The sequence below is a fragment of the Anaerococcus tetradius genome (assembly GCF_947087635.1).
GTDB classification, from domain to species: Bacteria; Bacillota; Clostridia; order Tissierellales; family Peptoniphilaceae; genus Anaerococcus; species Anaerococcus tetradius.
Genome location: NZ_CAMUDP010000004.1, coordinates 1 through 57,671, shown reverse-complemented (window position 1 = coordinate 57,671; position 57,671 = coordinate 1). Strand labels below are relative to the sequence as shown.

The 57,671-nt window shown below is 35.9% G+C and carries 50 protein-coding genes, 1 tRNA gene and 1 rRNA gene (1 of these 52 running past the window's edge); 9 read left to right on the top strand and 43 right to left on the bottom strand.

Annotated elements, in window-relative coordinates; translation table 11 throughout:
* From P6936_RS02155 to P6936_RS02145, 3 genes are all read right to left on the bottom strand, one after another.
* Positions 1-1,070, bottom strand: the 5' end (the start) of a protein-coding gene (locus P6936_RS02155) for an FMN-binding protein (RefSeq protein WP_276880708.1). The gene continues 6,424 nt to the left of window position 1, outside the view; only the first 1,070 of its 7,494 coding nucleotides appear in the window; it begins with the start codon at positions 1,068-1,070; its stop codon lies beyond the left edge, outside the window.
* Between the two features lie 1,334 nt (positions 1,071-2,404).
* Complete coding sequence (gene radA, locus P6936_RS02150) at positions 2,405-3,772, bottom strand: DNA repair protein RadA (RefSeq protein ID WP_276862829.1); 1,368 nt, start codon at positions 3,770-3,772, stop codon at positions 2,405-2,407.
* Positions 3,772-5,070: a glutamate--cysteine ligase gene (locus P6936_RS02145; RefSeq protein ID WP_276880707.1), complete on the bottom strand. Its 1,299-nt coding sequence runs from the start codon at positions 5,068-5,070 to the stop codon at positions 3,772-3,774. Before P6936_RS02145 ends, radA begins: the two co-directional genes overlap by 1 nt.
* A gap of 81 nt (positions 5,071-5,151) precedes the next feature.
* On the opposite strand from P6936_RS02145, the gene P6936_RS02140 reads away from it, so the two are divergent.
* Positions 5,152-5,610: a methylated-DNA--[protein]-cysteine S-methyltransferase gene (locus tag P6936_RS02140; protein ID WP_276880706.1), complete on the top strand. Its 459-nt coding sequence runs from the start codon at positions 5,152-5,154 to the stop codon at positions 5,608-5,610.
* Positions 5,611-5,635: 25 nt separating this feature from the next.
* Here P6936_RS02140 and P6936_RS02135 read toward each other — a convergent pair whose 3' ends face one another.
* The 13 genes from P6936_RS02135 to P6936_RS02075 form a co-directional block, all read right to left on the bottom strand.
* On the bottom strand, positions 5,636-6,721 hold the full coding sequence (locus tag P6936_RS02135; RefSeq protein ID WP_276880705.1) for an ABC transporter ATP-binding protein: 1,086 nt from the start codon (positions 6,719-6,721) through the stop codon (positions 5,636-5,638).
* Positions 6,722-6,730: 9 nt separating this feature from the next.
* Positions 6,731-7,624, bottom strand: coding sequence for a sugar ABC transporter permease (locus P6936_RS02130; RefSeq protein ID WP_276862150.1), 894 nt, complete (start codon positions 7,622-7,624; stop codon positions 6,731-6,733).
* A gap of 1 nt (position 7,625) precedes the next feature.
* The gene (locus P6936_RS02125) at positions 7,626-9,656 is read right to left on the bottom strand and encodes an ABC transporter permease subunit (RefSeq protein ID WP_276880704.1); all 2,031 of its coding nucleotides are present in this window, start codon (positions 9,654-9,656) and stop codon (positions 7,626-7,628) included.
* A 1-nt stretch (position 9,657) separates the two neighbouring features.
* Positions 9,658-9,975, bottom strand: a complete 318-nt coding sequence (locus tag P6936_RS02120) for a hypothetical protein (protein WP_276864026.1) — start codon at positions 9,973-9,975, stop codon at positions 9,658-9,660.
* Between the two features lie 250 nt (positions 9,976-10,225).
* Complete coding sequence (locus tag P6936_RS02115; protein WP_276864024.1) at positions 10,226-11,551, bottom strand: sugar ABC transporter substrate-binding protein; 1,326 nt, start codon at positions 11,549-11,551, stop codon at positions 10,226-10,228.
* 608 nt (positions 11,552-12,159) lie between these two features.
* A complete protein-coding gene (locus P6936_RS02110) occupies positions 12,160-14,604 on the bottom strand; it encodes an ATP-dependent Clp protease ATP-binding subunit (RefSeq protein ID WP_276880703.1) in 2,445 nt (814 codons plus the stop codon).
* On the bottom strand, positions 14,604-15,572 hold the full coding sequence (locus P6936_RS02105) for an arginine kinase (RefSeq protein WP_004837525.1): 969 nt from the start codon (positions 15,570-15,572) through the stop codon (positions 14,604-14,606). The genes P6936_RS02110 and P6936_RS02105 overlap by 1 nt, the downstream gene beginning before the upstream one ends.
* Entirely contained in the window at positions 15,569-16,150 is a 582-nt protein-coding gene (locus P6936_RS02100) for a UvrB/UvrC motif-containing protein (RefSeq protein WP_004837526.1), read from the bottom strand. The genes P6936_RS02105 and P6936_RS02100 overlap by 4 nt, the downstream gene beginning before the upstream one ends.
* Position 16,151: 1 nt before the next feature.
* Positions 16,152-16,619, bottom strand: a complete 468-nt coding sequence (locus P6936_RS02095; protein ID WP_004837527.1) for a CtsR family transcriptional regulator — start codon at positions 16,617-16,619, stop codon at positions 16,152-16,154.
* A 230-nt stretch (positions 16,620-16,849) separates the two neighbouring features.
* Positions 16,850-17,584 carry a zinc metallopeptidase gene (locus P6936_RS02090; protein WP_004837528.1) on the bottom strand — a complete coding sequence of 245 codons (735 nt, stop codon included), beginning with the start codon at positions 17,582-17,584 and terminating at the stop codon, positions 16,850-16,852.
* A 286-nt stretch (positions 17,585-17,870) separates the two neighbouring features.
* Positions 17,871-18,524 (bottom strand): potassium channel family protein, encoded by a 654-nt coding sequence (locus P6936_RS02085; RefSeq protein ID WP_004837529.1) that lies wholly within the window; start codon positions 18,522-18,524, stop codon positions 17,871-17,873.
* 8 nt (positions 18,525-18,532) lie between these two features.
* Positions 18,533-19,882 carry a TrkH family potassium uptake protein gene (locus tag P6936_RS02080; RefSeq protein WP_004837530.1) on the bottom strand — a complete coding sequence of 450 codons (1,350 nt, stop codon included), beginning with the start codon at positions 19,880-19,882 and terminating at the stop codon, positions 18,533-18,535.
* 181 nt (positions 19,883-20,063) lie between these two features.
* Complete coding sequence (locus P6936_RS02075; RefSeq protein ID WP_276864021.1) at positions 20,064-21,473, bottom strand: sucrose-specific PTS transporter subunit IIBC; 1,410 nt, start codon at positions 21,471-21,473, stop codon at positions 20,064-20,066.
* A 130-nt stretch (positions 21,474-21,603) separates the two neighbouring features.
* Between P6936_RS02075 and P6936_RS02070 the strand changes: the two genes are divergently transcribed.
* From P6936_RS02070 to P6936_RS02055, 4 genes are all read left to right on the top strand, one after another.
* Complete coding sequence (locus P6936_RS02070; RefSeq protein WP_060929235.1) at positions 21,604-22,572, top strand: substrate-binding domain-containing protein; 969 nt, start codon at positions 21,604-21,606, stop codon at positions 22,570-22,572.
* A 47-nt stretch (positions 22,573-22,619) separates the two neighbouring features.
* Complete coding sequence (locus P6936_RS02065) at positions 22,620-23,126, top strand: LURP-one-related/scramblase family protein (protein WP_276880702.1); 507 nt, start codon at positions 22,620-22,622, stop codon at positions 23,124-23,126.
* Between the two features lie 9 nt (positions 23,127-23,135).
* Positions 23,136-24,158 (top strand): M42 family metallopeptidase, encoded by a 1,023-nt coding sequence (locus P6936_RS02060; protein ID WP_004837534.1) that lies wholly within the window; start codon positions 23,136-23,138, stop codon positions 24,156-24,158.
* A gap of 177 nt (positions 24,159-24,335) precedes the next feature.
* Positions 24,336-27,008 (top strand): cation-translocating P-type ATPase, encoded by a 2,673-nt coding sequence (locus tag P6936_RS02055; RefSeq protein WP_276880701.1) that lies wholly within the window; start codon positions 24,336-24,338, stop codon positions 27,006-27,008.
* A 90-nt stretch (positions 27,009-27,098) separates the two neighbouring features.
* Here the strand turns inward: P6936_RS02055 and P6936_RS02050 are convergent, their stop codons facing one another.
* The gene (locus P6936_RS02050) at positions 27,099-27,659 is read right to left on the bottom strand and encodes a chromate transporter (protein ID WP_004837536.1); all 561 of its coding nucleotides are present in this window, start codon (positions 27,657-27,659) and stop codon (positions 27,099-27,101) included.
* Complete coding sequence (locus P6936_RS02045) at positions 27,652-28,191, bottom strand: chromate transporter (protein ID WP_276880700.1); 540 nt, start codon at positions 28,189-28,191, stop codon at positions 27,652-27,654. The genes P6936_RS02050 and P6936_RS02045 overlap by 8 nt, the downstream gene beginning before the upstream one ends.
* 134 nt (positions 28,192-28,325) lie before the next feature.
* Between P6936_RS02045 and P6936_RS02040 the strand changes: the two genes are divergently transcribed.
* Positions 28,326-28,991, top strand: coding sequence for an HAD family hydrolase (locus P6936_RS02040; protein WP_276880699.1), 666 nt, complete (start codon positions 28,326-28,328; stop codon positions 28,989-28,991).
* Between the two features lie 45 nt (positions 28,992-29,036).
* Here P6936_RS02040 and P6936_RS02035 read toward each other — a convergent pair whose 3' ends face one another.
* Positions 29,037-30,383 carry an MATE family efflux transporter gene (locus tag P6936_RS02035; RefSeq protein ID WP_004837539.1) on the bottom strand — a complete coding sequence of 449 codons (1,347 nt, stop codon included), beginning with the start codon at positions 30,381-30,383 and terminating at the stop codon, positions 29,037-29,039.
* Positions 30,384-30,705: 322 nt separating this feature from the next.
* Here P6936_RS02035 and P6936_RS02030 point away from each other — a divergent pair, with 322 nt between their 5' ends.
* The gene (locus tag P6936_RS02030) at positions 30,706-32,112 is read left to right on the top strand and encodes an alanine/glycine:cation symporter family protein (RefSeq protein WP_276880698.1); all 1,407 of its coding nucleotides are present in this window, start codon (positions 30,706-30,708) and stop codon (positions 32,110-32,112) included.
* Positions 32,113-32,182: 70 nt separating this feature from the next.
* Here the strand turns inward: P6936_RS02030 and sdaAA are convergent, their stop codons facing one another.
* The 11 genes from sdaAA to P6936_RS01975 all read right to left on the bottom strand — a co-directional run bounded on the left by sdaAA (position 32,183) and on the right by P6936_RS01975 (position 43,620).
* Positions 32,183-33,058, bottom strand: a complete 876-nt coding sequence (sdaAA, locus tag P6936_RS02025) for an L-serine ammonia-lyase, iron-sulfur-dependent, subunit alpha (protein ID WP_004837541.1) — start codon at positions 33,056-33,058, stop codon at positions 32,183-32,185.
* Position 33,059: 1 nt separating this feature from the next.
* Complete coding sequence (gene sdaAB, locus P6936_RS02020) at positions 33,060-33,722, bottom strand: L-serine ammonia-lyase, iron-sulfur-dependent subunit beta (protein WP_276880697.1); 663 nt, start codon at positions 33,720-33,722, stop codon at positions 33,060-33,062.
* A gap of 427 nt (positions 33,723-34,149) precedes the next feature.
* Positions 34,150-35,298 carry a haloacid dehalogenase-like hydrolase gene (locus P6936_RS02015; protein WP_276880696.1) on the bottom strand — a complete coding sequence of 383 codons (1,149 nt, stop codon included), beginning with the start codon at positions 35,296-35,298 and terminating at the stop codon, positions 34,150-34,152.
* Between the two features lie 11 nt (positions 35,299-35,309).
* Positions 35,310-36,674 (bottom strand): class II fumarate hydratase, encoded by a 1,365-nt coding sequence (locus tag P6936_RS02010; protein ID WP_276880695.1) that lies wholly within the window; start codon positions 36,672-36,674, stop codon positions 35,310-35,312.
* 2 nt (positions 36,675-36,676) lie between these two features.
* Positions 36,677-38,095, bottom strand: coding sequence for an aspartate ammonia-lyase (locus tag P6936_RS02005; RefSeq protein ID WP_004837546.1), 1,419 nt, complete (start codon positions 38,093-38,095; stop codon positions 36,677-36,679).
* A 112-nt stretch (positions 38,096-38,207) separates the two neighbouring features.
* Positions 38,208-39,971, bottom strand: a complete 1,764-nt coding sequence (locus tag P6936_RS02000; protein WP_276880693.1) for a C39 family peptidase — start codon at positions 39,969-39,971, stop codon at positions 38,208-38,210.
* Between the two features lie 168 nt (positions 39,972-40,139).
* Entirely contained in the window at positions 40,140-40,820 is a 681-nt protein-coding gene (locus tag P6936_RS01995; protein WP_004837548.1) for a TlpA disulfide reductase family protein, read from the bottom strand.
* The gene (locus tag P6936_RS01990; RefSeq protein WP_276880692.1) at positions 40,810-41,667 is read right to left on the bottom strand and encodes a 4Fe-4S binding protein; all 858 of its coding nucleotides are present in this window, start codon (positions 41,665-41,667) and stop codon (positions 40,810-40,812) included. The genes P6936_RS01995 and P6936_RS01990 overlap by 11 nt, the downstream gene beginning before the upstream one ends.
* Positions 41,660-41,803, bottom strand: coding sequence for a CD1871A family CXXC motif-containing protein (locus tag P6936_RS01985; RefSeq protein ID WP_004837550.1), 144 nt, complete (start codon positions 41,801-41,803; stop codon positions 41,660-41,662). Before P6936_RS01985 ends, P6936_RS01990 begins: the two co-directional genes overlap by 8 nt.
* A 46-nt stretch (positions 41,804-41,849) precedes the next feature.
* Positions 41,850-42,959, bottom strand: a complete 1,110-nt coding sequence (locus tag P6936_RS01980) for a sensor histidine kinase (protein WP_040349648.1) — start codon at positions 42,957-42,959, stop codon at positions 41,850-41,852.
* The gene (locus tag P6936_RS01975; protein ID WP_004837552.1) at positions 42,949-43,620 is read right to left on the bottom strand and encodes a response regulator transcription factor; all 672 of its coding nucleotides are present in this window, start codon (positions 43,618-43,620) and stop codon (positions 42,949-42,951) included. Before P6936_RS01975 ends, P6936_RS01980 begins: the two co-directional genes overlap by 11 nt.
* Before the next feature lie 170 nt (positions 43,621-43,790).
* Between P6936_RS01975 and P6936_RS01970 the strand changes: the two genes are divergently transcribed.
* Positions 43,791-44,096 carry a hypothetical protein gene (locus tag P6936_RS01970; protein WP_276862119.1) on the top strand — a complete coding sequence of 102 codons (306 nt, stop codon included), beginning with the start codon at positions 43,791-43,793 and terminating at the stop codon, positions 44,094-44,096.
* Positions 44,097-44,395: 299 nt separating this feature from the next.
* Here the strand turns inward: P6936_RS01970 and P6936_RS01965 are convergent, their stop codons facing one another.
* Positions 44,396-45,640, bottom strand: coding sequence for an FprA family A-type flavoprotein (locus P6936_RS01965; protein ID WP_004837554.1), 1,245 nt, complete (start codon positions 45,638-45,640; stop codon positions 44,396-44,398).
* A 12-nt stretch (positions 45,641-45,652) separates the two neighbouring features.
* On the bottom strand, positions 45,653-47,581 hold the full coding sequence (locus tag P6936_RS01960; RefSeq protein ID WP_004837555.1) for an acyl-CoA dehydrogenase family protein: 1,929 nt from the start codon (positions 47,579-47,581) through the stop codon (positions 45,653-45,655).
* Positions 47,582-47,876: 295 nt separating this feature from the next.
* On the opposite strand from P6936_RS01960, the gene P6936_RS01955 reads away from it, so the two are divergent.
* On the top strand, positions 47,877-48,530 hold the full coding sequence (locus P6936_RS01955) for a hypothetical protein (RefSeq protein ID WP_004837556.1): 654 nt from the start codon (positions 47,877-47,879) through the stop codon (positions 48,528-48,530).
* A 57-nt stretch (positions 48,531-48,587) separates the two neighbouring features.
* Here the strand turns inward: P6936_RS01955 and P6936_RS01950 are convergent, their stop codons facing one another.
* The 11 genes from P6936_RS01950 to rrf all read right to left on the bottom strand — a co-directional run bounded on the left by P6936_RS01950 (position 48,588) and on the right by rrf (position 57,585).
* Complete coding sequence (locus tag P6936_RS01950) at positions 48,588-49,571, bottom strand: tagatose 1,6-diphosphate aldolase (RefSeq protein WP_004837557.1); 984 nt, start codon at positions 49,569-49,571, stop codon at positions 48,588-48,590.
* Complete coding sequence (locus P6936_RS01945) at positions 49,568-50,497, bottom strand: hexose kinase (RefSeq protein ID WP_276880691.1); 930 nt, start codon at positions 50,495-50,497, stop codon at positions 49,568-49,570. The genes P6936_RS01950 and P6936_RS01945 overlap by 4 nt, the downstream gene beginning before the upstream one ends.
* A complete protein-coding gene (gene nagA / locus P6936_RS01940) occupies positions 50,494-51,621 on the bottom strand; it encodes an N-acetylglucosamine-6-phosphate deacetylase (RefSeq protein ID WP_060929251.1) in 1,128 nt (375 codons plus the stop codon). Before nagA ends, P6936_RS01945 begins: the two co-directional genes overlap by 4 nt.
* Before the next feature lie 13 nt (positions 51,622-51,634).
* Complete coding sequence (locus tag P6936_RS01935; protein ID WP_040349642.1) at positions 51,635-52,336, bottom strand: GntR family transcriptional regulator; 702 nt, start codon at positions 52,334-52,336, stop codon at positions 51,635-51,637.
* A 6-nt stretch (positions 52,337-52,342) separates the two neighbouring features.
* Positions 52,343-53,476, bottom strand: a complete 1,134-nt coding sequence (locus tag P6936_RS01930; protein WP_276880690.1) for an SIS domain-containing protein — start codon at positions 53,474-53,476, stop codon at positions 52,343-52,345.
* Positions 53,477-53,558: 82 nt separating this feature from the next.
* The gene (locus tag P6936_RS01925) at positions 53,559-54,341 is read right to left on the bottom strand and encodes a DeoR/GlpR family DNA-binding transcription regulator (RefSeq protein WP_004837562.1); all 783 of its coding nucleotides are present in this window, start codon (positions 54,339-54,341) and stop codon (positions 53,559-53,561) included.
* 219 nt (positions 54,342-54,560) lie between these two features.
* A complete protein-coding gene (gene lacB / locus P6936_RS01920; protein WP_276880689.1) occupies positions 54,561-55,091 on the bottom strand; it encodes a galactose-6-phosphate isomerase subunit LacB in 531 nt (176 codons plus the stop codon).
* 9 nt (positions 55,092-55,100) lie between these two features.
* On the bottom strand, positions 55,101-55,553 hold the full coding sequence (locus P6936_RS01915) for an RpiB/LacA/LacB family sugar-phosphate isomerase (protein ID WP_276880688.1): 453 nt from the start codon (positions 55,551-55,553) through the stop codon (positions 55,101-55,103).
* Positions 55,554-56,128: 575 nt separating this feature from the next.
* A tRNA-Gln gene (locus P6936_RS01910) sits at positions 56,129-56,204 on the bottom strand.
* Positions 56,205-56,275: 71 nt separating this feature from the next.
* Positions 56,276-57,004 carry a hypothetical protein gene (locus P6936_RS01905; RefSeq protein ID WP_082743095.1) on the bottom strand — a complete coding sequence of 243 codons (729 nt, stop codon included), beginning with the start codon at positions 57,002-57,004 and terminating at the stop codon, positions 56,276-56,278.
* 464 nt (positions 57,005-57,468) lie between these two features.
* Positions 57,469-57,585 (bottom strand): 5S ribosomal RNA (rrf, locus tag P6936_RS01900).
* Between the last annotated feature and the right edge of the window lie 86 nt (positions 57,586-57,671).

The window sequence follows — 57,671 nt, the reverse complement described above, 5'->3', positions numbered from 1 at the left end:
CTAGCAGATCCAGTGTATGTTCCATCTTTTAGCTTGCCTTCTTTTGGCCTTGTAGCTTGGGTTGATGGCTTATCTTGGATCTTATTTCCAGTTTTTTTGTCATTTTCTGTTTTCTTATTTTTTGCTAGTGGCTTGTTTGCAGCTTTTGAATTTGCTTTTCTTTTATTATTTTTACCTTGAGATGGGCCTTCAACTGCCTTATTTAGAGCATCATTTACAGCATTTATTATGCCCACGCTTGAGTAGGTTGCTCCTGATACTGAATCAACATTAGCACTTGTTTGACCAATCATCCTGTTGATTACTGCAAGGGCACTGTTAAAGTAAGCATCATCATCATTGTAGCTAAGGATGTCTACGCCAGCAATTTTGCCATCTCTTACGCTTACAGATACGCTTATATTTCCCCTATATCCTGAGGCAGATCCTTGGTATGTTCCATCTTTTAGGCGACCACCTTCTGGTATATTAACTGATGATGAAGCCAAAGACCTTGCTGGTCCAGAAGAATGACCAATAGCTGATCCACTAGATCTAGATTTTCTGCTTCTAGCGCTAGATTTTTTCTTATTCTTATTCTTTTGGGATTTTCCTTTTTTTGAAGTTCCCTTCTTCTCAGCTTTTTGCAAAGCGTTTTGAACAGCTTCTTTTAAGGCATCTGATGATATGGTTGCTCCTGAGATAGAATCTACGTCAGTACTGTTGGCATCAATTATATCATCTAAGACTTTTACAGCTTCATTAAAGTATTCAGGTGTTTCATCTTGTGAAACAACTTCAATATCCGCTATTTTTCCATCTTTTATAGTAACTTTAACTGTTACATCACTGCTATAACCTCTTGCGCTTCCTTCATAGACGCCGTCGGTGTAGGTACTATCATCATTAAGATCATCTTTTTTGTGTTTTTCTGTATTTTTGTCTTTGTCTTCCGTCTGCTCGGTCTTGTTTTTTGGACTATCAGCTTTTTTAGACTGAGAGCCTATGGAAATTGTTCCGAATACAATTCCAGCAGAAATAGCGAGTATAAGTGACGATACAGATATCCACTCTAATCTTTTATTCCCCATTAACTACTCCTAACTTATTTTATTAATTACAGTTATTATTTTTATAATTGTATAAGTTTGTTTGCAATCTTTTCGCTATAGCCTAGTTTGAAAACTAAGTTTCGAATAATAGCAAAGTCCAATCCTATCTAGTAGACAATAAGTTAGCATCAATATTTTCTTATTTTTCGATAAATAAGCTTTTTCATTTCTTTTTCTTATTTACTAGCCTAAGTTCGCCTTTAGCTATATTTAGAGGCTTTAGCCTTGATATCGTTTTTATACGTTCAGTTGAGTATGTAACATTCAAAAATCTAACCTATAGACTCTTAATAATAAATCCACTTTCATAGTGAACAATAAGGATTTTTGTGAAAATTAACAAGACTTCTATGAAATATGGCTTTGCTTATATGATTCTAATAAGAAGATAAAATACTATAGTTAAGTAGCTTAACTTATCCTTCCTCTGGTCACAGATATTTCCTATGAGTCTAGCTAGAAATTAATCCTAGCTATAGCAATGTAATCCACTTTGCATTTTAAATGTTTGCCGGTTGATAGCTTATAGGGCTTGCAAGCTAGAGAAAATCATCTAGAAAGCAAGCCTATAAACTATATAAAGCCCAGCTTATAGACAAAATCTTTGAGAGCACTAATAGAAACAAAGAAAGAAATAACATATACCTTAGTCGTCAAATTGTGGGAGTTTTGTTTAGACTCAGGTTTTGTTTCATAGAAAGGATTATCAAGGAGTTTTGTCTATACTCTCAACTTTATATGCAATATTTTATGCAATTATGCAACTATATAAATATAATACTGCAATCAATTCTTATTATAAAGATAACAATTCTCATTGTCAATACTTTTTTAAATTTTTTTTAGGGATTTTTTATAATGATTTATTAGTTTCTTATTCTGGGGGTTTATCGCTATAAATGTTGATATTTACAATTTTTTTGGAGTGCTTCTTTTCTTAGAAGCTTGTAAAAGTGTGATTTGCTTATAAAAAGTTTATTTTTCCTTGAGTCTTGACCACAAAAATTTTAATTTTTTTAAAATTTTCCTAAATTTTAAAAAAGATTAAAAATTTTATATTTATGAATAAATATAAAATCATATACTATACCCTCTGGGTATATTATATATGATATGATATTAAATCTGTGTTAAGATTTTATTTTTTTATCTAAAAAGCCCCAGGCAAAAGAAAAAGCTTTGAAGGCGTTTTGGAGCGATTTCAAAGCTTTTAGTCTGTTTTTTATTATTTGATTTTCCAGAAAGCCATAATTTTTTTATAGGCGTTCATAAATTTCTTGGCATTTTAGCCGATTAAAGTTTTTTTCTAGTTTTTATTTTCCCAAGACCTCTTTTACAACTTCTCTGATATTTGCTAGTTGGATTATTTTTAGGTCTTTAAATTCTTTTTCATCTACAGAATTTTTTGCCACATAGGCATTTTTGTAGCCAAGTCTTTCGATTTCTTTTAGTCTTTGCTTGATTTGGGGAACTTTTTTAAGCTCACCAGTTAAGCCCACTTCGGCTATAAATACGCTCTTATCAGATACTGGGACTTTCATTAGGGATGATGCAATGGAGATCATTATTGCCAAGTTTACTGAAGGCTCGCCTAGTTTTAGTCCTCCAGTTGTTTTTATTATGACATTTTGATCATAGAGATTAAGACCTGCTCTTTCTTGGAGGATCGAGATTAGGGTGTTTAGGTCATCCCTTCTTAGGGAGTCGCCTATCCTTTGAGGATAGGGCATAAAAGATCTTGATACCAAGGATTCGATTTCTACTTCTAAGAGTCTTGAGCCTTCCTTGGTTACAGAGATTGCCGAACCTTCTATGGCGGTATTTCTTTCTGTTATGAAGTATTCGCTCGGATTTGTTATTTCATTAAGTCCGTCTTCATCCATAGAAAATAGACCTATCTCACCAGTTCTTCCGAATCTATTTTTTGTCGAAGTAAGAACCCTCAAGTCTTCTTCGCTTTCACCATCTAGGATTAGGACGGTGTCAACTAGGTGCTCCAAGGTCCTTAGCCCTGCCATCTCGCCTTTTTTTGTCATATGGCCTATCATTATAACCGCTCTTTTTCTTTGACTATCTTTGGCAAGTTCTACTGCCTTGTTGGCTACTTCAATAGTTTGAGTAGGGCTACCTGCCTTACTGTCAAACTCGGCTAGGCTAAAGGTTTGAATAGAGTCTAGAAAAATTATATCGCAATCTATCTTCTTTATCTCTTTTATAGCAAGGTCCATAGACCCTGTCGAAAGAATCCAAATATTTTCTGGAAGTGAAGGCATAATCCTATCAGCCCTCGACTTGATTTGGCTTTCACTTTCTTCTCCAGAAATGTAGAGAACTTTTAGACCCTTATCGGCGTAAGATTTAGATAATTGTAGAAGGAGGGTTGACTTTCCTGCTCCTGGTCTTGCTGTAAGGATAGAAACAGAGTCCCTAACAAGACCTCCTCCAATAGCTCTGTCAAATTCACTATAGGTCGACTTGATTCTTTCCGATTCGTCAAGGGCTATGGTCTTTAGCTTTATGGCGTTTTTATTTTCCACTACTAGGCTTTGCTTAGGACAAGTTTTCTCGGAAATAGTTTCATGCATGGTTCCCCACTTGCCACATTCTGGGCATTGACCAGCCCACACAGGCTGGCTATGACCACAATTACTACATTCGTAAGCCTTTTTTAGCTTTGCCATCACTTACTCCTTTGTGAATTATTAGCAGAGAAAACTCTTATGGCCTCTCTAGGATCTTTTTTGTAGAGCTTTTCGTAAATATCTCTAGGGCTTTTTCCTTCTTCAAGAATTTCTCTTAGGGGGTCTAGGAAATCTCCCTCATCATCCAAGGCTTTTTTTGCCAAATCTATAAAGTCTAAGGCCCACTTATAGATTTCCTTATCCTTATACTTGGCATGAAGGCCATATCTTTCGCATCTACTCTTTAGATTAGTTACTTGTGGATAGTCCATATCCTCAAAAATCTCATAAAGTTTGTTTAGGTTATCCTCATCATAAAACAAGCCTTTGATTAGGGCAAGGCAGGCAAAGTTGTAAGGGTAAGGAAGCTCATCTGGCATCCTAATTTCTAGATATTTTTTAGCCCTAACATCAGGAAATACTATGGATAGGGCGTGAAAAATCATCTCATCACTAAAGTCTTCATCCATGATCTCAGAGAATTTGACCCTTCCCTTATAGCTTTCTTCTCCATCTTCCTTGATAAAGATTATGTCTGTATCAAGGATTTTTCTAGCATATTTTTCATAGGAAAGATCATGATCAAAGGCAAAAGGATAGACTCCCGTCCTTTGTCTATCACAATTATCCCAAATCATCTGGCGGAGATTTCTTTTATCATAAACTTCGCCCTCAAAAATATAGGCATTATCGAAAATCGAATACAAAAAGGGGCTTAGGGCACTCGCTAGGAAGTATTTTCTCTTAAAATCTTCTTCATTAGCGTAATCTATGGTTACTTGAAGGCTCGCTGTTCCCTTCATCATATTGTGGGCGTAGGCCCCTCCATTTATCCTAAAATATTCGTACATGAAATCATACCTTTTCTTTGGAATGATTTTTATAGCAGAGATTTTGCTTTTGGGATGATATCCAACGCTTGCTAAGACTTGACCCTTATTTTCAAATATTGGGATAAGTTCTGCCATAGCCCTTGTATAGTCCCTATAAAGGTCATTAATGCTCTTTTTCGACCTTATGGCTAGCTCGAATTGACTGGCAGGTTCGATGGAAATATCAAAATTCTCCTTGCTAAGGCCAAGAATGTTTCCTTCTTCTTCTTTTATATCATAGCCAAGCCTTCCTATCTCTGCCATTGACTCACAAATCCCATCTTTACCATAATAGGAAATAGTCGTTAGGCTGTCTTTATCAACTACAAAGTGCTCCGACTCAAAGCCTATAGAAAAGTCTTTAGTCTCTTTTTCTCCACTCTTAATAAAATTTACAATTTTTTCTATCTTTTCTCTAAAATCCATATCAACCTTTCTCTTTAATCTTGCAATTACTATTACTATACGCTTTGTGGCATATTTATCTTTAAATAATATAGTTAAGACATGATCTACGCATATTACCAGACAAAAATAGGCTTTATAAAATTTAGCTATGAAGATTTGATTAAGAAAATAGAATTGGTCGATAAAGTTTCCACAAATGACGAAAAATCTGAAATCACAGATAGGGTTTTTTTTGAAATTGAAGAGTATCTGGAAAATAAAAGAAAGATTTTTACTTCCTATGAGCTCCTCGATACGAGTTTAAGTCCCTTCCAGAAGAAAGTTCTCTCTGAACTTAGAAAAATTCCCTACGGAAAAACTTCTACCTACAAGAAATTAAGCGAAAAAATAGCAAGGCCCAGAGCCTACAGACCAGTAGCCAGGGCCTTAGCCACTAATCCTTTTTTTATAATCTATCCCTGCCATAGGGTCAAAAAATCAGATGGAAGTCTCGGAGGCTTCGCCTATGGAGAAAAAGTTAAAGAATATTTACTAAATCTTGAAAAAGGAGGAAAGTAAAAGCTCTCGATTGAGAGCTTTTGTTTTAGTTAATTCTTTCAGTTGTTTGTCCATCAAAGAAGTGTAGGGCTTCAGGATCTAGGGTGAAGTCGTGGTCTTCTCCAACAGCATAGTCAAGGTAACCTGGTTGACTTACTGTAAGTTCTGTGCCATCTTTTAGTTTTGTATAGAGAAGTTGTTCCTTACCCAAGGACTCTATTACTTCTATGTTAGCATTTACTGAGTTGTAGTCTCTTTCTTCTGCTATAAATCTTTCAGATCTTATGCCGAGGTGAACTTCTTTACCCTCGTAGGCTTTAATCTTGTCCCAATCTTTATCAGTTGGGCGAACCTTTATTTCTCCAGATTCATTTACAAAAATACCATCTTTGATTTTTCCTTTGATAATATTCATGGTAGGAGAGCCGATAAAGCCTGCTACGAAAAGGTTGTTTGGTTTTTGGTAAAATTCATTTGGAGCACCGACTTGTTGGATAATACCCTTATCAAGAAGAACTATTTTTGTCGCCATTGTCATAGCCTCTGTTTGATCGTGGGTAACGTAGATACTTGTAGTATCTAATTGATTGTGGATTCTTACAATTTCAACTCTCATGTGCTCACGAAGTTTGGCATCTAGGTTGGATAATGGCTCATCCATAAGGAATACTTCTGGGTTTCTCGCAATCGCACGACCTAGGGCAACCCTTTGTCTTTGTCCACCTGAAATATCTGATGGTCTAGAGTAGAGGTAATCTTCTAATTGAAGAATCTTTGCTACGTCTTGAATCCTTTGATCTATAACTTCTTTTCTTTCCTTTTTCATATTTAGTGAAAAGGCCATGTTATCATAAACTGTCATGTGTGGATAAAGGGCGTATGATTGAAATACCATAGCTATGTCCCTATCCTTTGGTTCAACTGTGTTCATGATTTTGTCATTGAAACGTAGGGTTCCTTCTGTAATTGAGTTAAGTCCAGCTATCATCCTAAGTAGGGTTGACTTACCACATCCAGATGGACCTAGTATTACACAAAAATCATTGTCATCTATTTCTAGATTTATATTTCTGATCGTAAATTTATCACGACCCTCATATTTTTTTCCTAAGTTATCTAATATTACTTTCATTTTTAACTCCTATCCCTTAACTGCACCTGATGATAGTCCGCTTACTAGTTCATCTTGTAATACTAAAAATAGTAGCATTACAGGAATAGCTGACAAGAATCCTCCTGCCGCAAAGGCTGGTTGGTTCATATTTCTAACATCTGATATCAATGTGAAAAGTCCTGTAGCAAGTGTGTAATCACTTGGATTTGTTAGTAAGATTTTTGGCATCATGTAATCTAAGAATGGTCCTATAAAACATTGAAGGGCAATTATTGCAAGCATAGGACGAACAAGTGGCATGATTATTAATCTATAAACTTGTATATTTGAACATCCATCTATTTTTGCAGCCTCATCAAGCTCTGGTGATATAGTATCTAGATAGCCCTTTAGGATAAAGGTGTTAGAAGCTATTGCTCCACCAGAATAAATTAAAACTAACATAGCTGCTCTAGAAAATACTGGGATTATTCCAGAAACTATAGAGTGGATAGCGTAGTAAGCTGTAATTCCTGCGAAGGCTGGAATTATTTGTACTAGCATTATAGTTATAAGACTAGCCTTTTTACCCTTAAATCTAAATCTTGAATAAGCATAGCCTGTAAAAGATACAAAGATTAGGGTTAGTAGGGTAGTGGCTGTCGCAATTTTTAAGGTATTAAGTACCCATCTTAAAAATTGAGTTTTCTCAAACAAGTATTTGAAATTATCAAGTGAGAAGACAAAGTCTCCACTCATTGATATATATTGACCTTGATTGCCATTAAATGATGATACAACCATTATAACAAGTGGAACTAAGATAAAGGCTGCCCATATCAATAAGATGATGTAGCTAAGGCCTAGTAGGGTCTTTCCGCCAGCAGATAAGGGTTGAAGATCTGATAAATATAAATCGCTATTTTTCTTTTTCTTAAACATATTAATACTCCTTAAAAGCTGAAGAATTCTTATATCCAAAATAAGAAATTATGATTAGTATTATGGATATGAATACTGTAATCGCAGCACCTATAGCCTGGTATTGATTCTCCATAGTTAACTTATATATATAAGATATCAAGATATCTGAGCTTCCTGCGAGGTTTCCATAGACTTCTGGGTTGAATGGACCACCTTGGTTATATAAGTAGATAATTGAGAAGTTGTTAAAGTTAAAGGTGTATTGGTTAATTAGCATTGGAGCTATTTGGAAAAGAACTAGTGGGATTGTAATCTTGAAGGTTCTTTGAGCTCCAGTTGCACCGTCAATACTTGCTGCCTCATAAAGGTCTTTTGGTATAGCTTGAAGCACACCAGTAGTTAGGAGGAAGATATAAGAATGTCCCAACCAACCTTGTAATAATATCAAAGTCGCCCTAGTCTGATAGGTGTTGTTTTTTATATCTAGACTTAGGTGGAATAAGGAATTGATTGCCTCAGCTATAACTCCACCACGGCTGGTCATTATTGAGAAGAACATGATGGTGATAAAGGCAGGGATTGCCCAAGGCAAAAGATATACAGTCCTAAAGAACTTCTTTCCCCTAATTCTTTCGTTATTTACCAAAAGAGCAAAAATAAAACCTAATACTATAGCAAGAGTTGAAGCTAGTATAGTCCAAATTATAGTCCAAGCAAAGATGTGCCAGAAGGCTTGACCTGCTATTCCTTGACCCTTGGCTATGGTTATATAGTTATTTAGGCCTATCCAAGTAAACTTATTTTGGTGTTGAGGATCAATATTAGTAAAAGATATCATTATAGCAGTAAGTATAGGAACTATAACTATAAATATTATTACTATTAGGGCAGGAGCTGTAATTAAGAATGGGAATCCATCTGTTCTTAGCATCTTCTTTGTTTCAAAGAAATTGTTAGGTCTGATACCTGCCATCTCCTTTTTCTCGACACTCCTTACGTCCTTAAAGGATAGGACATAGATTAAAACAGAAAAAGTTATAAATACTATAGCAAGTATTCCTTCAATCATAAAGAGTATTGATCTATCTAGTCTTTTTCCGCCAGCAGCAAGAGAAATAAGTCCTGCTATACCCTCACCTTGGTAATTACCAAAACCTAGAGCATAAGGTATGGCTATTAGGTAGATAAATAAAGTGCCAAGCAAAAATAACAAGCCTTTTTGCCATTGACCATTTAGAAATTGGCCTAGACCTGGAATTGGCAAAGAAATAATAGACCTATAGGCAGAAGTTTTTTCTATCTCTACTGGAGTCCTTCTTCTAGCCTCAGCCTTGTCAGCTTCAAGGATTTTCATTTCCTTTTTGTAGTCTTTTTCTATCTTGTATTTTATAGAAGCTATCTCTTCCTTTAAGGAAACCTCAGGATTTCTATAATTTAGTCTCTTGTTTTGATCTTTGAACTTTTGTTTTAATTGTTCCTTTTCACTTTGGAAGGCTTTTTTGGAAATTCTTCCACCCTCAAAAGACTCTTTGAGATTGTTATTATCTGCTTCAAATTTATCCTTGAGTACATCCCTATCAGCTTCAATTAACTTCTTGTTTTTTTCAATTTCATCAGTAGTCAATTTCTCAAGCCTATTATTTGCTCTTTCCAATTGACTCTTTAATTGCAAATCATTTTCTATAATCTTTGGGATTTGCTCATAATCTAGTTTGCACAACTTATAATCAAGCTCACTATCATAAGATAAGTCCTTGTTTTGTTCATAAAAAGCTAACATATCATTAGCTATTGACCTGGTATAATATAAGTCTCTCAAATATTTCTGATCAATCTTATAATTTGGGTCATTTTTGGCCTTCTCGCTAGCCTTATTCAAAAGGTCTTTTTTCTTTTCTTCATAGGCTTTTAGTTTTTGATTATAAGGATGGTTTTGGGGGTCAATCTTTGGACCACCACTTTCTTCCGCCTTTATAGAATCTAAAATGTATTGATTTTTCCTTTCTCGGCGTTCACCAATATCATCTATAAGGTATTTATCATATGTCATTTTACACCCTTTCTTCCCTTGCAATAATAAATAATAAAATGAAGTTTAAAATTATAGCTACATAGTAAAATATAGATCCGATTTTAAATTGTAGGATGAGGTTGATAATTTCAATTACAGTCATTCCGGAAAAGAAGACCTTGTAGAAAAAATTAACACCGAATTTTTTTACTGTAAAAAATGTATAAAGGGAAATTACAAGAGGACTTAAAACCCTGATGAATAAATTAAACATAACCGAGTTAATATATTCATCAAAGCTAAGACCTGGATTTTTTAAGAGAAAGCTTCTATAGACATCCACATCTTTTGCCATCATCAAGGCTTCCATAGACAAGGCCAAGATAAGAATTGCAGAAGTTATTAGAACTCTAATAAGAAATTTTTCTCTCTTTTTTTCTAATTCCTTGCTAATCATAATAGATAAAGGGGATGTTTAATATGAAATTCTTTTCATAAAGTTTTACATCTAAGGCCAGAAGCCAGTCGAGCTTAAAGCCTAAATAGTTAAGCTAAACTTTATGAAAATATGAAAACCATAATTCTAACAGCCCCTTATTTCCTATTTACTATTTGTTAAAGTTTGCCATCATTGATTTAAATGATGCTTGTAATTGTTTATAAGCTTCTTCTTCATTGGCAGGTTTAACTGAGTTCCAAGAAAGAATTGCATTCTTATAAGTATCCCAAACATTGCCCCATTCCTTGAATAATGGTCTAGCTGGAGCTTTCTCATAAGATTTGATTGTAGCTTCTATAATCTTCTTGTCTGAGTCAGGTAGATCAGATTTTTGGTAGTCATCATTCTTTACATTTTCAAGAATTTTACCTGTAGATTTGTATAAATCTGTTGCGAATTTAGGATTTACAATTTCTTTAATCATAGCTTCTGCTATAGCTTTTTTGTTAGCATCTTCTTCGATTCTAGCATTGATTGCAAGTCCCCAACCACTTTGCCAGTGATTTAGTGGTTTACCTGCTAGGGTGATTTGATCAATTGGGCAAATCTCTAGGTTATCTTTTCCAGCTTGCTCAGAAATTGATGCTGCATCCCAAGCTCCGCCAAGTCTTGCAACTCCGCCTTTGCCTTCTTTGAATGTATCATCTATATATCCCCAACCAGCATCTGGGTCAAATAACTTAGTTCCAGCTGCATCATGTTTTTTCCAGTATTCATAAAGAGCTTTAACAGTTGCTTGTTTTTCTGGTTCAAGATCTTTCCAATCCTTAGTAAAGTCAGAGAAGAGTTTTCCTTCTTCATCTTTTCCTAAAAGTTCTATATTTGATGAGTTTGTTGCAGCAACTCCGTACCAAGCGTCAAATATTGGTAGAAGAACTGTTGATTCATCTTTAACATCATTAAGCTCTATAGGTTTTGTTAAATCAACACCCTTAGCTTCTGCATTTTTCTTATTTACATAAGTAATTAATGTTTCGATATTGTATGGGAAAGCAAAATATTCACCATCTATTTTGAAGTTTCCACCTATTCCCTTATCGAAATCATCCCAACCACCAATCTCGTCAGCTAGTTTTTTAGAGTCGATTGATCCTAAAATGTCATTTTCTACAAGACCAACAAGTCTATCTGCAGGAATTGCAAATAAATCAGCAACATCTTCGTTGCTTGCATCTGTTTGATCGATTACATCTAAGTGGTCAAAAGATTTAACTGTCTTAAATTCGATTTCTGCTTTTGGATATTTTTCCTTAACTCTCTCAGCAGCCTTCTTATAATAATCCATCCATTCTTCTTCTGCTTGAACAGTAATCTTGCCAGAAACATCTCCTGGATCCGCTGCTTTTTTCTCAGCCTTATCGCCACCCTTGCCACCGCATGAAGCAAGAATAACTGATAGAGATAAAGCCATCAACATCTTTAGTTTGTTTTTCATTTAATCCTCCTTCGCTTCCATAATAATGAAAACGTTATTTAGTTCTGTATTATATATTATACATTAAATTGAAATTAAATGGAAGCATTTTCTATTTGCGAAATTTTATCTTTGTTAATTTTTATACATATTTATACCCTCGCAAGGCTTGTAATATACTAATCCACCATATTGACTTTTTTTATCTACTATGCTAGTTCAGTCACTTAAATCTAGGTATAAATATTAATTTTTTTATGGATAAGCTCGTATTTACTTCATTTTAACATCTTTCTAATTATTAATTTGATATTGTGAAAATATTTCCAGCTTCTATGTCTAAGTCTGTTCCCAAAGCTAAATATAATAAAAAAATATGAATATATACATTTTTAAAAAGATAAAAAGGAAAATGTGTTCCAGTTTTTTTCTTTATTATTTTCTGCGTGAATTTTCACACAAACCTAGAAATTCTATGCCCTATATTTTTTAATAAAAGATTCCTTTGAAGAGGCATATAAGATTAAGAGTGTATTATTTTTAAGGGGCATTTTTCATTAAAAAAGACTAGGGGCTAGAAAGCTTAGCTTCTTATTGGCTATTTATAGCTTTAACCCTTAGTCTTTGTCTTAACTATTAACTTTTTCTACTTCTTTCTTCTCTTCTCTTTTTTTCTTATCCCTGCTTAAATTTCTAAAGACTAGGCCTTCTCCCCTAACTGATATTCTTATGCTTTCATCTCTGTTAAGTTTGCCATCTAGGATATCTTCTGCTAGCCTATCGTCTATCATTTTTGTGATGTGACGTTCTAGTGGTCTTGCCCCATATTCTGGGTCAAAGCCTTCTTTGGCTAGAAGTTTTACTAGCTTTTGATCATAGTTTATATCTAGGTCGATTTCATTTAGTCTTTCTTTTGTTTTTTCAAGCATTAGGCCTGTGATTTCTTCGATTTCTTTTTCTCCTAAAGGCTTAAACATTATTACTTGATCGAGCCTATTTAGAAATTCTGGAGCAAAGGAGTCCTTGATGGCCTTTTGTATTATATCCTTTGTTCTTTCTTCGTTTATCTTTTTTTCATCTTCTAGTTCAAAACCTATAGTCTTGGTCGTGCTAAGACTTCTTACTCCGACATTGCTGGTCATTATTATAATCGTATTCTTAAAATCAACAGTTCTTCCTTGACCATCTGTAAGTCTTCCGTCATCTAGGATTTGTAAAAGTAGGTTGAATACGTCTGGATGAGCCTTTTCTATCTCATCAAAGAGGACAACCGAGTAAGGATTTGTCCTTACAGCTTCAGTTAGCTGACCGCCTTCTTCATAGCCTACATAGCCTGGAGGGGAACCCACTAATCTTGAAACTGCAAATTTCTCCATATATTCACTCATGTCAATTCTTATTAGCTTATCGACTGAGCCAAATAAGTCTTGGGCTAGGGTTTTTGCAAGATAGGTCTTTCCTACACCAGTTGGTCCTACAAAAATAAAGGAGCCTATTGGTTTTTTTGGATCTTTAAGACCTACACGGGCCCTTTTTATTGACCTTGCTACTGAATCTATGGCATCTTTTTGACCTATTACTGCCATTTTTAGCTCTTTGTCAAGCCTTGAATATTTTTCTTTCTCATCTTCTGTGAGTTTTTCAACTGGGACTTTGGACCATTTTGCTACAACACTTGCTATATCATCATAGGCTATAAAGAGTTTATCCTTATTTTCCTTTTCTTTTTCTTTTTCGATTTCTAGGTCAAACTTAGCTTGGTTTATCTTATCTCTAAGCTCTGCTGCTGTTTCGAAGTCTTGATCTCTTACAGCTTTTTCTTTTTTTATAAGCAAATCTTCTAGGAAATCTTTGTTAGAACTTGCTTCTCCCTCTTCTTGGTAGGCTCTTATTCTAAGCTTAGCGCAGGATTCATCTATTAAATCTATCGCCTTATCAGGTAGAAACCTATCTGTTATATACCTATCCGATAATTCTACTGCAGCTTTTATTGCATCTTCTCTTATTTCTACCCCATGGTGGGCTTCATACTTATCCTTTAGGCCTTCTATGATTTTTCTTGAATCGTCAAGGCTAGGCTCATCGACTTGAATTGGTTGCATACGACGGCTAAGGGCAGAATCTTTTTCGACATGCTTCCTATATTCATCTATGGTTGTAGCCCCCATAATTTGTATCTCTCCCCTGGCAAGAATTGGCTTTAGGATGTTTGCCGCATCCATTGATCCTTCGGATGCTCCAGCCCCAAGAACCATGTGAAATTCATCTATAAATAAGATTACATCGTCTCTTTTTTCTAATTCTTCAAATAGTTTCTTTAATCTATCTTCGAAATCTCCCCTGTACTTACTTCCAGCTATCATGCTGGCAAGGTCAAGGCTTAGTATTATCTTATCTTTTATAATTTTTGGTACGTCTTCATCGACAATTCTTTGGGCAAGACCTTCTGCTATAGCGGTTTTTCCTACACCAGGTGCTCCTATAAGAATAGGATTGTTCTTTCTTCTTCTCATAAGAATTTGTATAAGTCTTTCTATCTCGTCATCCCTACCTATAACAGGGTCGATTTTGCCAGCCTTAGCAAGGTCATTTAGGTTGTTTGTAAATTTACTTACATTTTCAGAAAATTCAGATGATGAGGCATTTGCCTTATAGACTTCCCTCAACATGTTTTCTAGATTGTTGGCTATAATATTCTTATCAATACCTGATAAGAGAAACATAAGGTTGGTAAAGGAATCGTCATCATTAATTATCGAAAGAAGAACATCTTCCTCGCTTGCCATAGAACTTTTCCTTTTCATGGCAATCTGCCTTGCTCTTTCAAAAATATCCCTTACATTTTTGGAAAACTCTGTGGCAGGTCTTTGGCAAGTTCCCCTGCCTATGTTGTTTATTACAATTGATCTAAAAAGATCATAATTCGCCCCACTTTTTTCTAAGGCCTTGTTGGCTATGGAGCCTGTTTTCATCAAGGCAAGTAGGAGGTGTTCGCTTCCTATATAATCATGATTTAGGGAATACGACTCTCTTCTTGCCTGGGAGGTAAGTCTATTTAGTCTATTATTTTCCATTATCGCTCCTCAATATATTCCTTTAGAAATAGGTTTCTTCTATCATCCCTATTTCCCTCATACTTATTCTTTGTTAGGTTAAATATAAGATAGTCTAGTTCATCATTTGTAAAATCAGTATCGAAGGCTAAAAGTCTGTATTTTTTAAGACCATAGAGGTCTTTTGCTAAAAGCTCCAAGCTCTTATCAAGACCAAGCTTTAGATTACTTAACATAACTTCTATATAATCTTCAATCTCAGCTTCTTTTATACCATTTAAAACTAGATAATCTCTTCTAAATCTTCTCTCATTTCTCACTAAAATATCTAGGGCCTTCTCAAACTTGGCTAAAATCTTGTCTATATCCTTCCAATAATTGCCGATGTTCTTTAGAAGATACAAGTCATCAGCATATCTCTTGTAATTTTTAGGAACAAACTTTTGCAAGTAGATAGCTTCGTGGATGAGGCTTTGCTTTAAGCCAAAATACGCCTTCTCGTCATCAACCATAGCAAAAAAGAAACATTTTACGAAAATCTCAAGGCCATTTCCCGTATTTCTCCCATCCTGGGTCAAATAACCATACTCAGGAGAAAAGGCAAAATCTAAACTTTCATCAAGGCCTTCTTCAAGCAAGGAAGCCTTCTTGTAGGCCGATTTCAAGTCGAGATTAAAATCCCTAACATTTATTGACAAGTGGTCTCTATCATTTATAACTATAATATAATCATCTTCAAAGACAAGACCAATCTTTAGGGCCTTGGTGGTACAATCTTCACTAAGAACGAAAGAATTTATGAGTTCATTAAGGGTATTCTCATCTAATTCTTCTAGAAGGATTAGCCTATCTCCAAAAATCCCCCTGAATATATCTATAATCTCCCCACTCGCCTCATAGGACATGGAAGCTGGAAAATCATAGCCTCTGATATTTCTCCTAAGGGAGAGATTAGAAGATAGGATTATATCTTTTGTATATTCTATCAATTTTTCACCTGCATGTTCAATTCGTCTATCTGCTCTTTTATCTCAGCTGCCTTCTCATAATCTTCAATCTCTACTAAAACTTGGAGTTGTTCTTGAAGATTTTTAATTTTTACAGCTATATCCTTAAAGTCCCTCTCTCTTCTAGGAAACTTTCCTTCATATAAGCTGTAATTGTTAAAGGTTTTAAGAATCTTATCTGTAAGCCTATCATCAAACTTATAACAGTCTGGACAAGCAAAGATACCCTTTCTAATAGAAGATGTTAGGTTGCCACAAGTAGGGCAAGAATCATCAGCAAGATTATTTAACAATCCATAGGAATAATTATTCTCCTTGAACCTATAATCATAATACGAATCTATAACTTCATCGAGGCTTGGCAAAAATTGATCAATTAAGTTCTCGATTTTTTTCTTATCAAGCTTTTGAATACCAGTTTTGATTTCGCCCTTATCATCAACAGCAAGGTCTGTGAATTTCATCACACATTCGTTACATAGGTGGAAGTCTTTCTCCTCGCCATTAATTATAGTCTTTACTGTAACAGTCGCTTCATTATCACATCTATCGCATTTCATATCAATTACTCCTCGCCAATAAGCTAAGTAAGATATTTTTTATAATATCTGACCTTATGGCATTTCTCTGTTTAATATCACAAATCCCCGCTAGGGCCTTGTCGCTAATGGCATATCTTGCCATGATACAATCATTGTCTGTAAAATACTTCCTTCTTAACAAATCTCTAAAAAGACTTTCCGCATCGTTTTGGCTCATATGCTTCTTAAGATTTTTGATTAGATAAGAAACGTAAGAATCCTCATCGACTACAGTTATTATCTTAATAAAGCCATTACCTCCACGCTTGCTTTCTATTAGATATCCATTATATGGAGTAAATCTAGTCGAAAGAACGTAGTTGATCTGACTTGGGGCACAATCGAAGCGAAGAGCCAAGTCGTTCCTTCCAATCTCAAGCATGCCATCAACAGAATCCTCTAGCATAGCTTTAAGGAACATCTCTATTTCTGAAGTTAGACCTGCCATAATTCACCACTCTTTCTATATAAATACTAGTCAATTGCATTGACTATCTCTGACCTTCTTCTTTAAAAACAAAGAATCATAATGATTCCTAGTAAAATTGTACTATTTACAAAGGTCTTTTCAAGTTAAGCTCCTATTAGCCTATAAAGACTAGGACTTTTTCTATAAAGACAAAACTCTTATTAGATTGAATCAATCCATAAGAGTTTTATATCCGCCCATAATTTCTTCTAATCTCTTCTATTGTTTCTATTTCCATAGAGAAGAAATAGTCTTAAAAATTGGAGGGCTGTTGCAAGAGTTGCTGCAAGATAGGTGTAGGCAGCAGCTTTTAGCATAGCCTTAGCTCCTTCAAGTTCTTCTCCCGCAAGCATTCCACTTTCATCAATTACCCTTATAGCCCTTCTTGATGCATCAAACTCGACAGGTAGAGTTACCAGTTGAAAGATTAGAACTAAGGAAAATAATATTAGTCCTATATCCAGAAGCTTTTGTTGGGATAAGAATATGCCCAAAAGTATTACTGGAAAGGCAAGTTTAGAACCAAAGTTTACCGCAGGAACTATCCATGACTTAACCCTTAAAGGTATATAGCCTTCCTTGTATTGGATTACATGGCCACATTCGTGGGCTGCTACTGCAATAGAGGCTATAGATGTATCAGTGAAGGACTCCTTTGATAGGGCTACTTCTTTTGTAGCAGGATTAAAGTAGTCGGATAGGCTTCCTCCGATTTTCTTAATAGATATATCATTGTAATTGTTAACATCTAGGATATACTTGGCAGCTTGATAGCCAGTTATCCCCCTATTAGATTTAATCTTACTATATTTACTAAAGGCTTTTTGGATATTAGCTTGGGCAAGCATGCTTATGATTAGGCCTATTATAACCAAGAAGTAGGTCTTATCATAAAACATATATCCAAAAGAATATGGATAATACATAGTTATTCCCTCTTTCATTATTTTTTCTTATTATACCCGATTTTTCATCAATTAAATTTACGCACAGAAAAAGGGCTTCGCAAAGCCCCTCCTCCTTATAGAAAAGAATAAGTTAGTCCTAGTTTTCTAAGGGAAAACTATAAGGAATTAATAATGAAAAACCTAGCTATTTAATAGCTAACTTTATTATAACATCATTTATAATTTTATGCAAACTTTTTCTTGTTTTTCCTATGATTTATATTTATTAACTTATTTAAGTTAATTATACCCTGGCTATCTAGAGTCCATTACGTTTTCCTAATCAAGTGTTCTCTTCGATGGCTTTAGCGTTTTCATTATCGCCTATGAGGACTAGGACATCGTCCTTCTTAATCAAGGTAGTTGGATCAATTTCCATGATCATCTCTCCCTGTCTTTCGAATCCTACTACATTCATCTTGTAGGTATTTCTAAAATCAAGTTCTATAAGAGATTTGCCTATCCAATCCTTGTGGGCCTTGATTTCGATTAGGGAAAAATCATTCGAAAATTGAATAAGCTCGAGAAGGTTTGAGCCTGCAAGTGACCTAGCCAACCTTTCTCCTGTATCAAGTTCAGGATAGACTATTTGATCGGCTCCAATTTTTTTGAGGATTCTAGCATGGGATTGGCTGGTAGCCTTAGCTATTACCTTGCCAACTCCACTATCCTTACAAATTAAAGTAGCCTCGATTGATGCTTCTATGTCTGTTCCTGTTGCGATTATTGCAACATCGTAGTTATTTATTCCCAAAGACTTCATGGCTAACTCTTCGGTAATGTCCGCTTGGGCAGCACTTGATACAAAATTCGCTATTTTTTCTACCTTTGTGTAATTAGAATCTACTGCTGTTACATAAATGCCTTTTTCAAAAAGCTTGGTTGCAACAGAATAACCGAATCTTCCTAGACCTAATACAATAACATTTTTTTCCATAATCCCTCCTAACCTATACTAATAAAACATTCTGGATATCTGATTAACTTCTCATCTGGCTTGAGACCGAAAGCAAAGGCCATAGTCATTGGACCAATCCTTCCTAGATACATACAAAAACCTAGAAGGATTTTTGCAATTTTTGATAAATCTGCTGTAATTCCCTTAGAAGCTCCAACGGTAGCAAGGGCTGATACAGTTTCATACAAGGTGTCCATAAAATTAAAATCATCAGTAATAGTTATGATAAAACTTACCAAAAACACTATAAAGAATGATATCATAAAAATTGATAAGGCTTTTTTGATTGATTCGTCACTTATATGTTTATTAAAGACGACTGGCTCTTTTTGACTTTTTATAACTGAGTAAGTAGCGAGAGCCAAAACACCGAAGGTTGTAGTCTTGATACCTCCTGCCGTTGATCCTGGAGATCCTCCTATAAACATTAGCCCTATAAGGAGAAGTGCTGTCGAATCCTTTATTTGAGATAAGTTTACAGAATAAAAACCAGCTGTTCTGGCGGATACCGATTGAAAGAAGGATTCTGTAATTGAAGCTTGAAGTCCCTCTTTGATTAAAACTCCCCCCTTTATTGATTCAAGGATAAAAAAGCCTACCGCTCCTACAATAATCAAAACAAGGTTAATTACCAATACCAACTTTGAGTGAGTAGATATCTGCTTAAAATTTTTCTTATAGAAAAGTTCACTTGTAACCATAAAGCCCAAACCGCCGGTTATTATTAATAGCATTATGGTTATATTAACCAAAAGATCTTTTCTAAGTGGATAAATAGAATCCCCCATTATATCAAAACCTGCATTGCAAAAAGCTGAAATAGAATGAAATATAGCATACCATATTCCCTTTCCCAAGCCATAGCTAGGAATAAATCTAATAGAAAGTAATATGGCTCCGAGAGTTTCTACTATGAGGGTAAAGGCTAAGACATACCTAAAGAGTCTAACCATGCCTGCCATGCTTTCTACATTTAATTGCTCCTTTAGAATTTGCCTTGATTTAATGCCTATCTTTTTTCTCAAGATTAAAGGAATTATGGAGGCTAAAGTCATTATTCCAAGGCCTCCTATTTGTATCAAAATAATGATTACAACTTGGCCAAGGCTATTCCAATGATAGCCTGTATTTACAGGACTTAGACCTGTTACGCAAGATGCACTTGCTGCAACAAAGAAAGAATCGACAAGGCTAGTTCTGGTAGCTGAATTGGTAACATAAGGAGTCGTAAGAATTAGTCCTCCTAGGCTTATCAGAATCAGAAAGCCCAAAGACAAAACAAAGGCCGGGTTTTCTGTAAGCTTGTCAAAAGTTCTTTTTAAAAAATTTTTTTGCATTATAACCTTCCTTACACAATCAAAGGGGCCGGCATAAGTAAAGCCCTCCCCTAACTTAAGAGAATTTTACATCTCTTATAAGAAATTGTCAATGATTGAGATAATTTCTTATTTTTATCAAAGCGTCGTGCAAAAGCCACAGAAAAAAATAGAGCCAAGATTAATCTCAGCTCCAAAATTTTTATTCATTTTTAAGCATCTTATCTGAATAACCAAACATGTAGGTTAAAACAAAAGAAACTCCGATAGATATTAATAGCATTAACAAATACATAAAGACATTGTCTAGATACAAGAGTGTACCTGGAATAACTGTTACTGCCATACCAGTTGCTGATAATTTAAAGATTGATGCGAAAAATCCTCCTGCTGCACCACCGACCATAGCCATTACAAAAGGTCTTACAAATCTTAGGTTGATACCAAAAATTGCAGGTTCTGTTATGCCCAAGACTGCTGATAGGGCTGAAGGATAGGCAATTTGTTTAATTTTTTTATCCTTAGTCTTGATTGCAACTGCAAGGACTGCTCCAGCTTGACCTGCGGTAGCTGCTGATATGAGAGCGTTAAAGGCATTTCTACCATTATCTGCCAATAGTTGAACTTCTAGGAAGTTAAATATGTGATGGATTCCTGTAACTACTATCAGTTGTTGGAAACCACCTATTAATAGGCCTGCTATACCGAAAGGAAGTCCCAGAGTCCATTTTGTTGCGTTTAATACTACAACTTCGAGTTGGTGGAAAACTGGTCCTATGGCAAAGAGAGATAGTACACTCATTATAGCAAGAACTAGGAAAGGTGTTAGGAGTAAATCCAAACTATCAGGAATTACCTTTCTTAAATTTCTCTCAAGCTTAGCTCCTATAAAGCCTGATATAAAGGCTGGAAGGACTGTTCCTTGATAGCCTACAACTGGTATGAAGCCAAACATGATAATTGGACTAGCATCTCCACTTGCTACTTGATAGGCGTTTGGTAGGTTAGGATGAACTAGCATAAGACCTAGAACTATACCTATAACAGGGCTTCCCCCAAATACCTTAAAGGCTGACCAAGCTACTAGAGCTGGCAAGAAGGCGAAAGCTGTATCTGTTAAAATTTGCGTCCACATCAAGAAATTTCCTGAAATATCATCTGGAGTCATTGAAAAAATTGCAAGAATTTCCTTTTGAGTCAGAAGACCCCTAAGCCCCATAAATAATCCTGTAGCAACAAGGACTGGAATGATTGGCACGAAAACATCACCAAAAGTCTTTATAGCTCTTTTTAATGGATTCTTTTGGTTCTTCGACTTATTCTCTACAGCTTTTTCGTGTATTTTTGTAAAGTCATCCGAGCTTTTATCCTTCAAACTTTCATAAGCATCAAAAACCTTATTTACAGTTCCTGTACCAAAAATAATTTGGAGTTGGCCTTCATTGAACATTGCCCCCTTAGCACCTTCAAGCTCATTAGCCTTATCCATATTGATTTTATCCTTATCCACTACTTCTATTCTTAATCTTGTCGCACAGTGGGCTACAGAAGAAATATTTCCCCTTCCTCCTGCCGCCTTGATGGCTTCTTCTGCTGCTTTTTTGTAATCCATAATTGCTCCTTTAATAATTACAAGATAAAAATGGGAACGGTTCCGTTAATATTATTATAGCAAAAACGTTTCCTTTGTCAAATTATTTTTAAATTTTTTATTTATTTGTTATTATAGGAGAGGAGGATATATGGCAAATATAAATGATATAGCAAAGGCTACAGGCTTTTCAAAATCGACTATTTCAAGATATTTAAACGATGGCTCTGTAAGTGATAAAACGAAAAAGAAAATTAAAGAGGCTATTGATAAGCTCGGCTATGTTCCTAACTCTTATGCGAGGAATCTCAAAAAGACAAAGACCAATATTATAGGAATTATAATCCCAAATTTTATAGGCTATACAAAAAACACAGCCCTAAATTCTATCAACCTCTTTCTAAAGGATAGTGGATATTCTATGCTTATTTCTTGCTCCAATGACGATATGGATGAAGAAGTAAGGATTATAGAAGAGATGCAGGGGCTTAATGTCGATGGAATAATTCTTTTTGCTTCTAATATTACCAAAAAGCATAAGGAAGTCCTTAAAGATTTAGATACTCCTCTAGTTATTTTTGGCCAAGAGCTTGATGGCTTTAGTTCCGTTATAGCCGATGATTACGAGGCTGGTAGGCTAATGGCAACCTATATCAAAAAACTAAAGCATAAGGAAATTAGCTATTTCGATGTCGGAGAATACGATCATGCAGTAGGCAAGAGATTTAAGGGTTTAAGTGATGTCCTTGAGGGAAGTGGAATAAAAATAAACCACCACCACTTCGACTTCACCAAGAAGACTGCCTACGAAAAGGCCAAGGAAATTTTAGATAGGGAAAAATCAACCTTTTACCTAGGAGCTACAGATAATATTGCCTTTGGTATAATCGAAGCTTTAAGAGAGAAAAACATCAAAATCCCTGACGATATTTCCGTAGCAGGCTTTGGCAATTATGAAATATCATCTATCACCAACCCTTCCCTAACGACCGTAGACTTTCCCTACGATAAGCTCGGAAGGCTTGCCATAGAAAGTTTGATTAATATTATTGAGGGTAACAAAAAAGAAAAAATAAGGCCTGTCAAGGCCAAGCTAATGCTTAGGGATTCTAGCAAATAAGCCTTAGTTTTAAATGATATCTAGGCTAGAAAAAAGGATGAAAATAAATGAAAAAATATTATTTTAAGGAAAAATTTTTCAAGATAACTGATCACTATCCAATCCTCGATGAGGATGGAAAAAAGACATTTTTTGTAGATCAGACCTTTAAGTTCTTGGGCTACGAGGCTAAAGTTTCCGATGCCCACGACAAAGAACTTTTCACTATAAATAGGAAACTCTTATCTTTCCTACCAATTTATTACATATCTTTTTCTGATAAGAGCAAAAAAGATATGACCATAAGGTCTAATCTAGCTTTTTTCAAAAAATCAATAGATATCCTTATGGAAGATGGAAAGATCAACCTTAAGGGTAATTTCTGGGACTATGAATTTAAGATGTTCTATAAGGGAGAGGTCATAGGAGAAGCTAGTAAGAAAATTTTCTCCCTAACTGATCAATATGAATTAAAGGTCTTAGACGAAAATTTCAGCCTAGAGCTTATTGCCCTTTGCCTAGCCCTAAACAATATAAAAGATTTAGAAAACGCATCATCCACTAGTAACGGTTAAGGAGAATTTATGCAAATATCAACAATAACAAAATATATAGAAGACTTAGTAAATACACCATCACCAACAGGTTTCACAAAACTTGCTGAAAAATATCTTATAGAAGAGTTCCAAAAGCTAGGCTATAAGCCTTATCAAACTAACAAGGGCAATGTAGTAGTTCCTGTAGTCGAAGGAGATAAAAATGGCCTTCTTCTTTCAGCCCACGTCGATACCCTAGGGCTTATGGTAAGAAGCATCAAGGCAAATGGAAGGCTCAAGGTAACAAGCCTTGGTGGCTATCCTTTCAATTACGCAGAAGGTGAAAATGTTATAATTCATACCAGATCTGGCAAGACTTTTACAGGAGTTTTTAGATTAAACGAGCCTGCTGTTCACGGATCATCCGACCCAAGAGATGCCAAGAGGGATGATACAAGTATGGAAATCGTGATTGACGAGATTACAAGATCAGCCGAAGAAACTAAAAAGCTTGGGATTTCTCCTGGAGATTTCATATCCCTTGATCCAAGATTTAGAATAGATAATGGCTTTGTTAAGTCCCGCCATCTCGATGATAAGGCAAGTGCTGGAGTCCTCCTAGCCCTCGCTAAGGAGATTAAGGAGAAGAATATCAAAATTAATAGACCCCTCTATATGACCTTTACAATTTATGAAGAAGTTGGTCATGGGGCTGCAAGTGGTCATCCTCAAGGAATAAGAGATATGATAGCTGTCGATATGGGAGTAGTTTATGATGATCTTACTTGCGATGAGACCATGTTATCAATCTGCGCTAAGGATTCTTCAGGCCCTTATAATTATGATCTAACCAACGAACTAGTTGACCTAGCTAAAGAATTAGACCTTTCCTATGGCTTAGATATATATCCTTACTATGGATCAGACGCTTCTGCTGCTGTGGCAAGCGATAATGATTTTCGCCATGCCCTAGTAGGAAGTGGAGTTGCTGCAAGCCATGGCTATGAGAGAACTCACGAGAAAGGCCTTATGAGCCTATATAAATTGCTTTTTAACTTTATACAAAAATAGTTGTAAATAATATAAATTATTATATAATATAGGTAAGCAAAAGGGAGTAGCCCAATTATTCAATCGTCAGAACGGATTTTTTTCCCGGTTGGATAAACCCTAAAAGGTGGCAAGACTTTTGGCATTTATTGCCAAAAGTCTTTTTTATATCTTTTGTGAAAATTTAATGGAGGAAATATGGACTATAAAGGAAGTTTAAACGAAGTAATCAAAAAGCATAAAAGCGATCCTAATCGTGGTCTAACTTCTGATGAAGCAAGAAAAAGACTAGAAGAATTCGGTCCAAACTCAATCGAATCTTCTAACAAAAAATCTCTTGTTAAAAAAATCATCGAGCAAGTTGCCGACCCTATGGTAATCCTTCTTGTCCTAGCTGCCCTTGTGTCAGCTTTTACAGGAGATGCCATAGAATGTGCTATAATCATAGCCATTGTTGTTATCAACGCTATTATGTCTATAATCCAAGAAGGTCGTGCGGAAGATTCTGTAGCAGTCCTTCAGAAGATGAGCTCGCCTGAGGCAACCATCATAAGGGATGGAGTCAGAAAAAAGGTTAAGGCAGAAGAACTTGTCCCAGGAGATGTCGTAGTAATAGAAACTGGTGATATTATCCCAGCCGATTTGAGATTGTTAGAATCAAGCAACCTCCAAATCGATGAGTCATCTCTTACAGGAGAATCTGTTGCCGTAGAAAAAGATTTTAATAAAGAATTTAATGAAGATATAGGAATCGGTGATAGGGATAACTTCGCCTTTTCTTCTTCAATTGTAACCTATGGCCATGGTAAGGGCCTTGTTACAGCTACAGGAGCTAATACAGAAATAGGAAAAATCGCAAGGAGCCTTGAAAATGTAGAGGCCAAAGATACTCCTCTCCAAAGACAATTAAAGAGATTATCAAAATTGCTTGCAGTTTTAGTGGTTGTAGTTTGTATCTTAGTCTTTGTGGTAGGATATTTTAGATCAAACATGGGTATATTAGAAAACTTCATGATAGCAGTCTCCCTCGCTGTTGCTGCCATACCAGAAGGCTTAACCGCTGTTGTAACTATTGTTTTATCAATAGGCATGAATAGGATGGCAGAAAGAAAGGCTATTGTTAAAAATCTCCTCTCAGTTGAAACCCTAGGCTCAACAACTGTCATCTGTTCGGATAAAACTGGAACCCTCACCCAAAACGAAATGACCATCACCAAAATTTATACTGATGAAAATGAATTTGAGGTAGAAGGTTCAGGTTATGAACCAGTTGGAGATATTAGAGATGATAAGGGAGAAATTGTAAAAAACCATGAGCAAATCAAGCTTTTAATGACTATAGCAAGCCTTTGTAATGATGCAAATCTTACTAGAGAAGATAACTCCTACAAAATTACAGGCGATCCTACCGAAGGAGCTATGCTAAGCTTTGCTGAAAAATGGAATATAAACCAAGAAAATCTTAACGAAAAACATCCAAGGCTAAATGAAATTCCTTTCGATTCTACAAGAAAGATGATGACCACCTTCCACGAGCAAGAAGGTGAATACTATGCCTTTACCAAGGGTGCTCCAGACATTATCATAAGTAAGTGTTCCAAGGTCTTGCTTGATGGAAAGCTAGTAGATTTTAGTGAACAGCTAAAGAAAAAGGCCCTCGATGTGAATACCGACCTTGCAAGCCAAGCCCTAAGGGTCATGGCCTATGCCTTTAGACCACTAGAAAGCATGGATATAGACCTTACTACAGAAAATATTGAGCACGATATGGTCTTTGTAGGACTTACTGGCATGATTGATCCACCAAGACCTGAAGCTAAGGCTGCCGTAAAAGAATGTCACGAATCTGGAATTGACGTTATCATGATTACAGGTGATTATTTCGAAACAGCCCTTGCCATAGCAAAGGAATTAGGAATTGCTACTAGTAGAGACCAAGCCATGCAAGGAAGCGACCTAAATAACAAGACAGATGCTGAAATAAGAGAGATTGTAAAAACTAAGAGAATTTTCGCTAGAGTTTCTCCAGAAAATAAGGTTCAATTGGTAAAAGCCTTAGGAGAAAATGGAGAAATAGTAGCCATGACTGGAGATGGAGTAAACGATGCTCCAGCTATAAAAAATGCAGATATCGGTATATCAATGGGTATAACAGGAACTGACGTTGCCAAAGATACGGCAGATATGATTCTTGTCGATGATAACTTTGCAACAATTGTAAATGCAGTAGAAGAAGGCAGGGTAATCTTTGCAAATATCAAAAAATTTGTCTCCTTCCTCCTATCTTGTAATATAGCAGAAGTCGCCATAGTATTTTTATCAATCCTATTTGGCCTTCCAAGCCCTCTTACCCCTATCCAACTCTTGTGGCTAAATCTTGTTACAGATGCCTTCCCAGCCCTTGCCCTTGGTGTTGAACCAGCAGAGCCAGGCATCATGAAAGAAGATCCAAGAGATCCTAGAAAATCAATTATATCTGGAAAGACAAGGACAAATCTTATTTCCCAATCAATCTTTATCACGATTGCAGTCCTTCTTTCCTATGTAGTCGGCCTAAAATTAATCTTCCCTGATTCAATAGAGGGAGCCCATACCATGGTATTTGCAACTTTAATTACAAGCGAACTTCTAAGAGCCTTCTCAGTAAGGTCAGAAAAATATACTCTCAAGGAATTAGGCTTTGCCTCAAACCCACAACTAATAAAGGCAACCATCCTATCCTTTGCCCTCTTATTGCTTGTAATGTATGTTCCTATACTTACTAAATTGTTCGAAGTAGTAGCCCTAACTTGGGAGTGGATACCAGTTCTAATCCTTTCCCTCATACCACTAATACTCGGAGAGATTGCAAAAGTCGCTAGAAGAAAATAAAAACATTCAAAGATTGCCTACATGAAATTCTTGTAGGCAATTTGTTTGTATAAACATTAAATTGTAGCTATAAGCAGGTACGCTTACTTTTTATAAGCCAAGCACAATACCTAGACCTGCTGACAAAATTATTATAAATATAGGATTTATCTTTTTAAACTTAATAAGCATAAGAAAAAATATTGTAAATAAAACTATTGGGATTGGTCTAAATAAATCAATTAGTCTATAAGTTTGCCTAAAGCTTTCAAGATCAAATAAACTTAGAAGAAGAACTGAGCTCATAGCTCCAAGGATTAGTCCTGCTGTTGCTGGACGAAGGGCAAGGAAGGCGTCCTTTACTATTTTTGAATTTTTGAAACTATCCATAGCTCTTGCAATAAATAAGATAATGATAACTGGAGCTGTTATTAAAGAAAGGGTTGCAAGTAGACCTCCTAGGTTGCCGTAGGCGTTTATACCTGCATAAGTTGACATATTTATGCCTATTGCCCCTGGAGTCGATTCTGAAACAGCTATCATATCTAAAAGCTCTGCTGACGAAAAATATCCAAACTTCTCCCCTATATCATATAGAAAGGGAATAGTCGCCATACCTCCACCAACCGCAAAAAGTCCAACCTTAAAAAATTCCCACATAAGTCTAAGCATCTTTTTTTCTCCTTCCGAGAAATACACCAAAAATCCCAACGCATACTACCACAAGTATAGGAGAAATTGATAAAAGGCCTATGGCTATAAAGGTTACAAGAAATATAGAAAATTTAAGCTTAGTGTTGGCATCTTTCTTGATCATCTTTACCACTGAATAAAAGACTAGGGCACAAACTCCTATCCTTATACCAGAAAAGGCATGTTGAACAAGGGCAAAATCACTAAAATTTTTAAGAAACTTAGCTATTATTGTAATTATTATTATAGAAGGAGTAACAAAGCCAAGGCTTGCCACTATCCCTCCAAAATTTCCTGCGACATTGTAGCCACAAAAAGTCGAAGTGTTAATGGCAATAATACCTGGAGTCGATTGGCCGATAGCATAGTAGTCTAAAATCTCTTCATGACTTGCCCATTTTTTCTTTTCTACGACTTCTCTTTCCAAAAGTGGAAGCATGGCATAGCCCCCGCCAAAGGTAAAAAGGCCGAGTTTTGCAAAAGTTAAATAAAGATCTAATAAAGTATTCATAGTATCTCCTTAGCCTAATTATATAATAAATCTATCTATGAGGCAAAGCGGTATAATGGGTCTAAGTTTAGCTAGAAAGAATAAAAACTAATGAATTAAGAAATGTACTAAGAGCTAAACGTGAAAGGATAAAAATGTACGGACTATTATTTGATGTTGACGGAACCATACTCGACTCCATGCATATTTGGATAAAGCCTCTCGAAGACCTCTTCAAAAAATATGGCAAGGACCTTAACAAAATCCCCAAAGAAGAAAAGGGAGAGCTAGAAGCTTATTCTTTTGAAGATATGTGCGGATACTTGGCAGAAAATCTCAGCTATGATATGACTAAGGATGAGGTGAAAAACTTCTTTGAAGAAAGGATAGATAAAGCCTACAGCAAAGAACTTATGCCCAAAGAAGGAGCCATAGATTTTCTTAAAGCTTTAAAGAAAAAAGGCTACAAGCTATCTGTCGCATCATCTACAAACCACACCTACCTAGAAAAAGCCTTCCAAAGACTAGGCATAAGCGATATCTTCGATTTTTTTGCGACACCAGAAATAACCGGCCTAAAAAAATCCCAAGGCGAATATTGGAAGTATTCCATAGATAAGCATAAGAAAAAGCCTTGTGATTTAATACTTTTTGATGATGCCCTCTATGCTATTAAGGCCGCCAAAAAAGAAGGTATAAAAACTGTTGGAATAAAGGACTTTCCTTGGAATGAAAAAGAATGGGAATTCATAAAAAAAGAAGCCGACTACTATGTAGATAATCTCGCTTCTTTCGATTTCGATAAAATATTAAAGGACTAATCCTTATCTATTATAGGCTTTACTCCCACAAGGAAGTAAGGCCTTTTATATTTTTTCTTTTAGCTTAATTACTTTTTTTCTAAGGAAAATTAGGGAGAAAATCCCCTTCAAATTACTTGATAAGCTCATAGAAATCCACACTCCGTGAACTCCAAAAAAAGGCATAAGGATCAAGGAGATTGGTATTCTAGATGTGTTCATTACAAGACCTATTATAGATGGAGTCTTGGTATCAGCTAAGCCGTTGAAGACTCCTGCCATACCTATTTCTATAGCCATCATAAGTTGGCTTAATGAAAGTATCAAAAGATAATCAGCACCAAGGCCTATCGCTTTTATATCATCCGAAGTAAAGAGCCTAAATAAATCATACCTAAAGATGAACAAGACAAGACTTGCTATAAGACCGATACTTGCTACAAGCTTTAAGCTTACCTTGATAATATCAATCACCCTTCTAAGTTTGCCTGCCCCATAATTTTGTCCTACCAAAGCTTGGATTCCAACTTGGATTCCCTCGGTCGTATTCCAAGAAATCGACTCGAGTTGAGCTCCAATAGATGCAACCGCAACAGGAACAGGTCCAAAACTTGCCATAAATCTATTTAAAATCATAGATATTGACGCATGAAATCCACTCAAGATTCCGGCAGGAAGACCTAACTTAAAAATCTCCACCTGCCAATCCATCCTATAATCAATACCAGAAATCGCCTTTTTTATTAAATCGTCTTGCCTAATAACTGCTATCAAAAAGCAAAGACTAACCAAAAACTGACTAAAGATAGTAGCTATAGCAGCTCCACTTATAGAAAGGGCAGGAAAAGGCCCTAGACCAAAGATTAAAAGAGGATCTAGGATCATGTTGGCAAAAAGACCTATGGCATTTATCTTAAAAGGAGTAATGGAGTCTCCCAAGGCAGTAAAGGATTGGGAAAACATGGGGTTGATAAAAAAGAAAATCAGACCACAGCCTATTATAAAAAGATATTTCTTAGCAAATAACTCAGAGGCTTCTCCTAGATGATAAGCCTCTATAAAGACATTTCTAATAAGAAGGACAAAAATAGTAAAGGAAAAACCTATGATAAGGGCCTGTATTATCCCATTATTTATGACTCTTACCGTTTCCTTCTCATTTCCCTGGCCAAAAGATTGAGAAGCGTAAACTCCCGTTCCAACCTTTGGTATAAGGCCCAAAGAATTGGCAATCCAAAAGACAAAACCAGCGATCCCTACTCCTGCAACAGCATCAGTACCGAGTTTTGATATCCAAATCATATCTACAAAACCATAGGCTATTTGTATAAAGGCAGTTAGGGCTAGGGGAATAGAAAGCTTTACCAAAGTCTGCCAAATTGGTCCCCTAGTGAGATCTAATTTTTGATTCATCTCTTTTATCTCCTTTCTTTTATCAATTAAAACAATAAATTCAAATTAATCTGTTAATATTTTATTATTGAACAACAATATTTCCCCCTTGTCAAAGATTATCTTAAATAATCAGGACTGTATTTTATCAAAAAGCATGCTAATTTAAAAATATCTTGGGATGCCAACTTATTTTTCTTCGATAAAATTTAATTAGCCTTTAAAAATTTTCTTTTTTGCGGTATAGTACATCATTATATCATACTAATAAAGTTTATTAAGTTGATGGTCTATGCTAAGCTAAAGGGGCTTACTTGAGACTTGTATTAAGTTAGGAGAAATTATGGAAAACTTAAATGTAATTATTGGCAAAATTAATTCCTTGCTATACTTTCCCATACTTGTAGTTTTACTTATTGCTGTGGGTCTGTATTTCACAATAAGAACAGGCTTTATCCAAGTAAGCCTTCTTAAAGAAGCTTTTAAGGTTATAAGGGAAAAACCAGAAGATTCATCAGATGTATCAAGCTTCCAAGCCCTTATGATTTCGACAGCTTCAAGAGTCGGAACTGGAAATATAGTTGGTGTATCTTCTGCTATATGCTTGGGTGGCTATGGAGCAGTATTTTGGATGTGGCTTGTAGCAATTATTGGTGCTGCTAGCGCTTTCGCTGAATCAACCCTCGCACAAATTTACAAAAAGAAGGGAAAACACAGCTCTTATGGTGGCCCTTCCTACTATATAGAAGAAGGTCTAAAGAGCAGAGGTCTTGGCGTAGTATTTTCTACCGCCCTAATAGTTTGTTACGCAGTAGGCTTTAATATGCTTGCAAGCTTCAACCTCCAATCATCTTTCGCTTCTTATCCGATTTATGATGCAAATATAACACCAAAAATCATAGGCGGATTCTTCGCCATAGCCGTTGCTTTTGTAATCCTCGGCGGTGGCAAGAGAATTATAAAAATTACCCAAGGACTCGTGCCTTTTATGGGAATTATCTTTGTAATAGTATCTTTGATAATGATTTGCTTAAATATTGCTAGGATTCCTGAAGTCTTTAGAAGAATATTTGAAGATGCCTTTAACTTTAAGTCTATATTTTCTGGTCTTGCAGGTTCTTCAATGATCTTAGGTATGAAAAGGGGCTTATATTCTAACGAAGCTGGTATAGGTTCTGCACCAAATGCAGCAGCCGCTGCCAAGGTAAGCCACCCTGTTAAACAAGGTCTAGTACAAATGATATCAGTTTTTATTGATACCCTCTTGATCTGTTCAGCCACAGCCTTTATGGGTCTAAGCTCAGGTATTGAACCAACAGCTGCCCTTGACGGAGCTCCTTTTATCCAAGAAGCTTTGGCAAGTGTCTTCGGTTCTCTAGGCTATTACTTTATATCAGCCTCCCTAGTCCTCTTTGCCTTTACAACTTTTATCGGCAATCTATACTATGTAGATTCAAACTTCGATTATCTTTTTGGCAAACAACTTGAAGAAAAACAAAGAGTTCCTTACAGACTAATAGCTGCCTTCCTAATATTTTTTGGAGCAATCCAAGAGCAAGCCTTTGTTTGGAACCTATCCGACCTCTTTATGGGAGTTATGGCCCTAATAAATCTACCAGCTATTATGGTCCTATCAAATAAAGCCCTAGCCTGCCTAAAGGATTATAGAAAACAAATAAAAGAAGGTAAAGACCCAAGCTTTGTTTCCAAAAGTATAGGAATCAAAGAAGAATTAGATTATTGGAAATAAAATTTCGCACAGAAAAAGGCGATGCTCTAGAATAGAAAAACTATTCTAAGCATCGCCTTTTTTTTAATCTCTATTTACCATCTATATATTTAGCCTTTAGCTTTAGGGCTGATGGGCAAACTGCTATACCACCTTCGCCTGTTTCTCTAAGGGCTGCTGGTAGGGCATCTCCAACTCTCTTTAGGGCATCTACCGCTTCATCAAAAGTAACTACCATCCTCACTCCTGCCATAGCCATATCGGCACTTGCTAGGGTATTCATTACTCCATTAGCGTTTCTAATGTTGCAAGGAAATTCTACCATACCTCCGATTGGGTCGCATACCAAGCCCAGGATATTTAAGATTGCTGCTGTCGCTGCATTTTCTTGAATCTTTATATCATAGCCCCTCAAGAAACATACAGCTGCCGCTGCCATTGCTGCAGCAGAGCCTGTTTCTGCTTGACATCCACCTTCTGCACCAGCAAAGGTCGCATTATCGAAGATTACTTGGCCTACAATACTTGCCACTAGGAGGGCTTTTTTAAGATCCTCATCGCTGGTCTTATACTTATATCTCATAGTCATTAGAGTCGCAGGAAGGATTCCTGAAGAGCCTGCTGTTGGTGCAGCAGCGATAATTCCCATAGCTGCATTAATTTCTGAAGTAGAAAGGGCCATAGCCATAGCTATTGATGGAATCTCGCCAAGGACAGACTCTCCCTTTAAGAAATAATCATGCATTGTTTTTGCATTTCCACCAGTCATACCCGTAACAGAATATACTTCTGTTTCGAGGGCTGCCTTAGCAGAATTTTTCATAACATCTAGGGTTCTTTGCAATCTATCCCAGATTTCTTCTTCACTCTTGCCTGTATTTTCTATTTCGTCTTCTAGGGCTAGTTGCCAAAGTTCTTTATTTTCTTCTTCACATCTTTGTTTTAATGATTTCATAGTAGTTATCATACTAAACTCCTATATATTTTAGGAAGGTAAAATCCTTACCTGCCCTTATTTTTTCTAAGATATCTTCTCTAAGTGGATCATCTAACTCGCATACCAACATAACATTGTTGCCTTCTTTGATAGTTTTCATAGTGTTGATATTATAGCCATTATCAAAGAGAACACCTGAAACGAAAGCTATAACTCCCTTTTGTTCAGCATAGGACATAAAGAGGGTAGGCTTGTTGGCCTTAAATTCAATAGAGTTGCCATTCATCTTTGTAATAACTATAGCTCCACCACCAATGGATGAGCCTTGAACTGAAAGAGCTGGTCTATCTGGATACTTGAAGACAATATTAACTGTATTTGGATGAACATCTCCTAGATCTGTTTCCACAAAAGAATATTTTATCCCTGCCTTATCAGCATAATCAAAAGAATGGATTATTCTTTCATCTTCTGGGTCAAAACCCAAGACTCCTCCTACAAGAGCCCTATTTGTACCATGTCCCTTGTAGGTTTTGGCAAAGGAACCATGGAGGTAGAAGATTACTTCGTTGAAATTTCTATCTACCATACGTCTTGCTGTATGAGCTATCTTACAAGCTCCTGCTGTATGAGAGCTTGAAGGCCCAACCATATTTGGACCTATAATATCGAATACAGATACATTTACTGTCATAATCACTCCTTAATAAACAAAGGGCAGCATAAGCCACCCCATACTTTTTTGCAAAGGTAAATAGGCCGCGGCCTAGTTAAATTTTACTGGATCTCTCATCCAATATTTTTACCCAATATTTTCTTCTTGCAAATTCTTAACTCTTACTTCAAAAATAGATTATACAAGAGGATAAAGGGTATGTCAAGCATTTTAGTCAAACGTTTTCAATAGCTTGCTTATTAAAGGATTTCTTATAAATCCCCCAATCAATCTCTGTATCATCTTGCTTTTTTATATTACCCTTGTAATATGGTATATAGATAAACGAATTTATCAAAACATTTTCCTGATATATTAGAGGATTTTATAGATTTATCCAACAAATTTACAAGCAGGCATTTTCCTCATATTTTTTGAAGTTTAAGCAAGCTCTTATGGCTCATTCTTATTCATTGTAACCACAAGATTTATCGCTTGCTATGAACTTTCCTTCTAATAGATTTCTTCCTTGGCTATAAAATCTATTTGACCCATCCCAAGCCTTATTTCTTAGTTCATCTATAAGACCATAATTTTCTCTATGAATTATCAGAGATATTTCTGTTAAATCATAAGATGTAAGCATGGCCAAGTCCCCATCGCTATCTCCACCTACCATTATAGGCCCGTAGTTAGTGGCATTTTTGATAAGTTTATCTATGGTTTCAACCTTGCCTTCTCTGATGCTTATTGGATAAGTTTTATCAAGACTTGGAAGTATCTTTCCTCCTAAATCCCTTTCTAATCTTAATCCTAGGACCTTTTTTTTACTTAGTTTGTAGAAATTATCCTCATCGCTAGCAAAGGCCCTTACCACGTCTATGAAGGAGGCTGATACTATGTAGGTGTCTATGCCATTTTCTTCGAAAGTTTTATAGAGATCTACCATCTCAGGAAGGGGTCTTATTCCTACGAAATAATCTATAGAGACCCTGCCAGCTTTTGATTCTATAGCTGGCGAAGTAAAGTTTTCCACCCTTATTTTTTCTTTTCTCATGGCTTCATAGGCCTCTTTGCAGAGGGCTTCGACTTCTTGGGTCTTGTAATTTTTCAAAAGAAAGCTCATCCAACAATAAGGATCCTTTGCCTGCCTGTCATAATCGCTTACCCTATATCTATAAAACATCTTTGTTACAAATTCCTTGTAGTGGTCGCTTTTCTTTAGCTCATCAAGACTTTGATTTCCTCCGAATTTATCAAGCCTTTTGTATAGGAACTCATAGGCCTTTTTGATATCATAGGCTATAAGGTCAATGTTTAATCTCTTATTTTCAAGATTATTATATTTATCGTCATAGAAATTCTTATCTACATTCTTGATTATTAGGTCAAAAAACTCGTCAACTTCCATCTTAAAGCTAAGATTTGTTATCATATAATAGAGAAGAGCCTCCTCTACATCGCCTATAATAGAGGTATTATCCCAATCAAAGACAGCAAAGGGTCTCTTGTTGGGGTCATAGGCTGGACTGTCTATACCATGTTTTGCTATTAAGTTGTTAATTGCTCTATAATTTTTTTCATCCCAATTTAATCTTTTAATGTAGTTTTTCATTTATCTTCCTATCAAATCATATTTCTTGGATCTACTATTTCTAAAAACTTCCCATCTTCTATAAAAGCTAGTTCTTTGTTAGCTTCTCTTAGACTTAGACCCTTTTTGTAGGCATATTTGGCAAGAACTGCTGCCTTGTCATAGCCTATATAGGGGCTAAGAGCTGTAACTAGCATGAGGGATTTGTCAAGATTTTCCTTAATTTTTGCTTCGTTTGCGAGAAGGCCTACAAGCAAGTTCCTCCTAAAGGATGCCATTGACTTAGTTAGAAGCTTGATAGATTTTATCATATTATAAATTATCAAAGGCATATAGGTGTTAAGTTCCAGTTGACCGCAAGCATTAGCAAAGGTTATGGCGGTATCATTTGCCATAATTTGAATGGCTACCATCGTTAGCATCTCGACTTGAGTCGGATTTACCTTGCCGGGCATTATAGAAGATCCTGGTTCATTTGCGGGTATAAGCAATTCTCCTATACCAGTTCTTGGTCCACAAGATAAAAATCTAATGTCGTTTGCAATTTTATTTAAGTCTTCTGCAAGTACCTTAATAAGTCCATGTACTGTCGCCATAGCCTGCTTGGAAGATAGACCTACGAATTTATTTCTATCTTCTATTAGTTTAAGGCCACTTAGCCTTTCTAATTCTTTTACCATTAGCTTGCTGTAGCCTTCCGGAGCATTAAGACATGTTCCTACTGCAGTCGCTCCTATTGGAAGAAGCCTTAATTCATCTATTCCCCTTATTAATCTATCCCTATCTCTTCTTATTATTTCTCCATAAGCTCCAATTTCACTAAAAAGACCCATGGGGGTTGCATCTTGGAGGTGGGTCCTTCCAGTTTTTATAATACCTTCAAATTCGCTTGCTTTCTTGTCCAAGGCTCTTATAAATTTATCAATTTCTCTTAAGAGTTCATTTTCAATCAAGCTAAGGCTTGCTAGATGCATGGCTGTTGGGAAAGTATCATTTGAGCTTTGAGACTTATTCACATGATCATTTGGATGAATTAATAACTCTCCTGCCTTTTCATTAGCTATATGGGCTATTACTTCATTAACATTCATATTGCTTTGAGTGCCAGATCCAGTCTGCCAAACAGTTAGGGGAAAGTTGTCATCAAAATCTCCACTAAGAATCCTATCTACGGCATAGATTATCAAATCCTTCCTCTTATCATCAAGCTTATTAAGCTTGTTATTTACAAGGGCAGCTGCCTTTTTTATTAGGCTTAGGGCCATGATTTGCTCTTTTGGCATTAGATCTAAGCCTTGTGGAAAGTTTTGGTAAGATCTTTGTGTTTGGGCACCCCAATACTTGTCGGATTCTACTTCGATTTCACCCATGCTATCTTTTTCAATTCTATTATCCATAGCTAATCCTTGTTTATGTTCTCTTCATCAATAATTCCTGCTTTGGTCATATTTTCATAGTCTAGTATCTTATCAATCTCTTCTTTTGTCATAATCTTATCTCTAATGAGAATCTCTCTTACGGATACCCCCGTTCTTAGGGATTCCTTGGCAACTCGACTAGCCCTATCATAGCCAATGTGTGGGGCAAAAGGAGTAATTATTGCAACTGAGTTTTCTACCTTCTTTTCTAATTTTTTCTTATCTGAACTTATTCCGTCTATGCAGTTTGTATAAAGGGTATAAACTCCTGCCTTTAGGGTTTTTAAGGATTCAAATAAGCTGTAAAATATTATAGGTTCAAAGGCGTTAAGTTCAAGTTGACCTCCCTCAACAGCCATAGTTACAGTTATATCATTTCCTATAACTAGAAAGGCCACTTGATTTACAACTTCTGGTATAACAGGGTTAACCTTACCAGGCATTATTGATGAGCCTGCTTGTTTGGCAGGTAAATTGTAATCGCTAATTCCTGTTGTAGGTCCTGAAGAAAGAAGCCTTAGGTCGTTAGATATCTTTGATAAGTTGCTAGCTAAAGTCTTTAGGACAGAAGAAGCGAATAAAAAACAATCCAAGTTTTGGGTCGCATCTACCAAATCATCTGCTTGGAAAAGCTCTATACCACAAATTTCAGAAAGGATAGGAACTACTTCTTTGATATATTTATCATCCGCATTAAGTCCCGTACCTATGGCTGTCCCTCCCAAGTTAAGGTAGGATAATTGACGAATTGCCGCATCAAGCCTCTCGTAATCCCTTCTTATGGCCTTGGCATAGGCACTAAATTCTTGGCCCAGCTTTATTGGCACTGCATCTTGGAGTTGAGTCCTGCCCATTTTTATATAAGAATCAAATTCCTTAGCCTTTCTTTCAAATGAATCTATCAAGTTTTTAACTTCTATTTTCAATTCCATAGTGTATCTTATTAGGGCTATCTTTCCAGCCGATGGTATTACATCATTGGTTGATTGACCCTTGTTTACATGATCATTTGGGTGGATAAACTCGTAAGTTCCAAGCCCTCCTCCCATTAGCTCATTTGCGATATTAGCTATGACTTCATTTACATTCATGTTGAAAGATGTTCCTGCTCCACCTTGGATTGGATCAACTACAAAATACTCAAAAAACTCCCCATCCAAGACCCTATCACAAGCTTTTACTATAGCATCTTTTTTTCTATCAGATAAAATCCCTACCTTGTTATTTTCAATAGCACAGGCTTTCTTGACTTCTACTATAGCCCTGACTAAGAATGGATCCATGTGTCTACCTGTAATATGGAAATTCTCCAAAGCCCTTTGAGAATTAGCTCCATAATAGGCATGCTTTTTTATCTTAATCTCTCCAAGTGAATCACTTTCAAATCTAAAATCTTCCATAAAGCCCTCCTATACAATTATTATAACTCAAGAAAAGGTTTTTTTGAATAGAAAAACAAATTTTATTCATAAAAAAGGACGAAGATCTTTGACCTTCGCCCATAAATTTTGTTTACTTCTTGATAATCCATGCAACCGTTACTTCTGCCTTTAATCTATCAAAAGTATGTTTTTCCCTTGTATTTTTATCTGAATAGTAAGGGTCGTTGATTAGGAAGTATCCATCCTTGTAGGAATCTATTACCATGAAATGACCACCGTTTATGAAATATCCCGGCCCTACTCTTACTACCATAGTTCCTGTCTCTAGGGCTTGGATGAAGGCTTTTTTGTTTACTGGAACGTCATAGGAATTTAGTCCATACACCCTAGGATTTTCTATAAAATATTGCCATTCGGTTCCATCGTTTTCGTAATCGTTAGCATCTATGGCTGTATTGGTTGGGTATATGTCATTTCTGTGAAGTTCCCTAGACAATACCATAGCCATGGCAGTTGGCCCACATCCGTAGCCTGAAAATGTTCCATTTGAAAATCTTCTGTTAGCCCATCTAGGGTCTTTCTGGGTAAAGTAAGGAGTTTTCCTATTAAGATATTGAGAAAATCCTGGCTTAAAAAGTCCCCTTGTTCCCATAACCGCTTGTCTAGTATCGATTTTTCCGATAAATGTCGCACGACCATGGCTATCTAGCTTGTATCTGTTAAAATTAATTACCTTGGTCGTATTGGTCATGGTCTCCTTGGTTAGTTCATCAAATATATAGGTTACTCCGCCAATTTTTTGTAGGCCTTCTGCAGGCTTTCCGTCTGAGAAGTAATACCTATCTCCAACCCAACCTTTGGCGAAATTTCCTGAGTGTTTGCTTGCTTCGCCATACTTATTGAAATAATACCATTGATTGCCAAACTTCTTGTATTGTCTATTGAAAATCTTACCATTTTCGTCAAAACCGTAGGTGATTCCGTCAATCGTCCTTAGACCCTTGGTGTAAGTTCCATCTTCATTGAAATATCCAAGCTTGCCCTTGGAATAGTCCCAGCCTATATAGTGGGCAATGCCGTTGGCCTCAGAATATATCCTATCAAAGCCCTTCTTGTTGATTTCACTGCGGGCCATGGCTCCAGTTTCCTTATCAAAGAAATACCTGTTAGTTCCCGTATCGTAAAGGCCTCTGGCAAGCTTGCCGTCATTTTGGAAGAAATAGCTCCTGCCTTCCAGGTCTATCCAACCTGGCTTTGATTTTTCTACTAGAGTAAGCTCTCCACTAGAATTTGCGGCAAACTTTCCCCCATCAGCTATGACTTCACTTTCCTTTACTAGGCCCTTGTCCTTATCGAAGTAATAGGACTTGCCGGAAAGTTCTCTTTTACCAGAAAGCTTCTTGCCTTCTTTGTCATAAAGATAGGTCGTCTTATCCTTATTGATTAATTTATAATCTCCGCTTACCTTGATTTTCTCATCAGCTGTTTGTTTGTTTTCCTTAAAAATCTCATCTATATCTGAAGTGTCGTAATAGACTATAGGAAGGCTACTTGTATCTCCTGTATTAGTCTTAGGGTCTTTCGATATCTCTTCGATTTCTTCTTCCTGCTCGTAAGATATCGGATCTTCTTCCTTGATTTCTTTCAATATCTTACGAATTTCTCCTTCATCAATGACTTTTTCTGAAGGAGTCTCTTTAACATCCTCACTAGGATTATCTTTTTCTATATTGGCTTCATCTTTGTCTCCACCAACATTATCAATAGATTCATTATAAAGACTTTCTTGATATAAATCTTCCTCTAGCTTCTTCCCTCCATCAGCAAATGAAGGACTTAAACTTGTAAAGCTAGATAAACATATCAACAAAGCAATTATCTTCTTATTATTCATCCTCTACTCCTTTATTTATAGATATTATATTATAAAAAATAATTTTACACAAATTAAAAGACCCCTAGGGGCCTTTTATTTATAGATAAAGGAAGTTTTTAGATGATAATCGTTCTTGTAGAGATTGGGGTTAATTTTAAATTTTTATACTTCCTTGTATCAAACTTTTTATTTAGCCATCTTGCTACTTTCGATAGCTTTTTCTATGTTCTTTTGTAATTTTGCTTGTTGGTCTGGGTTTGTTAGGGCACCTTCAACAGGATCTCCTATTACATTACCATTTTTGTCTACAACTATAGTTGTTGGATATACAAAGATGTTCTCAAGGAAGGTCTTCATATCTCCTTCATTTTCAACTCCTAGGGCTTGGTAAGTTGGCTTTTTATCTTTAACTATTCTTTCGTAAGCTTGTTTGGTTGAATCATCATAGTTTTTGTCTGTACACATAGAGATAAAGTTAACCTTATCTTGACCCTTAATCTTTGTAGCTAGGTCATTTAGTTCAGCCATTTCTTCAACACAAGCAGAACAGCCTGTAAACCAAAGATTGATTACTGTGGCATCATTTTTTCCTATGTCTTCTTTGCTAAATTCTTTGCCATCTTGGTCAGTTGCCTTGAAGTCAGGTAACATCTTAGCTCCAGCTTTTGATGCATCTACTGCCTCTGTTTTGTCATCTTTTTTAGCTTCTTGTTTTTTGTCATCTTCTTTGACTTCTTTAGCATCTTCTTTTTTAACTTCTTCTTGTTTAGTTTCTGGTTTTTCTTCGGCTTTTTTTTCTGTGTTTGCCTTTCCACAAGCTGTTAGTGTTAGTGCAGCAAGTATTGCTACAAGAATTTTATTTTTCATAGTCTCTCCTTTGCTTGAATGAGGAAGATATGGCCTTTGTTGGACATTGCTTCTTGCAATCACCGCATCTTATACATTCTAAGTGATGATCATTTTCCCTTATATCTACATCCATCCTACAGATCCTGGCACACTTGCCACAATTTATGCATTTACTCTTATCAACCTCCATCTGATAGAGGGAGTATTTGTTAAATAAGGAGTAAAAGGCACCAAGTGGACATATCCACTTGCAGAAGGGTCTGTAGAATACTATAGACAGGATAATTGTTATGATTAAAATAGTAAGTTTTAAGTTAAACAAGCTTCCTAAGCCTAATCTTAAAGATGGATTCTTGATTGCGAGTGGTATAGCTCCTTCTAGTATTCCTTGAGGGCATATATACTTACAGAATATGGGAGGAATTACCTCATACTTATTTTCTAGTATGAGAGTCATAGCAAGTACTAGTCCCAGAAGAATTACATACTTAATATATCGCAAGACCCTTAGTTTTTTTGTACTTAATTTTTTGGAGGGAATCTTTGCCAAGAGGTCTTGGAAGAATCCAAAAGGACAAAGAAATCCACATATAAGCCTTGCAAATATCACTCCAAAAAACATCATAGTTCCTACAACATAATAGGAAAACTTATATTTTTTGGCACCCATTACAGCTTGCATAGATCCTATGGGGCAAGATCCAGCTGCTGCCGGGCAAGAGTAACAATTAAGACCTGGCACACAAGCTCTTTTAGTAGGCCCTGTGTATATTCTGCCAGTAAAGAAGTTTTGGATATGGATATTAGTCATAAGGCTTGCAAGGGCCTGAATGACAGTGCGGTTTAATTTTTCTATCTTATCCAATTCCTATACACTCCAAACATAATTTTACAGCTTTTGATAAAACTGTATCCATCTCCCCTCTCCTAGCTCCATATATTATGAAGGCTAGGGAGATTAGCAAAAGTAACTTTCCAACATTTCTTCTTTTGTTTATCATATCCTTACCTCAATTATATCTTAGCATAAGAGTTGTTAAATTCATGTTAAATATTTTTAAAAGTTAATAAAAATATGCTACCTTTTGGTTTATTATCTTTAACCTCGATTTTACCGGATAGGCTTTCTGCTATCTCCTTAGAAAGGGATAGGCCTATACCGAAACCTTCCTTGTTTCTCGAATCGTCAACCTGATAGAATAAATCGAAAATTTCTTCCTTCTTCTCATCACTTATGCCTATACCCGTATCAGATACCTTAACAAGGACATCTTCACCAGCTTCACTTACTTCTATATCAACCCTGCCCGACTCCTCGTTGTACTTTATTGCATTTTCTATTATATTGAAAAGCAATCTTTGGACTAGACCGTCATCAGATGTTAGGTTTATATTAGAATAATTGTAGTTAAGGCTAATATTTTTCTTGCTAGCCCTATCTTCTAGATCAAATAGAATTTCATCAATCATATCATCCAAGCTGATATGGCTAATATTTAATTTATTTTTCCTACTCAAGAGCAAAACAGAATCTATCAATTTTTTTAGCCTCTTTAGATTACTATCCATGGTTTCAATAAATTCTATATGGCTAGCATCTTTATTTTTCTGTCTAAAGACATCTACTTGAGCTTGCATTATAGCTATGGGTGTTCTAAGTTCATGGGCTACATTTGATGCAAAATCCTTCTGCCTTTTGTAATCCTTATATATCCTATGAATAAGATCATCAAACTTTTCCGATAATTCCATGATTTCACTTGGCCCTTCTTCCATGGCAAAGCTTCCCTTAAAACTTTCCGGCTTTTCTATATCGACTTTTCCAATTTTTTCTTCCAATTTCTTTAGGGGCTTGAGGCTTTTATTTATAATATAGGCGAAAGTAAGAGAACCTATTAGCAAAACCCCTCCCATAACAAGACCTAGATAGAGCCTAAAGTCACTAGTTGATTTAAGTTGAGCGCTATCAACTAGAAGGACCATGGACTCGTTATTAGGGGGAAGATTTTGGGAAAATCTATCAAAAACCGCCTCCATAACCAATACTTGCTTCCTATTTATAAGATAATTAGAAGCACTTATCATCAATATGAAAATTATAACTACAGAAGCTATAAGTCTTATGACTATAGAATCGTAAGATTTATTAGTTTTCATAAATTTTATAACCCTTGCCAATAACATTTTCTATATAATTTTTGCCTGTTGCCTTTTTAATCTTCTTTCTTAGGGAAGACATATGAACCCTTACAGTATTTGAAAAATCATCAGCGTTGGAATCCCATACATGCTCCATTATCTCTTCTACAGTAACATATCTTTGCCTATTTAAGAAAAGATATTCTATAATCCCAGTCTCCTTGGCTGTGAGGGCTAGGATTCTTCCATCGTAGACAACTTCTCTTTTTACGGTATCAAAACTTAAATCATTTATCATAATTTCAGTTTCTTCCATAATTGACTTTCTTCTAAGGAGGGAACGCATCCTAGCATCAAGCTCCTTTAAGTCGAAAGGCTTAGTCATGTAATCATTAGCCCCGTAATCAAGCCCCCTTACCCTATCATCAATATCGCTTCTTGCTGTAAGCATGATAATGTTAACTTCCCTATTAAACTGCCTGATATCTCTTAGGACTTCAAAACCGTCTTTCTTAGGTAAATTTATATCAAGAATAATGATATCATAATTTTCTACATAAGCTAGATCAAGGGCTTCTTCGCCATCTGAAGCCGTATCTGTAACATAACCTAAAATATTAAGCCCTTCTTCTAAAAGCCTTAAAAGCTTCTTTTCATCTTCAACAATCAATACTTTCATTCAAACTCCTCCTCTTATCTAATAAATTATATCATAAGCAGGTTAAATTATTATAAAGATAGCTGCAAATAGGGGCTTATTTTTTTTAATTTTTGTTTTACAAATTAAGATTTGGGTATATAATTAATACGTAACAATTCATTGTTAACGAAAAAAAGGGAGTGATAAAAATGAAAACAAACAAATTAGCAGCAATATTACTAGTTGCATCATTCGCACTTGCAGGTTGTGGAAACAACGCTGAAAAAGACGCAAAACCAGCTGATACATCAGCAGAAACAAAAGTAGAAGAAAAAGCTGAAGACAACAAAGCTGAAGACAAAAAAGACGAAAAAGCTGAAGACAAAAAAGCTGAAGACAACAAAGCTGAAGACAAAAAAGACGAAAAGTCTGAAGACAAAAAAGCTGAAGACAACAAAGACGCAGCTCAAGAAAACAAAGACGCAACTCAAGAAAACAAAGACGGCAATAAATAGTCGTAATATACAAGGAGCTAGCTTAGGCTGGCTCTTTTTTTCTGCCTTAAAAATCTCTTATTTTCTAAAAACTTTCTTTTGGAAATATCTCCACATAAGCTTGTAAAATAGCGAAATCATATAAGTAATAAAGACTAGTAGATTTTATGGAGAAGTTTTTACTAGGATTAGATAACTTCTCACCCTTCCTTCTTCTTAATTAGCTAAGAAGCTCTCACTTTCCATATTTAGGATAAAGTAAAAGACCTCCCAAACTAGGGAGATCCTTTAAGTTAAACAGCTAATTTATAATACTTGATTTATTTCTTTTGTGAAGCAGCTTTCGCTTTTTCTTCTCTACGTTTTTTCATAGAGTCTTTAATTCCTTCAACTATAGCATCCATATCGCCTTCTTTTTGTGATTTAAGGCTTGATACAATGTCTAGTCCTTCTGGAAGCACATCCATTAGTCTCATTTCTTCGTCAAGGAATTTTTCCATTTTTTCTGCTGCTTGTGGTGCCCAAGTACCATTTCCGATAATTGATACAGCCCTATTTTGTATATTTAAAGCAGCCATATCATTTAGGAAGTCCTTCATCTTTGGATAGATACCTAGGTTATAGGTTACTGATGCAAGGACAAGGTTAGAATACTTGAAGGTATCTGCGATTAGGATTGATATATCTGTGCTTGAAACATCTCTTAGGGCGATGTTTGTAATGCCTGCTTCGCAAAGTTTGCTTGCGAGCGCTTGAGCAGCGTATTCTGTATTACCATACATTGACGCATAAGCGATTAGCACACCTTCTTCTTCTGGTTCATAGGTTGCCCAGTGTACATACTTATCGATTATATATCCGAAGTTATCTCTCCAAACAAGTCCGTGAAGTGGGCAGATATATTTAAGGTCTAGTCCGCCTGCTTTTGCTAGGGCACTTTGTACGAATGTTCCGTATTTACCAACTATGTTTGTATAGTATCTTCTTGCCTCGTCTAGGTAGTCTCTGTCCCAATTTACTTCATCTGCAAATAGTCTACCATTGTTTGCTATAAATGAACCGAAAGCGTCTGCTGAGAATAGAACCTTGTCATGTGAGTCATAGCTCATTAGAACTTCTGGCCAGTGTACCATTGGAGCTTCAACGAAAGTAAATTCGTGTTTACCAAAGCTAAAGGTATCTCCTTCTTTTACTTCGATGTATCTATCATCTACATGGTAGCCAAATTGTCTCATAAACATTACTCCCTTTTCAGAAGAAATGATTTTAAGATTTGGATATCTTTGTAGCATAAGTTCAATTGATGAACAATGGTCTGGTTCCATGTGATGGATTATCATATAGTCAAGATCACGACCGTTTAGCACACGGCTAACGTTAATCATATATTCTCTTGTTATAGCCCAGTCAACCGCATCGATTAGAACTGTTTTTTCGTCCATTAGTAGGTATGAGTTGTAAGAAACTCCTTCAGGAATTGGAAATATATTTTCAAATAAGGCTAATCTTCTATCATCCCCACCTACATAATATAAATCATCTGTTACTTTTCTAACTGTATACATTAAATCCTCCTACTACTTTCTATCTTCTGGGAATTCCATTTTGATGAATTCGTCTTTGGCTTCTCCAGAAACTGGGCTTACCCATTCATCTGGTAATTTGTCAAATGGTGTTCCTGGTTCGATACCTTGGCTAGGATCGCCTACTTCTGGGTCATATTCGTAACCAGATCCCAAATCCACGTAAATATCTTCTTTGGGTGCCATTTTTCTTGGTTTAGATCTTTTCATTTTTTTCATAGGTGGAGCTGGTTTCTTTTCTTCGCCATTATCAAGTTCTTTGATAAGTAGTGGAAGGATAACCATAGCATCTCCTACTATACCGTAGTCACAGTTATTAAAGATTGGAGCATTTGCACTATTATTGATTGCAACTATAGTTGAAGCATTCTTCATGCCCTTTAAGTGTTGGCCTGCACCTGATACTCCTACACCAATGTAGAGGTTGCCCTTAAATGTTTGACCACTCATACCTATATATCTATCAAGTGGGACATATTTAAGTGTTTCTGCTACTGGTCTTGATGATGAAATAGCTGCACCTGCTTGATGAGCAAGTTCTTCTATTAGTTTCATATTTTTCTTCTCACCTATACCACGACCTGCAACAACTACTCTTTGTGCATCTGGAATTGGAGTATTTGGATCAATTCCAACTGTAAAGTCATAGCCATCTTTCTTTAGGGCTTTTACTAAATTCTTTACAGCTTCTTTTGGATCACCTGTATAGATTTCTTTTTTACGAACACCTGCTATAGGACCTGCTTCTTTGGCACTTCCGCCTGATCTTTTCATCTTTGGAGGACGTCCAACAGTATTAGCACCAACTACAACTCTCATTATTTCGTTAGTACCTTCGTAGATTTGTGTAATCTTTGCATCTCTAAAGAATCTTTCAACATCAACACCCTTGATAAATCCAGAACCACCGTAGATTTGTATAGCTTCTGTAGTAATCTTCATAGCAAGGTCTGATGCGAATTGTTTAGCCATAGCAGCTTCAGCAGAATATCTTTCATGATTTTCTTTTAACTCTGCAGCTGTATATATCATAAGTCTTGCAGCATGAAGATTTGTAGCCATGTCAGCAAGTTTGAAGGTATTTGCTTGTAAGTGAGCAATTGGAAGACCGAATTGTTCACGTTCTTTACCATAAGCTAGAGCTGATTCATAAGCACCTTGACCAATACCTAGGGCTTGTGAAGCGATACCAATTCTACCACCATCAAGAGTTGCCATAGCAATCTTAAATCCTTGACCTTCTTTACCTAGTAGGTTTTCCTTTGGAACTTTAACATTATCAAAGTGAAGTTCAGCTGTAGAAGATGATCTGATACCTAACTTGTCATAATGATCTGAGAAAGTGAATCCTTCAAAACCTTTTTCTACGATAAATGCTGAAATACCATGAGTACCGATACCTGGTGTAGTAACTGCGAATACTACATATGTATCTGCCTTTGGAGCATTTGTTATAAATATTTTTTTACCATTTAGGATATAATAATCTCCGTCAAGTTCTGCTGTTGTTTCTGTACCACCAGCATCTGAACCAGCGTTTTCTTCAGTTAGTCCAAAGCCACCTAATTTTTCACCCTTAGCAAGTGGAGTTAGGTATTTTTTCTTTTGTTCTTCTGTACCAAAAGCAAAGATTGGCCATGAACCTAAAGATGTATGAGCTGAACAAATAACACCAACACCGCCATCTACTCTTGATAATTCTTCTACAACGATTGCATAAGAAATAACATCTAGACCTTGGCCGCCGTATTCTTTAGGATAAGGTATTCCCAAGAATCCCAATTCACCCATTTCTTTTACTATATCATCTGGAAACTCGTTTTTTTGATCTAGGTCAAAAGCGATTGGTTTTACTTTTTCTTCAGCGAAAGCTCTAACTTTTTTACGTAGGGCCTCATGTGCATCTGTTGTCTTAAAAAGCATAAAATCCTCCTTTTATAATTGTCATCTAATTAAATTGTAATATTAATAAGTAGATTTGTCAAATATATTTACCTGTCAAAATATTTATAAAAATTTTACTAATATATCTAAAATTTTCATGAAATAGCTTGCCTTTGTCAAGATGATCTACAATTTAACTAGCTTAGCAAAAAGCATAAATTAAAAAGCTTTTCCTATTTTACTTATAACCATTTTCAACTTTTCCTAATCGTTTTTGTTAGGTATTTTTCATAAGTCATAAAAATAGAGGTAGAATATCTAGGAGGTGAAAATTATGAAAAAAATTAGCAGAAAAATATTTTTATTACTTGCCCTATCCCTAATCCTTTCTTCCTGCAAGGCAGATAATAAGAATAGTGATTCGACTAAGGAAAAAAATATAGAAGTCGAAGAAAATGATACCCCAAAAAAGGAAACCGATAAGAAAAAAACTAAGGAAGCAGAAAATACCGATAAGTCTAAGGATACTTCTAATAAAACAAGTGAAAAAGCAAAAAGTGAAGAAAGTCCAACTGAAGATAAGAAAAATGAGAGCGAACAAGCTTCTAGCAAGCAGTCTTCTTCCTATAAGGACGGTATGTATCTAAGTATTCTTTCTTCAGATAAATCGGGCGAAGCTCAAGGAGAAATAGGCTATTGCAAATCATCCTACGCTGACTCAAACAAAAATATATTTACTATCGAGGGAAGCCTATCCTATAACAAGGACCCTAAAGCCCTTGAGGGTTACGAAATAATGGCTAATTCAACTTACGAATTTCCCTTTGATGAAAACACAGTATTTCAAGCAACAAGTGGCATGGCAAAGCCTGATATCATGACAATTGATGAGTTTAATAAATATCTAAAAGAATGTAAGGACTCAGGCTTAGGATTAGTTCTAGTAATAGAAAATGGACATCTTAAAAGCGTAAGTATTTCTTCATAAAATAATAAAGCAGAAAACAAGCTAAAAACTTCTTTTCTGCTTTTCTTTCCTTTATTTTTACTCTTCAATCTTTTCAAAGACTGAGTGAGCTGTTTGTTTTAATACTTCATTTAGGCTTTGGATGTTTTCTTTGCCTGTTGTTTCTAGCCATTTTTTTGCTTCTGCTTGGTCTTTGCCAAAGATTGCTACTGAGTCTTTCCATGTTGCTCTTCCGCATAGGACGCCGTTAAATTTGGAGTCTGCTTCTTTTGCAAGTTTTAGTGTTTCTTGGAAAAGTTCTGCTGTGATTCCTCCTGATAGGAAGATAAATGGCAAGTTTGTTGAGTCTGATTGGTCTTTGAAGTGTTTGATTGCTTCTTTTCTTGTATATACTGCTTCTTCTTTGCCAAGACCTTCTACAAAGTTCATATTGGTTGGTGTTTCAACTTTAAGGACGTCTACCTTATATCTTGGATTAGAGAATTCTTTCATGGCACTGTTTACCTTGTGTGGTCTAACTTTAGCGTATTCAGCACCTTTTTCTGAGTCCATATTTCTATCGTAGGTTATAATCTCCAAAAAGTGTGGAAGTCCTAGGCCTTCACATTCATAGCCAACTCTTTCTACCCAAGCTTTTTTGATGTCATTTGTTTTTTCTTCATCATCGCAATCATAGTAAAGTAGGGTTTTAATGGCATTGGCTCCCATTTCCTTGGCCCTAAGAACGCTCATAAAGTCGATTAGGCGAGGTAGTCTTCCTTCGTCGTATTCGTCGTAGCCTGTTTGTTCATAACTTAGGATAAGACCACGTCCTTCTGCCTTAGCAGCAATTCCTTTTTCTCCATAGATAGGATCTAGGAGGATTGATGATGCGAAAGGAGTAAGTTCTTTAGAAACTAGTTCTTTGTAAGCACCTATACCTTCGACATTGTTTAGGTCAGGGTTGGCTTTATCCATCATTTTTTCCATTGAGCCTCTTTGGTCTATTGCAAGGGCAGCTATAGCTCCGTCTTCATTTATTAATTTTTTGAGATTTTCTAATTTTTCTTGTGAAATTTTCATCTTAACTCCTCAACTTTTATTTCGTTAAAATATTTATCGAACTTCTCTATTTCTATGTGGGCAATTTCTTCTGTAAGGACATTTAGTATACCGCAAGTCATAGAGGTCTTTATTATATTTATATCATCATAATCCTTATCTATTGCAAAAAGGGCACCAGCAAGGGAGGAGTCTCCACTTCCTACTGGATTTATGGCTTTAACTTTAGGGACTTGGGCGTTGTAAATCTTATCTTTAATTTTAACCATAGCTCCGTCTTTGCCCATAGATACTATTATATATGGGATATCTTTAAAAGGTTCTTCTTTTAGTATATCTTTTAAGTCTTCTTTTTTTATTTTTTTAGCTAGTAGGTCGGCTATTTCTGTTTCGTTAGGTTTTATTAGGTCTGGTTTTATTTCTGCATTTACAAGGTCTTTTAGGCTTTGACCTGATGTGTCAACTGATACGAATTTACCGTGACTTTTGGCGTATTTAATGATTTGTTTATAAAAATCACTTGTTAATCCCTTAGGAAGGGAACCTGATATATTTATTATCCTTGAGCCTTGGCTTATTTCATCAAGGCTTGCTATGAATTTTTCTGCCTCTTCATTTTTTATTGTAGGTCCCGCTTCTAGAATTTCAGTTTGTTTTCCTTCGTGAAGGATGGCTATACAATTTCTTGTTTCTCCTTCGATTTTTATAAATCTAGATTCTTGGTCTCTTTTTTTTAAGCCTTCTTCTATAAATTCGCCGAGTTTTCCTCCAACAAAGCCTGAATGAACAGGCTCAGCCCCGAGTTCTTTTAGGACATAGCCAACGTGGATGCCCTTTCCTCCTGGTTCTTTGTTGATAGTTGATGTTCTTGTTACATCGTCTATATTAAATTTATCTAGTTGGTAAGATATGTCTACAGAAGGATTTGCTGTTATAGTTAGTATCATCCAAATACCCTTTCTCCATTAAGGAAAGTTGCAAGGAGGTCTAAGTCTTTGTTAAGAACTATGAAGTCTGCATCAAAGCCCACATGAAGCTTACCACACACATCATCAATTCCAACTGACTTGGCAGGTATAAGACTTGCCATTTGTATAGCCTCAAAGACATCTGCAATTTCCCATTCTACTACATTTTTGACTGCTTGTTTTAGTTTTAGGATTGATCCTGCAAGAGAGCCACCATCTTTTAGTCTTGCTGTTCCATCTTTTACTATTACAGGAAAGTCTCCTAACATATAGTCGCCTTCAGCCATGCCTCCTGCTGACATACAATCGGTAATTAGGGCTATCCTATCACGTCCCTTTACATCCATTAGGATTTCTGCTGCGGCTGGATTTACATGGTGGCCATCGCAAATCAATTCTCCATAAGAATCTGTATTCATAGCAGCTCCTAGCATACCAGGCTTTCTATGATGAAGACCACTCATGCCATTATAGACATGGACAAAGATATTTGCTCCTGCTTCTACTGCTTCTTTTGCTTGCTCATAACTTGCATCGGAATGGCCCAAGGCAACCCTCACTCCCATGGCGTTAGCTTCTTTTATAAATTCTATAGCCCCCTTTCTTTCTGGAGCTATGGCAATTTTATTTACTAGACCCTTAGATAAGTCTTTCCATCTTCTGAGTTTTTCGATAGAAGGATCGGACATATAGGAAGGATTTTGAGCTCCCTTGTATTTTTCTGTGAAAAATGGTCCTTCAAGAAAGATTCCTCTGACCTTTGCGCCTTCAACGTCTTTGTATTCTTTTCCTATTAGCTCACAAGCCTTATCTAGCTTTTCACTTGAATCGGTAAGGGTTGTAGGAAGAAAACTTGTTACTCCGCACTCTAAGATGCCCTTTGATATTTCATTAAGATAGCCTTCCTTGCAATCCATAATGTCCTTACCGCCATAACCATGGATATGAGTATCTACAAGACCTGGAGCGATTATTTCTCCTAGATATTCGTATTCTTCCGGCTCTTTTTTGGAAAATGATTTAATTTTTCCATTTTCCACTTCCATATAATAATCTTCTAAAACTTCATCTTCTAATAGAATATATTTTGCACAATAATACATTTAATCTCCTTACTTATCTAGGACTGTAGCTAGTTTCATAATAGAACTTATCCCCTCTGGCGTAGGAAATGGTGTATTCGACCAAATTTTCGTCAAAGTCGAAGCTCTTTCTAATTATCTTTAAGCTTGGGGCATCAGGGTTTTGCCCCAAGAAATTTGCTATTTTGTTATTTAACTTAGAAACAGAAAATCTTTCATTTACAGTAAAAATCGCAGCATTAGATTCATCAAAGATGTCATAAAGGGGCTTCTCGCTAATAAGCTCCCTGGAAATATTAGTAAATCTATCGTAAGGAATGTAAGTTGTTTCATACATCATAGGCTCATCATCTGCAAGCCTAAGTCTTACTAGTTCAATAATCAAATCTGCGTTATTAATTTGCATTTGCTTAGCCAAATCCTTGTTGGCCTTTTTGATCCTAAAGTCAAGTATCTCTGACTTTGGTACCATACCATTGGCAATGGTTCTTTGGGTAAAAGAATAATAGTTTGATAGGTTGTCGGTTAACTTGTGCTTACCAGTTACAAAACTACCCTTGCCTTGGATTTGGATTATTAGGCCAGAACTTACTAGCTGTCTTATGGCATTTCTAACTGTTGTCCTACTTACATCATAATCAATGCAAAGTTGCCTTTCAGAAGGAATCTTATCGCCCTTCTCCATTGTATAAATTTTGTCCGTAATATCTTTTACAAGCTCAGAATAAAGACTCATTTTCACCTACTTATTATATTTGTGTATAGTAACTCCCTTTACTACCCTGTTTACTGTATGGGACTTGGATGGATTATCTGGTGTATTGCCAACCCTTAGTGACGTAATTAGACTAATAAGTTGGGCAACAAGAGCAAAAAGGACAGAAAGATAGGCATCATCTAGACCATCTACCTCATAAACTAACTTTTCATAAGACACCTCTAGGTCCTTGCTTGAAACTGCTATGATCTTCTTTGCTATCTTATCAAGGCTAATCTCTTCTAATATATCCCTATCATAAGAATTTGTATAAGGATTTGATGAAAGGAAGGATACCACTAGACTACTTTCATCTATAAAGGACTTAGGACCATGCCTAAAGCCCATCGAAGACTCATACATACTAGAAACCTTGCCTGCTGTCAATTCTAGAACCTTTAGCCTTGCTTCATTAGTCAATTTATACAAAGGCCCACTGCCAAGATAAATTATCCTATCGAAATCAAAATTGACCATACTTTCAATATTTTCCTTATCAGCAAGGATTTCTCTTCCTGCACTAACAAGCTTTCCTACAAGCTCTTTCTTATTTTGATTTTTCCTATCGAATACTAAAAGACAAGTTAGAAGCATAGATGTAAAAGAACTTGTCATAGCAAAACCCTTGTCATTTGTACCAGTTGGTTCTATAAACACATAGGCCTTCTCATCATCATATAATTTTTCTGCAAGCTTTCCATCTTCCGCACAAGTTATAGCAAGGTTATAATGATCATCCACAAGATCATTCATAAGCTCTACAGCAGCTAGGGATTCTGGAGAATTGCCACTTCTTGCAAAAGAAACAAGGAGAGTCTTACAGTCTTTCTTAAAATGAAGGTAAGGGCAAGAAACAAGGTCAGTTGTAGCAACAGATTCAAAGTCAAAATCACCATAGGCTTTCAAATATTCCTTAGCGATATTTCCAACATATTCGCTAGTACCTGCACCTGTGAAAATTACCTTGCATCCATTGACCTTTCTCAAGAAATCATCAATTCTTTCCTTCTCTTCTTCATACTTATCATAAACAAGCTCCCAGATATCCGCTTGCTGAAAAATCTCCCTATAAGTATTTATAGCATCATTTTCTTTAATATAATCTTCTTCTAAAAACATTTTTACCTCCTACTGGTAACTACCACTATTATTATATAAGTTGCCTAATCTTTAGTCAACCAGCAGGGGCAAGGCTTTTAGTTTAATTAATTAATTTTGTATATTTTTCTATTTCTTTCTTTCCCTTAGGGCTAATTTTATCATCACTTATAACATCCGCATTTTCTATATTATAGAAAGCATAGAAATCCTCAACTCCAATTTTGGAAGAATCAGCTATAAGATAGGACTTATTAGAATTTTCCAAGATTTTAGCTTGGAGAAGGCCCTCATCCACACTATAAGTGTAAGCCAAACAATCACATATCCCATTTACTCCAATAAAGGCCCTGGAGAATCTAATTTTTTCCACAAGATCTAAGGCTAAGCTTCCAACAAAGGCCCCAGTAATCTCCCTAAACTCTCCTCCAATAAGAAATACCCTAAGACCTCTAATCATCTTGAGTTTTTGAAACAAATATAAGGAATTAGTATATATATTACAATTCTTGTTTGCCATGTAGGAGCTTACATACTCAATAGTAGTTCCTGCTCCCAAAAAAATATTCTCATCATCCTCAATCAAAGATGCGATAATCTTCGCTATATATTCCTTCCTATCCTTATTCTTTAAAATTTTCTCTTCATTAGAAAACTCTCGAGTCAAAGACTTATCCAAGCCCTTGGCCCCACCATGAACCCTTATAAGGAGCTTTTGATCTTCAAGCTCTTTAAGATCACGCCTTACAGTCATGTCCGTTACATCTAGAATATTAGCAAGATCAGAAACCTGTATCATCCCATCAGTTTCCAATTTATTTAGTATAATTTCGTGTCGTCTTTCCTTTAACATAGTTATTTCCTTTAGTAAAAATAGCGTCTCCATCACGCCACTTTAACTATACTCGAATTAACTACTTCAACTGCCTACTTTCAGATAATTCCTTCCACCAATAAGCTGATTTCTTGGGATATCTTTTCTTATATATCCGCCACTAATCTCTATAAAATAATAGACTATCCGGGAATTAATATATCCAATTGTCTATTATCGCAAGCCTAATTGAAGTAATTTAATAACCTTATATTTAATTAAAGAAAGTACCTAATCGTGGTATTCTCCCCTATCCCATTTTTCTATAAATTCATCAAAGAACTTATCATTATTAACTTGCTCTTTCTCATCATCCCTATATTTTTCTTCTATAGCCATAATTTTTTCTATAATTTTTTCATTCTCAGCTGTTTTCTTATACTCAGCATTTAGGAATGAATCTATTATTTCGAAAGCAAGGTCTCTACCAGCAATCATGCCACCAAAAGCTATTACATTTGCATTTAATTCTTCTTTAGCATAAATTGCAGTAGCACAATCTCTAACTAGGGCACAACGAGTGCCAAAAGCCTTATTAACTGATGTGGAAATTCCGACTCCTGTTCCGCAAAGTACGACCCCTAGATCACATTTCCCGCTTGCTACTAGCTCTCCCACCTTTTTACCAAAAATCGGATAGTGAGTTCTGGTATTATCATAGGTTCCTACATCTACTACATCATGACCGAGACTTTTGAGATGATCTGATACTTCCATTTTTAAACTAGTGACTATATGGTCACATCCTAATGCTATTCTCATCATATCCTCCTACAACATCTTGTTAAGCATATCAATTCTAATTTGGTGACGACCACCATCATAACCATGGCTTAGGAAATTTCTTAGGCAAGATTTTGCTAAATCTTCTCCAACAATTCCAGATCCCATAACCAAAATCCTTGCACCATTGTGTCTTTTTGTCATAAGAGCACTCCTCTCATCAGACACTTCTGCAGCAACCATTCCCTTATGCTTAGAACAAGCCATATAGCTTCCTGCCCCATATCTATCGAGAACAACTCCAACGCTAGCATCATCCGAACCTGTTGTTAAGATTCCATCAACATCTAAAAGCTTCTCACAAACACCATTAGAACTATCAACTAAATCAAATCCTTCCTCTGTTAAATCTTCGTAGTCAACAGATAAATCCTCAAGCTCACAAATTAAAGCATCCTTTAACTTTAAAGCATCCATATCTGAAGAAATATAAACCTTCATAAATACCACCTTTCTTTAATTAATTTATACCCGACTAGGTAAAAACTTATAACAACTGATAAACTATGGATAAAACACCATAATCAAGATTATCTACAAAACAAATACTTTTGACCCAACAAAAATAATAAAACCCTATTAATACAATAAAAAAGACTTCTCTTTATACACTTAAAGAGACCTTAATTGTTAGGGACTTATATAAAAAGTAAAATCGTGGTCAAAATAGAATAGAAATCCGCCTTTCAAAACTTATGTTTCTTTTTGTTTTTTGTTTTTTTCTTTTGTTTGATACCTATATAATACAAGGCTTGAAATCTTATGTCAAACATTTTATACAAAATAGTAGAATAGAATTATTAAAATAAAGATATAGCAAGCCCTATAAATTGACCTTAATTTCAGCATAAATAGATCTAACCATAGGAAGCTTTAATTATACATTTATAGAAAATACCTGTTGAGCGTAAAAAGCGAAACAAGCTTTGTAAAAGCATTTTCGAACACAAAAAAAGCCCTCCAAGAGCAAGAGAGCTTATTTGCAGAAGACGAGTGTTCCTTCCATTTTATGATTTTGGCTGGAATGACAGGATTCGAACCTGTGATCTCCAGAGTCAGAATCTGGTGCCTTACCGGCTTGGCTACATTCCAAAAATTTCTATTACCCTTATAAATTACCTCTTTCAATGATTTTTTCAATATCCAATCCAAAAAATGAAGGCTTATTTTTCCCTTCCTGTAAGACAAAGATTCATCTCATATCCCGCCCTAATTGCAGTGTTAATTGACCTGGTATGAGAAAATTGTGTCGTTGTTATAGGGCTGACATTTGGATTTTCTTGCCTTATTATTAAAGATAAACTCCTTAAAATAGAAGTAGCAAGGCCAACGTATTTAGATTCATCAGAAAATTTCTCCAAACCAATATCCCAAAGATATTTCCCAGAAATAGAGCTTCCAGCAAGGGCAATTAATTTTTTGCCATCATAATAACTGAGGCCTAATCTATCATCCTCATCAAAGCTAAAGGCCATTTTAGTCTTTCCTTTAAACTTTTCTATATCTTCTTTCTCAATCCTTGTAAATGCAAAGTCTCTTACTAGAACATTCCTATCAGTAAAGCTCATCAATGGAAAAAAATTATCAATTTCAATGCCAAATTCTCCCAAAATTCTATATAAAGATCTGATATTATCTGCCTCAGCAAACCAGGCTCCTGGATAAGCTTTGAAACTTTGTCTAAGTTTATCTATTAAATCAGAATTTTCCGATCTCATAAATATCCTTCCTCCTGTACATATCGCAGAGAATAATTTCTTATCATTAAACATAAAGGAATCATCAGCCTTATTTACCTTAAAAATATTCCCTTTAGCTTCGAATTCTTCATAAGTAATTGAATAATCATTCATTATTTGTTTCTTAAAATTAACATCCATATCTTTATCCATATAAAATTTTCTATATCATTATATCGTAATTCCCGAAAATTTCTTTTTTATAATGACCAAGTCTTGTTTGTTTGGCTATTTCCACTGAAGCCCGTTTGCAGAGAAACTCTTTCGCTGCTTACCTAGCTTTGTTTCAGGGTTAAAATGCCATTTAGGCTTTTTAACAGTCTCCCGGGAGCTTGGTACTAAATCGAGCGGACGGCTACTTCCGAGTACCATCGGCGTTGTTAGGCTTTCACCTTCGATGAACCACTCTGTGGAGGATCCTCCTTGAGCCAGATGGGCTTGTTTTCTGTGTTCGGTATACATAAACATGCTTTAACTAGCATGTTTATGCCGAAAACTAAGCACGATAGTGCGGAAGAGTTTGCGAAGCAAACGGGTTTTCGTGACAGGTGTTAGTTATTTCTATAGATTCTAATTTACGTACAAAAAAGACTCAGTCGAATGACCAAGTCTTGTTTGTTTGGCGATTTCCTAGTCTCCCGGGAGGTTGCCCTCCGAGTACCATCGGCGTTATAAGGCTTAACTTCTGTGTTCGGTATGGGAACAGGTGTATCCCTTATGCCATCATCACCATATTGTTGAACCAATTTAAATAGCGGCCGAGTTAAACTTCTCCGTTCTAAGTGATTGTTATCCTTAGGATTGGTCCGTAAGTTCCTAG

Coding starts and splice junctions, on each gene's coding strand:
- P6936_RS02110 (WP_276880703.1), bottom strand. CDS start 14,604: ATGGAAAATAATAGACTAAATAGACTTACCTCCCAGGCAAGAAGAGAG.
- P6936_RS01950 (WP_004837557.1), bottom strand. CDS start 49,571: ATGAAAATTTCACAAGAAAAATTAGAAAATCTCAAAAAATTAATAAAT.
- P6936_RS02045 (WP_276880700.1), bottom strand. CDS start 28,191: ATGAATACTTTATTAGATCTTTATTTAACTTTTGCAAAACTCGGCCTT.
- P6936_RS02000 (WP_276880693.1), bottom strand. CDS start 39,971: ATGAATAATAAGAAGATAATTGCTTTGTTGATATGTTTATCTAGCTTT.
- P6936_RS01970 (WP_276862119.1), top strand. CDS start 43,791: ATGAAAACAAACAAATTAGCAGCAATATTACTAGTTGCATCATTCGCA.
- P6936_RS01955 (WP_004837556.1), top strand. CDS start 47,877: ATGAAAAAAATTAGCAGAAAAATATTTTTATTACTTGCCCTATCCCTA.
- P6936_RS02115 (WP_276864024.1), bottom strand. CDS start 11,551: ATGAAAAACAAACTAAAGATGTTGATGGCTTTATCTCTATCAGTTATT.
- P6936_RS02015 (WP_276880696.1), bottom strand. CDS start 35,298: ATGAAAAACTACATTAAAAGATTAAATTGGGATGAAAAAAATTATAGA.
- P6936_RS02055 (WP_276880701.1), top strand. CDS start 24,336: ATGGACTATAAAGGAAGTTTAAACGAAGTAATCAAAAAGCATAAAAGC.
- P6936_RS02085 (WP_004837529.1), bottom strand. CDS start 18,524: ATGGAAAAAAATGTTATTGTATTAGGTCTAGGAAGATTCGGTTATTCT.
- P6936_RS01925 (WP_004837562.1), bottom strand. CDS start 54,341: ATGGAGACGCTATTTTTACTAAAGGAAATAACTATGTTAAAGGAAAGA.
- P6936_RS02005 (WP_004837546.1), bottom strand. CDS start 38,095: ATGGAAGATTTTAGATTTGAAAGTGATTCACTTGGAGAGATTAAGATA.
- P6936_RS02010 (WP_276880695.1), bottom strand. CDS start 36,674: ATGGATAATAGAATTGAAAAAGATAGCATGGGTGAAATCGAAGTAGAA.
- P6936_RS02070 (WP_060929235.1), top strand. CDS start 21,604: ATGGCAAATATAAATGATATAGCAAAGGCTACAGGCTTTTCAAAATCG.
- P6936_RS01945 (WP_276880691.1), bottom strand. CDS start 50,497: ATGATACTAACTATAACAGCAAATCCTTCTGTAGACATATCTTACCAA.
- P6936_RS02060 (WP_004837534.1), top strand. CDS start 23,136: ATGCAAATATCAACAATAACAAAATATATAGAAGACTTAGTAAATACA.
- P6936_RS02140 (WP_276880706.1), top strand. CDS start 5,152: ATGATCTACGCATATTACCAGACAAAAATAGGCTTTATAAAATTTAGC.
- sdaAA (WP_004837541.1), bottom strand. CDS start 33,058: ATGATAACTACTATGAAATCATTAAAACAAAGATGTGAAGAAGAAAAT.
- P6936_RS02145 (WP_276880707.1), bottom strand. CDS start 5,070: ATGGATTTTAGAGAAAAGATAGAAAAAATTGTAAATTTTATTAAGAGT.
- P6936_RS01930 (WP_276880690.1), bottom strand. CDS start 53,476: ATGTTTTTAGAAGAAGATTATATTAAAGAAAATGATGCTATAAATACT.
- P6936_RS02130 (WP_276862150.1), bottom strand. CDS start 7,624: ATGTTTAAGAAAAAGAAAAATAGCGATTTATATTTATCAGATCTTCAA.
- sdaAB (WP_276880697.1), bottom strand. CDS start 33,722: ATGACAGTAAATGTATCTGTATTCGATATTATAGGTCCAAATATGGTT.
- P6936_RS02135 (WP_276880705.1), bottom strand. CDS start 6,721: ATGAAAGTAATATTAGATAACTTAGGAAAAAAATATGAGGGTCGTGAT.
- P6936_RS02095 (WP_004837527.1), bottom strand. CDS start 16,619: ATGGCAGGTCTAACTTCAGAAATAGAGATGTTCCTTAAAGCTATGCTA.
- P6936_RS01965 (WP_004837554.1), bottom strand. CDS start 45,640: ATGTATACAGTTAGAAAAGTAACAGATGATTTATATTATGTAGGTGGG.
- P6936_RS02080 (WP_004837530.1), bottom strand. CDS start 19,882: ATGCAAAAAAATTTTTTAAAAAGAACTTTTGACAAGCTTACAGAAAAC.
- P6936_RS01915 (WP_276880688.1), bottom strand. CDS start 55,553: ATGAAGGTTTATATTTCTTCAGATATGGATGCTTTAAAGTTAAAGGAT.
- P6936_RS02035 (WP_004837539.1), bottom strand. CDS start 30,383: ATGAATCAAAAATTAGATCTCACTAGGGGACCAATTTGGCAGACTTTG.
- P6936_RS01935 (WP_040349642.1), bottom strand. CDS start 52,336: ATGAGTCTTTATTCTGAGCTTGTAAAAGATATTACGGACAAAATTTAT.
- P6936_RS02100 (WP_004837526.1), bottom strand. CDS start 16,150: ATGAAATGCGATAGATGTGATAATGAAGCGACTGTTACAGTAAAGACT.
- P6936_RS02050 (WP_004837536.1), bottom strand. CDS start 27,659: ATGCTTAGACTTATGTGGGAATTTTTTAAGGTTGGACTTTTTGCGGTT.
- P6936_RS02065 (WP_276880702.1), top strand. CDS start 22,620: ATGAAAAAATATTATTTTAAGGAAAAATTTTTCAAGATAACTGATCAC.
- P6936_RS02075 (WP_276864021.1), bottom strand. CDS start 21,473: ATGGATTACAAAAAAGCAGCAGAAGAAGCCATCAAGGCGGCAGGAGGA.
- P6936_RS01975 (WP_004837552.1), bottom strand. CDS start 43,620: ATGAAAGTATTGATTGTTGAAGATGAAAAGAAGCTTTTAAGGCTTTTA.
- P6936_RS01985 (WP_004837550.1), bottom strand. CDS start 41,803: ATGATAAACAAAAGAAGAAATGTTGGAAAGTTACTTTTGCTAATCTCC.
- P6936_RS01995 (WP_004837548.1), bottom strand. CDS start 40,820: ATGAAAAATAAAATTCTTGTAGCAATACTTGCTGCACTAACACTAACA.
- P6936_RS02040 (WP_276880699.1), top strand. CDS start 28,326: ATGTACGGACTATTATTTGATGTTGACGGAACCATACTCGACTCCATG.
- P6936_RS01980 (WP_040349648.1), bottom strand. CDS start 42,959: ATGAAAACTAATAAATCTTACGATTCTATAGTCATAAGACTTATAGCT.
- lacB (WP_276880689.1), bottom strand. CDS start 55,091: ATGAGAATAGCATTAGGATGTGACCATATAGTCACTAGTTTAAAAATG.
- nagA (WP_060929251.1), bottom strand. CDS start 51,621: ATGTATTATTGTGCAAAATATATTCTATTAGAAGATGAAGTTTTAGAA.
- P6936_RS02090 (WP_004837528.1), bottom strand. CDS start 17,584: ATGAAAGAGGGAATAACTATGTATTATCCATATTCTTTTGGATATATG.
- P6936_RS02030 (WP_276880698.1), top strand. CDS start 30,706: ATGGAAAACTTAAATGTAATTATTGGCAAAATTAATTCCTTGCTATAC.
- radA (WP_276862829.1), bottom strand. CDS start 3,772: ATGGCAAAGCTAAAAAAGGCTTACGAATGTAGTAATTGTGGTCATAGC.
- P6936_RS01960 (WP_004837555.1), bottom strand. CDS start 47,581: ATGCTTTTTAAGACAACAGATGCACATGAGGCCCTACGTAAAAAAGTT.
- P6936_RS02125 (WP_276880704.1), bottom strand. CDS start 9,656: ATGACATATGATAAATACCTTATAGATGATATTGGTGAACGCCGAGAA.
- P6936_RS02120 (WP_276864026.1), bottom strand. CDS start 9,975: ATGATGGCAAAAGATGTGGATGTCTATAGAAGCTTTCTCTTAAAAAAT.
- P6936_RS01905 (WP_082743095.1), bottom strand. CDS start 57,004: ATGGATAAAGATATGGATGTTAATTTTAAGAAACAAATAATGAATGAT.